We start from the raw sequence: 57671 nt of genomic DNA, 5'->3' as shown, positions 1-57671 counted from the left end.
GATGCACGCCCCTACTATTCCAACTGCATTCTCATTACCCTCTCAACTATCTACACGCATATAGCATCCTTCTACTAATCACACAGATCTTTATTAATCATTCGTACTTGTAGAGCTATGACTTATCATGGTTTTTACATCTTTTCACAAACTTTTAGCTTCTTTGGCTGTTTTTTGGTCAGTCAGTTGAGTTTAGTTGCATTACTCTGGAGTTAATTTCGCCTGCGCGCGATAAATCATAAGGAGTTGTGAAGATGGGCGTGTTCGTTTCGTGGACTATTAAACGAAAATTGATGGCTGTAATGCTGGTCTTTGGGTTAACTGGTGCTGTAATTTTTACTGATGTGGTAGTCAGTACTGCAGAAGTTGAACAGCGATTTAATGAGTACGATCAAGCTGGAGTTAAGAGCCAAGAGTTCATCTTGTCTATTAATCGCGATATGAATTACGTCTCTCGCTTATCTCGTAGCATTATGCTCGGCGATGATTTCAATAAGAATTACAATTTGCTTGAAACCCGTATTCAAGATATCTACCGTCATTTTGAAAATCTAGAATCTTCATTAAGTAAAATGAGCAGCACTGAAGATAGGCAAGAGCTCAGTCAATTAGCTCAAAACTCTAAGCAAGCTACAGAGGCATTTCTTGAAGATGGTCGTGCACGTATGTTGGCATTGCAATCTGTTGAGCGCACACCAGAGCGATTACAAGTTGCTTGGCAAGAGTACCGTAAAGGGGCAAGTCCATTTGCGAATAAGGCCAGAACGACCTTTAAATCTTTAGCGGACTCAGTAGAAAATGCACGCAATCACATACAAAATGCCGCATTGACGTCTATGTCGAATATGCGATTGCAATTAATTGGTTTCACTCTAGGTTGTTTTGGTATTGCAGGGCTCATTCTGTTGTTTGTTTCGCGTGCTATTTTGCGTTCTATTGAAGATATGAAATTCTCTATTACGTCAATCGAGGCCGAGTCGGATCTTACTCGCCGAATTAAAATCACTTCCCAAGATGAACTCGGTCAACTATCTCGCTCTTTTAACTTAATGCTAGATAAGTTCCAAACGAGTTTACAAGGGGTGGCAGAGACCTCATCAGCGCTCGCTGAATCCTCTCAAGGTATGGCGGAGATAACTGCTGATGCAGCTAACTCGGTACAAACTCAGCGTGACGAACTAGAGATGGTAGCAACGGCCATGAATGAGATGACGGCAACCGTGGTTGAAGTGGCTAAAAATGCCAATGATGCTGCTGATGCCGCGGCGCAAACTGATGGCCAGTCTCAGGCGGGCTTAGCCGTTGTGAATAGTACGGTTGAGGCGATTGAGAGCTTAGCTGTGGGTATCGAGCGCGCATCGCAAGTGGTGAAAGATTTAGAGCATGATAGCCATCAAATCGGCTCTATTTTGGATGTGATTAAAGGCATTGCCGAGCAAACTAATTTGTTAGCGCTCAATGCTGCGATTGAGGCGGCGAGAGCGGGTGAGCAAGGGCGAGGCTTTGCGGTCGTTGCTGATGAAGTGAGAACCTTGGCGAGTCGTACTCAAGAGTCGACAGAAGAGATCCAGGTCATGATAGAGAAGCTACAAGGCGGTGCTAAGCTTGCAGCGAGTGCGATGTCCGATAGTCGTCAATATGTCGATGATAGCGTAAGTCATGCCCGCGGTGCGGGTGAGGCACTACAAAGTATCGTCAGTGCGATTGCGACCATTACCGATATGAATACTCAAATTGCCACAGCAGCCGAGGAGCAAAGTACGGTATCTGAAGAGATAAATACTAATATCGTTAATATCAGCCACGCGGCAGAGCAAACTGCCAATGGCACGAATATTAGCTCTCAGGAGAGTGAAAACTTAGCCCATATGGCTAAACGCCTGTCTGTGTTGGTACAAGAGTTTAAAATCTAACTGTCATCCAGTATCGGTCTCTCTTTTCTGAGGGGCCTACTGGCGTGGGTAGGTAAATGATTACCTGCACTGTCGATATTAGCCACCTTTACGGGCAATAATATAAGCGCTGTAGCCCGTTAGCAGCAGTAGGCTAGGGATTGCAATGAAGTGGGCAAACAAGTTCGGTTCGGTGCTGAAATTAAGCCAAAGCAACAAGCCCCAGCTTGGGAGTAAGTAGCTCAGGCTTAACACTTTATGACTAATCGGCTTATATTTGAGTGCTTTTTTGCTTGCTGATTTATATCTAGTTGCTCTATCACTTAGCATGTTATTGCTTTTGGTGGTGTCGTTTGACGAAACGGTAACTCGCTTGCTTAACATTCTACTCATTCTCTGATCCATATTCATATTGCTTTTCATAACAGCGCTCCTGCGACTACAGCTTTCAATAACTGTCAGTATAAAAACTAGACAAATCACTTTTAAGTGTCATTATTGACAGAATTAAGGTGATAAGTGACAGGTTGAAGGGTTATGAAACGAATAGTTGTATTAGCTGCCGATAATGCGGTGGCTGGTGGCATTCTTAGTTTTATGGATGTTTTCAGCTTTTGTAATACTTATTGGAAAGTGACTCATCCAGATGCTGATGAGGCATTGTTTGAGTGTGCGGTGATGTCGCCTGATGGTGAGCCAATAATCAGTGATTATAACGTAAAGCTTCCTGTCATAGCCCATGAGGATGCCGAGCATTATCTAAGTCATGCCGATGCCTTAGTTGTGGCTTCGGCAACGATCACTAACCGGCAACAGCTTACTGCCTACCTAACAGATTTTGAACCTCATATTGCAACGTTGAGAGACTTTTCTCATACAGGTAAACCTATTGGCGCTTACTGCTCAGGCACCTTGATGCTAGCAGCTTCAGGCTTGCTCGATGATAAGAGGGCGACATGTGTATGGTGGTTGGCTGAATTGTTTAAACGCAGCTTTCCTCGTGTGAAATTATGCAGTGAGCATGTAGTGCTTAATGATGGGCAGTTCTATACGGCGGGGGCAACCAGTGCCAACCTGAGCTTAGCTTTGCAGTTGATACAAAGGCTGGCTGGAGAGCAAATTGCGACTCAGATGGCCAAGGTCTTATTGATCGATCCTAACCGAACCTCTCAACAAGCTTTTATGACCCTTGATGCAGATCTACAGCATAAAGATGAGTTGGTTAATCGTATTCAAGACTGGATGCAGTTGCACCTTAATAAAAACTTATTACTTGATGAGATAGCTGACAAATTTGCCGTTGGTAAACGCACCTTGATTAGGCGGTTTAAAAAAGCTATTAATCAAACACCAGCCAGTTATATTCAACGGCTTAGGGTGGATGAAGCTAAACGATTATTAGAAACAACGGAGCTTGCGATTGAGCAGATAGTAGAGCAGGTTGGCTATGAGGATGTTAGCTCATTTAGAAAGCTATTTATTCAAACAACCAGTTTGTCGCCTAGGGCCTATCGGCAGAAATTCAATACTCATGACTGCTGCTAATGGTAATTGCTGGTCGCAATTGAATGAGCGTTAAGCTTATTCCATCAACACTATGAGTGTGTGAACCTGACTATATTTATGTTACCGGTTACAGTGAATTGATCGTCGACTTTAGATCATAGCTATTATCGGTGACGATTTTCTCAAGTACTTCTATTCGCTGTTCTAAATGCCTGTTTTGCTTACGCAGTAACTCAAGCTCATTATTGGTGATCTCTGAGCCAGTGATCTTACGAGACTTCAGGTAATACTTAAAGGCCTCACCTGCGGTGGCGATAGCAACGATAGCGACAATTAACACGATCATGGGTAGATCCATAGTGGTACTCCTTATTCAGTTATCTATAATCTTTTATTGAGCATTAGCTTTGAGCATTAGTTCGATTCGCATATTTATCAACGACTTTTCCTGTAACCGCCCACACCATTACCCCGCCCCATGCAATCAGTGAAAAGCCCGCAGGGATACAGGCGAGTAAAATAAGTTTGAAGTGTTTGCGGTTAAATACTAATGCCAGCATGGCGGGCAGAAACCAGATAGCGATGACTGCAACAGCAAGCATGGCCATAAAAGCATAGTTATCACTGGCTAAGATGTTGTCGATAAATTCCATTTTTATTTCCTTATTCCATAAGAGAGTTATCTAAATGAGTGCAACTATCAGAGGAGTGCTCCCTCCGATAGTTACGTATTGCTCGTTATAAACCAAATACAATCTTCTCGCTCTTGAGCGACTTTTGCATACCTACAGCAAGACCTAGGGCGATAGCCAAGGTTAGAGCGGATGACACTGCTAGCTGCATCATTGGTAGCTCGCGGCCTTTAATAAATTCAATCAAGGCTTGCAGTTGCCCAGATACCGGCAGCCACTGAATGGTCTCTGGCGCGATATTGTAGCTGGCAGCCATGGCTAACATCATCGGCACCATCAACACGATAGTGATATACGATTGAGCTTCTTTGAAGCTCTTTGCCATAAAAGAGACAAACAGCTGTAAACACGCTGCCATAATTGCCACGGGCAGTCCGACAATGATCATCATTACAATAAAGTTGCTGTTGAGGCTGACGGCAAACCCAAGTTCTTGCCAGGGCACAAAGGCATAAGCAAATTTGGATACAATGAGTGTGAGGACTAAGCCCACCATCGCAAAAATCGTCACCGCAATAATTTTGGCGATAACAATTTCCCAGGTCGAAACCGGATGGCTTAGCAGTAAGGCTAACGAGTTACGCTCACGTTCACCGGCACTGGTGTCGATAGCCAAATTCATGCCTGAGATAAATACCGCGTAGATCATGGTCATGGTGGCTAGGCCTAAGATCATGCCGGCCTTTGAATCTGGCGTGGCTTCATCTTCAACATTGAGCTTAATGGGTTGCATTACTCTAGGATCGATACCGCGGGCGATAAGGCGAAGGCTGCCCATTTCACCACTATATTCTTGTAAGCTCTTTTCTAATCGACGAATCGAGATCTGCAGTTTTTCATTTGACGCATCGGCAACCAGTGTTACCTCAGCGCTAAGCCCTTTGGCCATATTGGCTGCATAGTCATCACTGATGATGAGCTGAATGTCCTTAGTGTCTTCGTTATCACCTTGAGAGATCCCACGGCTCGATAGAAATTTAACCAGATCCGGTGCACCCTGTGCGTTGGTCATTTTTATATTAAGATCTTCAGGGCTAGTCAGCTGACCAATTAACAGAAAAAACATACCACACATAAGCAGCGGTGCGCCAATCGCGTAATAAAGCCCTGCCATTACCGAGCGTTTATCGCGAGCCGCGTCGATCAGCTCTTTGCGAACCATTGAAATAATTTTGTTACTCATTGAGAAATCCTTTTATCGCCAGTATTAAGCGGCTATGCCTTCATCAGTACCAATCAATTGAATAAAGGCATCTTCGAGCGAGTCCTTACCGGTTTGCTGGCACAATGCTTCTGGGCTACCAATGGCAACCACTCGGCCTTCGGCCATCACTATCACCTGGTCACAAAGTGCGGCGACTTCTTGCATCACATGGCTTGAAAACAGCACGCAATGGCCTTGGTTTTTTAGATCACGCAAGATGTCGCGCAGTACACGGGTACTCATAACATCAAGGCCACGAGTGGGTTCATCGAGAATGATATTGGTTGGCTGGTGGACAATGGCTTGTGCCAATGCCGTTTTCATTCTTTGGCCCTGAGAAAAACCTTTGCACTGTCTATCGGCGATATCAGCAAGGTGTAATCTATCGATAACCTTGCTGGTGGCTAGCTTTGCTTCTTTACGAGACAGGCCGTTAAGTTCGGCAAAGTAGCTAATATATTCCCGCGGGGTTAAGCGCTCATACAAACCAAATGGGTCAGGAAATAAACCCAATTGCTGTTTGGCGGCAACGGGTGATACCGCGATATCGATACCATCAATTTCTGCATTGCCGTTATCAGGCTTTAAAAGGCCAAACACGGTGCGTAAACAGGTGGTTTTCCCCGCGCCATTTGGGCCCAATAGACCAGTGATCTGGCCATCTAGCGCTGAAAAGCTTAAATCATTTAGCGCCTGCACATCTCCGATGCGTTTTGATAAATTTGATACTTTGATCATGGTGGCTTCCTTACTTATTCAGGGCTGTTTGTTTGTCTGCTTGTTTAATTGTTTGTTCGTCTATTTTTTCATCTTTTTGCTTAGTACTGTCACTAGGAATGGCTTCTACTGTGCTGGCATTGAGATAGAAGTTGCGGCGAATATCTTCCTGTAAGCACTTAGCATCTAGCTCTGCTACAGAGCCTTGCTCAACGAGCTCTGCAATAAGGTCATTACCACAAGACTGGTATGCCACGCCGTGTGTCGCATAAGGGGCGATAAAGTGTTTAGCATTGGTCAGTTTTTCCATGGCAAGCTCTCCCCAGCTTGGTGGCGTAGCGGGGTCTAACTCACCCGAGAGCAATAGGGTTGGGATATCACTGGCTATGGGGTCGCTAAAGCTGGCATCGACCGCAGGCATATTCCACACTGCGCAGGAGTCGGCAAAAGTTTTTAGCATCTCTTTACCAAAGTAGCTCTGGTTTGTTTTTTCGCGCAGTTCAGGCGTCAGGCGTTGCCAATCTTCGCCACATACCACAGAAGCATGCATGCCCATGGCGATACCCGCATTGTCTATGCCCATGGCATAGAGTCCTGTGATTGGTTGATAGTTACCCTTAGCCGCTTGATGAATCGCATGGGGCATGAGTGAGCGGGTGCTGGGATTGTAAAGCGCCATCCGCAACGCGCCTTTAAACTTACCGCGAGTGAGGGTCAGTTGGGTCATTTCACCGGTAAGAGGGTCGGGCACTTGGCTTATTTTTGGCGCTTGTGTTAGCTCAGCATCGACCTTTTCAAGATCGGCACTAAGCTCAGGGAATTGTGCATGACAAAGACTGTTGTTGGCGCAATCTTCGATAAGCAGATTGAATGCACGGGCAATGGCATCGCCAATAGCGAGCACACTTTGCTGCATTGGCACTACACCATCTAGGGTGACCGTTGCTAGGCTTGTCGGATAGTGACGCATATACAGCTGTGCCATACGCGTGCCGTAAGACACGCCGTATAGGTGCAGTTTTTGATAACCTAAATGTTGTCTTACCGCTTCAAAATCTTTAAGTGCACTTAGGCTGCCGTATTGAGTGACATCGGCATCAAGGCTATCTAGGCATTTTTGGGTTTCAACCCGGGTATCAAAATCACTTTCATTAACCGCCAGAGCACTTTCAAAGCCATCGCCAATACATTGCAGTGGGCTAGATTGGCCTGTGCCGCGCTGGTCGATAAGGATGACATCTTCGGTTTGGCGTACCTTGGTCAGCATGCGATCGAAACCGCGGGCATTTTCGATGGCTGATTGCCCTGGCCCGCCAGCGATTGCGAGCAAGGCTTGGTTCTTGCTACCAGGCTTGATGGCTGGCATCACCACGTAATGAATTTGGATCTGTTTGCCATCTGGCTTGGCGTAATTCTCAGGAACCGAGATAGAGCCGCATTGCATCTGCTCCGATAATCCGTCGACATAGCAAGCTTGTTGATTGTTAGGTTTTAGTTGTGCAGTGTTGGCTGATGTGTCCGCTTGAGCTGAAGGAATGAGTAGTCCAGCACCGAGTAAGATAGCCGTAGCTAAAGGTTTTTTATGCCATAGCGCGGGGGCTACTCGAGCGCGAATTTGAGAGTACATTCCATGAAGCATGATACTGATTCCTTTTTGCAATTTAGCGTATCTAAATAAGAGCCTTGTTAATGTATCAATGTCTTTATGCAGTGGCTAACTACTTTTGTTCAGTTCAATGCTCTAACTGAACAAGTACGGGAGTTAATGGGCTACAAATCATGTAGACGCTTTGGTTTGCAAAACAACGGTTATGGCGGGGAGATCTACTGCGGTCATAATGTTAAAACAGCACTGATAATCGAGCGATCAACCAAGATGGTTAAAGTTTAATCTATTTGCTTGCGCTGGGAATAGCACAATATCGCTACAGGTGTTAATAAATTATTTTTGTTTTAATTTAGATGCTTAGCTTAAAAGACTTGCTGTTAAATAAAGGCCGCTCACATCGCAGGACGGTCTTTTTTTGTGTTTGAGTTAACAAAAATAGAGCAAAAACTCTTAGTGTTTAGAGCGTCTTCTAGTAGACTTGCCGAAAAGCGGAACACTTGTAAGCTAAAAGGTAGTTATTTTATGTCGCTCGAGCAATATCACGTAGTACGATTAATACAGCAACAGAGCCAATCACTTGGCGACGCTATTGCGCTCGAAGGATTCGAAACTGCAGCGCCTTGGCATCAAGTGAGTTGGACTCAATTCGATACCATCACCTCTAAAATTGCACGGGTGTTAATTCAGTTTGGTATTGAATCCCATGACCGCGCAGTTATTTTGTCGCAGAACTGCCCGCAGTGGACCTGTGCCGATTTGGGCTTACTCAAAGCCAAAGCTGTCGTTGTGCCTATCTACCCAACCAGCACAATGGAGCAAGCGGCTTACATTGTTAACGACGCAGCAGCAAAGCTGATTTTTGTGGGTGATGCGGCGCAGTATGCAATGGCATGTGAGCTAGCCGCCCAATGCGATAGCCTGACAAGTGTGGTGGTTTTCGACCAATCAGTTGAGTTACAAGATAAGCAAAACCATTTTTATTTGGATGAACTGCTTGCGCGTGAACTTGATGTGGCAGCAGACGCCGAACTTGAAAAGCGTTTGAACGACAAGAATTTAGATGATCTACTGACGTTAATCTACACCTCAGGCACAACGGGCGACCCTAAAGGCGTAATGCTTGATTACCGCAACATTGCCTCTATGGTGCGTCAGCATGACACATTATTACCTTTTACTCCTGGTGATGTGTCGTTAGCATTCTTACCGCTTAGCCATGTATTTGAGCGCGGTTGGAGCTTCTATGTATTGTGTCGTGGTGGCCGTAACGTATACCTGTCGAATCCAATGGCGGTAAAAGAGGCGATTGTTCAAGTTCGTCCGCACACATTATGTGTGGTGCCGCGCTTCTTAGAAAAAGTGTATAGCGCCGTACAAGATAAGGTGATTAAAGCACCTGAAATGCGCCAAAAAATGTTTACCTGGGCAATGTCTGTTGGTCATAAACAGTCTGAAGTGGGCCAAGGTCGCCATAAAGCATCGTTGGGCTTAAGCTTGCAATGGAAATTAGCCGATAAGCTGGTTTTCAGTAAGTTAAAGCAGGTGTTAGGTGGTCGTCTTAAGTTTATGCCTTGTGGCGGCGCAGCACTAGATCCAAACGTCAGTGCTTTCTTCCAAAGCATCGATGTACCTGTGCTATGTGGTTACGGCATGACAGAAACGACGGCAACGGCGACCTGTAATACCTTGGCTAACCGCGTTCCCGGTTCTAACGGCCAGGTACTGCCAGAAGTTGAGATTAAACTCGGTAAAGATAACGAAATTTTAGTACGCGGCGACACTGTGATGCGTGGTTACTACAACCGTCCAGAAGAAACAGCCGAAACATTTGAAGATGGCTGGTTGAAAACTGGTGATGCGGGTCGTATCGATGAAAACGGTAACTTGTTTATCACTGACCGCATTAAAGAGCTCATGAAAACTTCAAACGGTAAGTATATTGCGCCGCAACGTGTTGAAGGCAAAGTAGGTTGTTGCCCATTCATCGAGCAGGTAGCGATTGTTGCCGATGCGCGCAACTACGTAACCGCGTTAATTGTGCCAGCATTTGAGTCGTTAGAGGCTTGGGCAAAAGAGAAAGGCGTAAATTACGAGTCGCAGCTGGATCTATTGCGTCATAGTCACGTGGTTGAGCATTTTGAGCAGCGTCTTAAGACATTACAAAGCGAGCTAGCTGGCTTTGAAAAGATTAAGAAGTTTACCTTGTTACCCGATGCATTCTCGATGGAAGCGGGCTTAATTACCCCAACCATGAAGCTACGTCGTAAAGTGATTTATCACAAATACGCACGTGAAATCGATAAGATGTACAGCCGTTAATACGGGCTTAAGTCATCGTCATTTAGTGAAAGGCACGCATTAGCGTGCCTTTTTTATGTCTGGAACATTTATGCCAACACCCATGGACGGATAGTGTTGGTATTTATGTCTGGAACATTTATGCCAACACCCATGGACGGATAGTGTTGGTATTTGTGTCTGGAACATTTATGCCAACACCCATGGACGGATAGTGTTGGTATTTGTGTCTGGCCATAAATGTTGCATTCATTTATTGGTATTTCCACCTGCAAATCTTTAATTCCAGCGCAGTTAACCGCAATTGCGTTGCGGCCCTTTTAAGCCTGCTATTTATCGGTAGAATGGAGCCGATAAAACTCTAATAATGATCTCAGCAATAACAATAACAACAAGGAATACCAGCGTGCAAGAGACTGCATTTAGCCTGACACTACAACCAAGATTTTGTGAAACTGACGCCTTAGGGCATATCAACAATACCGTTATACCGGTGTGGTTTGAGGCGGCGCGTGAGCCTATTTTCAAAATTTTCAACCCAACACAAGATCTCACTAAGTGGAACTTGATTGTCGCGGGCTTTACCATCGGCTTTAATGCGCCAACCTACTTTGCCAGCGACGTAACGGTAAAAACCTGGGTGAGCCGTATCGGAAATAGCAGTTTTGAGTTAACCCAAAGCTGTTGGCAGAACGGCAAAAAGACCGCGGAAGCGCAAACGACCATGGTGCATTACGACTATACGAGCGAGAAAAGCCAGCCTCTAAGTGCTGATATTCGAGAGCAGTTAGCGTTGCTGACAGGCGAGTAGTGTAATGAGTATGGGCTCGTGAAAATGAGCCTTGAGTTTGAGTACGTTGTTATTTTTTGCTCAAAAACTTCTGCACGTACCAGCAGCTCGCTTCAATTTCAAAACCTTGCGATTTGGCCCATCTTAGGCCATTACGCACCAGTTTTTCAGCTAAGCCTTTGCCACGCAGCTCCGGCGGCACGTAGGTGTTGTTGAAATTACAGCGGCGAGCCGGTGAGTCAGCGCTGCTATTATCAAACAGCTCATAAGCTAATACGGCTTGCGCCCCGTCTAGGTTAATAACGAATCGACTTTCATCTACTAGGTGAACGACTTCACTCATAAAGGCTCCCATCCATTTTTTACTGATACGTGCTTTAGTAACAGCGCTAGATACTAAAGTTAAACACTAAAATTTAAACACGAAAACTTAAATATTATGCTGCCTGTTCATAGGTTTTTAAGGCATCGATTAACTCTGGCGTGAGTTTGGCTTTTTGGCCTGTTTTAAAGTTAAACATCACCACCTGCGATGAGCCAAGTGTGGTGACGGCTTTTTGGCTCAGGCTATATACACTGTAGTGCATCATGAATCGGTCATCTTTAATATCACTAATGCTAACACCAACCGTTAAGGTATCAGGAAAGGTGACCGGACGCTTATAGCGCGCTTGGTTTTCGCTAATCACAGGGCCAACTGCTGTTGTTTGTAACTCTTCCAATAAGTTAATTTGATTGAAAAAGTCGATTCTAGCTGTCTCAAAATAGCGGAAATACACCACATTATTAACGTGTTGCAAGGCATCCATTTCGCCCCAAGCGACTACAATTTGGGTGTTGATGGGATATTGCTTAAGAAAATTATCCATAATGCTCTCTAGTTGATTCGTATCAATATTTAAACGGACGTTTAACTTTTGACCAGCATAACAGCATGTTTATCAGGCAACAAGGCAATGGATAATGCTAACTAGTATAAGTGGGGGTATATGCAAAGAATGACTAAATGGTTAGCAATCGCGTTACTGCTCAGCTTTGGGCAACTGAGTCAGGCGGCGGTAGTAAATCAATTTATTGAGGCTGAAACTCGACAAGAGCTTAGGGGATATCGATTGCTTAAAAGTATTGAGCCACAGTTGCAACAGCTGTACTTAACTTTACCCATGCAGCACAAATTAACCGTGGTGTTTGGTTCGCAAGATGGACCATTGTTTGACCCTGAGACAATGCAAATAGAAATCCCTTATCACTTCGTCACTGAGGTGCTTAATCGCTTTACCAAAGATGAATATCAGCAAACGGGAGTAAGCCCAAAAACCGCCACTCAAGATGCTCTGCTCCATACATTAGGTCACGAGTATGGCCACGCCTATATTTACGCTAATGATGTAATCGTACTTGGGCGGGAAGAAGATGCGGTGGATACCTTGGCGACATTATTACTTATCAATGCTTTTGAACAGGGCGCAGAAATTGCGTTAAGTGCAGCTGACCTATTTGCGCTCGAAGATGAAGGCATTGATGAGCTGGCAGATGGTGATTTTAGTGATGAACATAGCCTAGATGCACAGCGATACCATGCAAGCGTATGCCTAATTTATGGTAGCAATCCTGAGAAATATGCAAGTCTGCTGGCAGGCTCTGAACAAGGCATAGACAGAGCGGTGATGTGTGAAGAGGAGTACGCTCGTCAAAGTGATAACTGGGAGAGGTTAAAAAGCCGCTATTTAGCAAAATAATGCACTTGAAAGTCGGCAAATACTAAGCGTGTTTACTTATATACCCAAACGACTTGAACATGCTCATTTCAGAGGCCTTGCGCAAAGCCTTCTTCGATGGGGTTTAATGCACTTTCTGCTGCGTTATTGATCTTGCTAAGGGAACAACCATTAACTGCAATCAACGCCTTGCTTAAAGCGCATTAAATTCCCACTGAACCCTGCATCTTCAGGTGGCTTGGGTATAGTAATAGAAAATGTTGGTAAATTGTTGCCAAGCGTTTATGGTATACGCTTCTTGTGCAATTAATAATGAATGGGGCCAGTTTTTTTATGACGGCAACAAAAATAATAACAATGCCCGCAGCTTTTCAAATCATATTGTCTTCGGTTAAGGGATTCTACCAAAAGCGAATTTCAGGCTTAGGGCAAAAGCTATCAGTACTGACTTTCGCGCAATACCTATATGTGTTAGCGGGATTAATTGCTATTTTTGCGGACTCATTTAGTTGGGTTGCTGTGTTAACTGTGTTGGCGTTAACGATAGAGCTGTTACCTATTTTTGAGCGAATTTGGCATAGCTTAGTTGGTAAAGCAGTGCTGTTGTTGTTTTATGCCGTGGTGGCTAACTTTGCTTTGAGTTGGGCCGGCGGAGTCGTCAATGATGTGATTGGGGTGTCTGCCGCGCATGTTGCTTATACTCACAATTTAGCGATTTTGCTTTATATCCCAGTATGGTTTGTGTTTATCACCGCCCTGGTTATTCTCGCCGCGCAGTTGTTGGTACCTTTCTATTTAATGCTTGCTTTAATGCTCGCGCCATTAGGCATAAAACTGCCTAAGTTGACCCAAAATGTGCATTTTCAAAAACTCACTTGGCTATTGCGTTTAATGTTGGCAACAGGCTTGCTTGCTCACCTTGTTTTATATGTATTGCCAGAGCTTGAAGCAGAGCAGTTACAACAAACTATTACTCGTGATATCACTGTTGGCTTGGTACCGACTGCAACCACTATAAGTGCCGAAGATACAGAGCTAAAGGGTATGACAGATGAGTATTTGCAGACACGTTATGAGTACCAAGCATTTGTGCGACAGATGATTGCACTCTTTGCATTTGAGTTTGAAGCTGACAGTAAATCTAGGTGTCAAAAGGATGTTGATTCAAGAGTGGTTGAGCTAAACGATTATGAGATCATGGAGGTTTATCGAGATAAGGCGCAACTGGATGGCTTTAGGTTTGAAGTGAAAAAGTGTATTTCACCCGCCTTTCCAGTGGTAAGTTGACCATAAAAAGTAACAAAAAAGGGCCATAAAGGCCCTTTTTTAATGTGCTCTAGTTTAGTCGATTTTCAGTTCGCTAAAGCTAGTAATGGTTCTAAAGTCACCAGTGCGTTGGCTATCATCGCGTACCATCTGCACGACTTTTAAGCCTGCTTCACTAGCGGCTTTTAGCTCTTCAAGCACGTCAGATACAAACAAAATCTGCTTCGGGCTTAGGCTAATCGTGTTGACGATATTGCAATACGCTTGCTTGAAGCGCTTGTTACCTGTGCGTGTGTCGAAGTGACCGTTAAACTTATCGTTTAGATCGCCCGCATCGCTGTGGCTAAATAATAGTTTTTGCGCTTCAACCGAGCCAGAAGAGAAGCTGTAAACACGTAAACCTTGTTGCTTGTAGCCATCTAATGCTTCGATAAAATCAGGGAAGATGTGCCCTTTAAACTCACCATTGGCATAGCCCTGCTTCCAGATCAAACCTTGGATAGTTTTCAGTGGCGTAGCCTTACGATCTTCTTCAATCCACTGCAGTAAAATTTCAGTGACGCGAGCAAGGCTTGCATCAGGCTCAAGTGCGATATCTTGCACATCGCAAATGCAATTATCTACGAGTACATTATTTTGATTCTCTTCCAGAAAAGCGGGTAATACCTTCGCTGAATAAGGAAAAAGTACATCCTCAATAAAGGTAAGGTCGGTAGTCGTACCGGCTGTATCTACAACGATGGCTCTGATACCCATAATGTTTGGTTACTCCGCAATGTGGATGACTTGTATTTGAGATCGATTTATTGCTCAGATCCTAAGCTGATTTGCACTTTTTGGCTAGTGTAATCGGGTCTCAGTTTGTACTAAATTTACCGTTTCTTATGATTGATGACGATTTCGCTGCCATATTGGCCAATGAAGCCGAGATATTGATTAGCACATAATAAACTTGTGACTCGCTATGATGATTATCTAACGGCAGAACGGTTGTTGATTTAATGTTCTGCTGTTAACTTAACCATTCACTTAATTAGTTAGCTGCAACAGCCTGACTTAAATAGCGACATTTCAGGGAAAGAAAATGACTAGAATACTTGTTTTAATCTGTTTAGTTTGGCTCTTTTTGAGTGCCAATGTTAACGCTAGTGCCAGCGTAGTGGAGCCGCTAACAGTAACTTCCACACTTATCGAACCGGCTGAGTTTATAGTGACCCTTCCTTCTAGCTACGGTACTAAGCCAGATAAAGAATATGTGGTGTTAGTTGATTTTCAACCACGAAGTCAGGCCTTGCTCGCGGGCATGCATGACTGGATGAGCCACAACGGTGAATGGCCCTGGTTAGAGACTATTATTGTGACTGCGCCAGACGGTCATCAGGGCTTAGGTGAGTTAAAAGGGCTAGCGATAGAGGAGCGGGGCAATCAAAAACTGCTCGATTATATTGAGCAAGATCTACTGCCCGCAATCGACAAGCAATACCGCACTAATGGTTTTCGCATTTTAAATGGTTTTACCGGCAATGCAGGACTAGGGTTATACACATTAATCAATCGCCCCAGCTTGTTTAATGCCTACTTTGTAGCAAGCCCTGTGCTAAGTAAAGATTTTGCCTATGTCATTAAAGATGCGCCGAAAAAGCTTGCTGATATGCAAGGTAAGCCACGATTTTTGTTTATGAGCACCAGTGACAGTAACTTTGAACAGAGGCAGCTTGCGTCATTTGCAGAGATGGAAGCCATTATTAAAGCGCATGCGAATAGCACGTTGGATTACCGTATAAAGCGTTTTGATGGCAGTTACTACATGACGCAACCTGTGCTCGCTACAGCCTTTGCTATTGAGCAGTTATTCGATGATTACCATCAAGTGTTGGCGGCAGATTCAGAGATTTCAAAGCAAGGTGCAAAGGCTATTTTGGCACATTATCAGTTTTTAACTGAACAAAAGTATGGTTTTAAAGTGCCAGCAACCAGCTCATTAATACAGCTGGGTGACAGCTACCTTGAGGCCGAACCAAGCAAGGCGATTGAGGTGTATAAGGTAGCGATTACTGACTCACCAGAAGCATATACTGCTTATGATGCCATTGCAGGCGCTTATGCCAAGCTAGGAGAGATAGAGCAGGCGATAAAATATCAGGCCTTAGCATTGGATATTACCGATCATCCTTTTTATCAGAACAAGTACGCTAAACAGCTGGCTAAGTATAAACAGCAAAGTAAGTTTTAATCGCTCGCCTGATTGCACGTTAAAACGATAGCCAATGGGCTATCGTTTTGTCTGTAAAGTGGGAGATAAAGGGGCGGCTGTAAGTGCTAAATTACAGTCTATGAATTAAAGATATTTCTTCTGCTTACTGCTGACTTTTTTCAGGTAGTTTCGGGTCTCTTCACGGTTATGGCGGTGGGTTAAAAACCAATAAAACTCACTGACCGTCATCTTATTAATCCGCGCCAAGGCCTTGGTGCGATTCCCCCTAGAGTCGAGACTATTCCACAGATTCCCTGCGCCGCCGTTGTAGCTTGAGATCACCGCATATTCACGTTTCTTAGGATGTGTAATCCCCTTAAGGTAACGGCTTGAAAGTATCTTTAAATAGCCCGTACCGACCTCAATGTTTTTGGCCGGATCATAAAGGTAAGCCGATGACGGAGTATGTTTATAGCCCTGGATTAAGCTGAAGTAGTCGCGACCAGCGGTATTGGCTTTAATTTGCATTAACCCAAGTGCATTAGAGCGCGAACGGGCCAATGGGTTAAACGAGCTTTCGGTTTCAATAATTGCCATGATTAGATCTGTGCTAATGCCGTGTTTACGGCTCGCACTGCGGGCATAGTTGATGTACTTGTTACCGGCGATGGTGGTGTGTTCTTTCACCATGTGAATCGCGACTCTAAAGCGCGAGTTAACCCGTTTACTTTTAGCGACTAGGTGGTCGGCGTAACGCGATGCCCGCCATTGAAACTCAATCGCTTTACCTTCTTGGTCGAGTACTTGCCCCCAAAAGAAGGGCTTTTTCTTTTTACCGATTAAACCAAAGTCTTGTGCGGTTTGCGCATCGATAACCTTAGGGTCTATTTGGGTCAGCAGCACCTGTACCACAGCTTCTTTTAGCTGCGCTTTACTGCTGGTTTCGACCAAGATTAAACCACGTTTAAAGTCGACGTAGGTTGAGGCTTGTTCGCTCTCATTAAACACCAAAACAGACGGTACGATTGGCCGCGAGTTAGCATCTTGCCCCTGATACTCCTGTAGCAATGCCGCGACATCGGCATCGTAGTCGCTCAAGTCTAATTTGCTACTGTTAGCGCTAGCGTGATTTGCTATAGCGATTACGCTGCAGAACGCAATGAGTAGTTTGAATAAGTATTTAGACATTTATCAGTGGGTTAGGTTTTTGTGGGGTGATTATACAATGGTAATTGTTATCCGCCTCATAGTTGAGGTTTGATTTTTCAAACTTAGGTTGTTTTTTGTGTCATTTGGATTTCAATTTTTTAAATCGATCAAACTTCGTTTGATAAATCTTATCAGGCTTCGCCTGACTTAGGTTTCAGTGACAGGCAATCAAGCTACGCTTGATAAAAGGTCGTGAGCTTCCAGCTCACACTCGGCCAAAAGGGGATCAACAGCAATCCCCTCTTGGATCACCCCTGCCGCCCCCGACGAAGTTACATGCATTAGATACGGGCCTCATGCTTCAATAAAAATCGCCTAACGGCTCAGATGGGACATCTGATGTGAATGGATTCACAAATGCCGTGATGGCATGGATGCCTGAGAACGGCCATGTCCCCCCGAGCCTGAACCATCATCCATGATGGCTCTACGGCATTTTTATCTACGCACTTCGGCAACTTCGATGGGGAATAGGTGTTTCCTGTGATGATTAGCTTTACATTTAGGCTTGATATTAATGGCTAAATTCATAGTTGAAGACTGCTTTTTCAATCAAATATGGTAATCAAAAGTAAGTATGGCTTGCTTGGTTTACATGATAATATTTTATTCATAACAGCTAGTTACATTGATTAGAGAACTTTCAGCATGTCGTTAGATTTTTTGTTTAAAGAAAAAGATGAGATTTGGAAAAAAATAACTCAAATATCTAATGAGCTAGATGAGCTTAAAGAGTCTATTCCAGAGAATGTTAGGGAAGCCGCTCAAGCTAAAAGAAAGACTTCTGAGTATCGTAATCGTGCTCTTGAAGCCAAAGACGAAGCTGAAGCTGCTGCTGACTGCATTGTTAAATTGAAAGATTCTATAACAGAGATATTGTCTTCAGTTGAAGAAGGGAGCGTAGATCTTAATGAGTTGAGGGTCAGGACATCAGGGCTCGCTAAAGAGGTGGCTCAATATCATGCAGAACTTATAGAGCTTATGGAGTCTTCACAAGAGACTATCAGCACAATGATTCAATTAACAAAAGAAAGAGAGTCTTTGGAGGCAGATGTAGAAGTCATAGAGTCACTATCTGCCGATATGGCAAGCACTGAAAAAAAAGCAAAAGGGCTATTAAACAGTATCGCAGTCATTAAAAAGGAAGCTGAGGAGGTACATCAGGAACTTTATGGGTATGAAACACAGGATGAAGTTACTGGAGATGAAATTCATATCGAAGGCACTATAGAGAACTTAAAGAATGCGTATGAGTCGACCAAGGATAGCATTGAGCAATTGTCTAGCCAATATGAGAGTTCTAAACAAGAAATAGAGCAATCGTTAAAGCTTATTGAAACTGATGCGAAAGCAACTTTTCAAGAGCATATTTCTTTATGTGATAAATCCCACTCTGACGTTGTGAAAAGAATTAGTGACTTACTTCCCGATGCCTTAACTGCTGGATTAGCTTCAGCATATGAAGCCAAAACAAAGGCTGAAAAATTAGAATCTGAAAAGCATAATAAAACTTTTAAATATTCCATAACTGGACTGGTATTTATTTCACTAATACCATTTATTTTCAACGCATTGAGATTGGGTGATGACGTGGAGGTTATAACTATAATAAAAGATATGCCTTATTTAGTTTTTGCCATGATGCCCCTCTATATTCCTGTTCTATGGATGGCCTATTCAGCCAATAAAAGTTATAAGCTTTCTAAGAGGTTAATTGAAGAATATACGCATAAAGGTGTTATTAGTAGGACATTTGAGGGGCTTTCTACTCAGGTTAGTGGGATTGGTGATACGAATATTGCTGAAGAGTTGAAGCTAAAGTTACTCTTTAACTTAGTCAGTGTGAACTCAGAAAATCCGGGCAAATTAATTTCTGACTATAACAAAAGTGATCATCCTTTAATGGATGCGTTAGATAAAAGCTCTCAGATGGCTGATGCAGTGGTTAAATTGGCGAAAATCCCAGGGTTCTCTCGAATGGCTAGGCACCTAGATGAAAAAGCAAATAAGGTTTTAGCAGATGAAGAAAATAAAATCGCTGGAGCTATAGATATGCAAAGCCAAGATGATGAATTGTCTGAGCAGAAAAAGGCCCTGCAATAGATATTTCCTACAGAGCTAAGGATATCGCTTTTCTAACTCGGTGTAGATACGGCCGTGACCGTCCATGACATGGACGTCATGGCCGAGCTTCCAGGGATGGATTTACAGCGTGTCACGGCAGTGTCTGCACATGCGCCGACCGCAGGTCATTAGCTGCATCAGTGCAGTAAGTTACCTTTGAGGTGATTAGATACAAAAAGCAGAAACAGTTAAGCTGCTTTGCTTAAAAGGCTGATGATGTAAAGCGTGACTAAGAAGTGTCTGCACATACGGTCGTTCTTTCACATCCATGTGATCACGACATTCGGACATCCTGTCCAGCACCTGCTGCAAGCAATTGGAACCACGGCGGCCGGAAGCTACTCCGAAGTTCCAAATACAATAAAAACTAACAGCAACACCCAAACGATGAGAAAGCCTCATCGCTCAGGCATGGCTCATCATTGGTGTACTAGGTGACCATTCTTCACCACATCCACACACGATGCCACACCATAGGTGTACGCTAGCTCCGCTGGGGTACTGATATTCCACATACAGAAATCGGCGGTCATGCCGACCTCGATAACGCCCACATGGTCATCAATGCCCAACGCCTTGGCGGCATTGCGGGTCATGCCTGCTAACGCTTCCTCTGGCGTTAAACGCAGTAACGTACAGGCCATATTGAGCATCAATAAGCTTGAGCATATTGGTGATGAGCCCGGGTTATAGTCGCTGGCGACCACCATAGGTACCTTGTATTTGCGCAGCAAGTCGATTGGCGGGTGTTGGGTTTCACGTAAAAAGTAAAATGCGCCGGGAAGAATTGTGGCGCAGGTACCGCTTTCGCTTAATGCTTTTACGCCGTCTTCATCAAGATATTCGATGTGATCTACCGATTTAGCGCCAAGCTTGGCTGCTAAGGCAGAGCCGCCCATATTAGAAAGCTGCTCTGCGTGCAATTTGATATCCAGTCCAGCATCTTTTGCGGCGGTGAGTACGCGTTCGGTTTGTTCTAAATTGAAGGCGATATTCTCGCAAAACACATCGACAGCATCGGCAAGGTTTTCTGCAATCACGCGCGGTAACATTTCGTTGATCACCAGATCCACATAGGCATCGCTCCTTTCTGTACTACCGAGAGCGTCTTTGTATTCTGGTGGAATAGCGTGTGCGCCTAAAAAGGTGGTTTTAACGTCTACATGATGATGCTTACCTAGTTCGCGGGCGACGCGTAGAATTTTCAGCTCGGTTTCGATATCTAGGCCATAACCTGACTTGATTTCTACTGTGGTCACGCCCTCTTTAGCGAGTGCGTTTAGGCGCTGGCGACCCAGCTCAAATAGTTCGGCTTCATCGGCTTCGCGGCAGGCTTTGACGGTTGAAATGATGCCACCGCCGCTGCGGGCGATCTCTTCGTAACTCGCGCCTTGTAGACGCAGTTCAAATTCATTAGCGCGGTTGCCTGCAAATATTAAATGGGTGTGGGCATCGATTAATCCAGGGGTGATCCAGCCACCTTTACCTTTGTAAATTGGGGTAGCGAATACATCAAATTCAGGCAGTTCGCTACGCTTACCAACCCAAGCTATTTTGCCGTCCTGTACAGCAAGCGCTGCATCGGTAATGGCACCGTAAGGCGCTGAAATGTTTGGCGACATTGTAGCGATGTTGATATCTATCCAGACTTGATCCCATGACATGATGCAGTTCTCTTTAAGGTTGTTTTTTGTGGCACTTGAATACTAACACCAAATATCAGCACTAAAATTAATTTGTGAGCTAGCTTGTATTTACTTGTATATACAAGCTAGGATTGTAGCCGAGTTTTTGAGCATGTAAATAGCGGGCAGCAAGTTTAATAGCAACGGGATAGTTAATGGCAACGCCAAAGTTTGAAGAGATTAAGCAATATATTTTAGCGCAAATTGAGTCTGGCGAATGGGCTGAAGACAGCCGTGTGCCATCTGAAAATCAATTGGCCGAGTTGTTTAATTGCAGCCGCATGACGGCGCGTCGCGCCGTTACTGAGCTAACCGAATCAGGCGTATTAGAGCGCTCTCAAGGCTTAGGCACTTTCGTTGCAGGCCTAAAAACCCAGTCTTCGATGATGGCGATCCGCAATATTGCCGATGAGATCAAAGACCGTGGTCACGGTTATAGTGTGCAACAAGTGTTGCTGACTCAAACCACGGCAACGGGCGCGATTGCGATTGCGCTGGGGCTAGAAGAGGGCCGCGCGGTTTATCAGTCGGTATTAGTCCACTGCGAGCAAGGTACACCGCTGCAGCTAGAAGAGCGCTTTGTTAACCCTAAACTGGTACCCGAGTATTTAGCGCAAGATTTTACGCTGCAAACTCCCCATGAATATTTATCTATGGTGGCACCGTTAACCGAAGCTAAGCACACTATCGAGGCCAAAATGGCCGATATTGCGCAGTTAGCCCTGTTACAAATTGCCGCCACAGAGCCGTGTTTACAGATTACTCGCCGAACTTGGTCACGCCAAGGTGTGGTGAGTTTTGCACGCTTAGTGCATCCCGGCAGTCGATTTAAATTAGGTGGCCACCTGACCTTTAGTTAAAGACGCTGGGGAGTAAAGACGCAGTGGGCTGCCGCTATGTAAGTAAAAGCGATCAACAAAACGCTTTAGCAATGATTCACTAATGATTTACCAAAGAATTGACAGTAAGACAGTAAATATAAAGCTTAAAAATAAGCTGATAAGAAAAACATAAAAACAAATTGAACGAGGTAGTACCGATGGATAAGAGACATGATCCGAGCCGCCGCATTATAGCGCCGACAGGAACAACACTCAGCTGTAAGAGCTGGCTGACTGAAGCACCTATGCGAATGTTGATGAACAACCTGCACCCCGATGTGGCTGAGCGTCCTGAAGACTTAGTGGTTTATGGCGGTATTGGCCGTGCGGCACGTGACTGGGAGTGTTACGACAAAATCATTGAGGTACTGCAGCGCCTTGAAGAAGACGAAACCTTAATGGTGCAGTCGGGTAAGCCAGTTGGCGTATTCAAAACCCACAGTAACGCACCACGGGTGATCATCGCTAACTCTAACCTAGTGCCACATTGGGCTAACTGGGAACACTTTAATGAGTTAGATAAAAAAGGGTTGGCCATGTATGGCCAGATGACAGCAGGTTCGTGGATCTATATCGGCTCACAAGGCATTGTCCAAGGGACTTACGAAACGTTCGTTGCTATGGCTAAGCAACACTTTAATGGTTCGTCTGCAGGCAAGTGGATCTTAACCGGTGGCCTAGGTGGCATGGGCGGCGCGCAGCCTCTAGCGGGCACTATGGCGGGTTACTCAGTATTGACCTGTGAAGTGGATGAAACTCGTATAGATTTCCGTCTACGGACCAAATACGTCGACAAAAAAGCCACTAGCCTTGATCAAGCCTTAGCGATGATTGATGAAGCTAATGCTAATGGCAAGCCCGTTTCGGTTGGTCTGCTTGGTAACGCAGCTGACGTATTTGCCGAACTGGTTGAACGCGGTATTACCCCTGATGTAGTGACTGACCAAACCTCGGCGCATGATCCGCTAAACGGTTACCTGCCACAAGGCTGGACGCTAGAGCAAGCGATTGAAATGCGTAAAACTGACGAAGCGGCAGTGGTTAAAGCGGCCAAGCAGTCAATGGCAGTGCAAGTAAAAGCCATGCTGGCGCTACAAGCTGCAGGCGCGGCGACCACCGATTACGGTAACAACATCCGCCAAATGGCATTTGAAGAAGGCGTTGAAAACGCTTTTGACTTCCCCGGTTTCGTGCCTGCATATGTACGTCCGCTATTTTGTGAGGGCATTGGCCCATTCCGCTGGGTGGCACTGTCTGGCGACCCAGAAGATATCTATAAAACTGACGCTAAAGTAAAAGAGCTTATTCCTGATAATCCACATCTACACAACTGGTTAGATATGGCGCGCGAGCGTATCGCTTTCCAAGGTCTGCCGTCACGCATCTGCTGGGTAGGCTTAAAAGATCGTGCTCGTTTGGCACTCGCCTTTAACGAAATGGTAAAAAATGGCGAGCTTTCTGCGCCAATTGTGATTGGTCGCGACCATTTAGATTCCGGCTCTGTTGCTAGCCCTAACCGCGAAACAGAATCTATGCTCGATGGTTCTGATGCGGTATCGGATTGGCCGTTAATGAACGCACTACTGAACACGGCAAGCGGTGCCACTTGGGTATCCTTGCATCACGGCGGTGGTGTTGGTATGGGCTTTAGCCAGCACTCAGGTGTGGTGATTGTGGCAGATGGCAGTGATGACGCTGCGGCGCGCTTAGGTCGGGTACTGTGGAATGACCCGGCAACAGGGGTGATGCGTCACGCCGATGCGGGCTACGATATCGCTAAAAAATGTGCAAAAGAGCAGGGCTTAGACCTGCCAATGCTATAAGCCGCTCTCATCGAGCAGTATAAGAATAAGAGGCATTAACATGAGTCATTTAGTATTAACTCCGGGTACGTTAACCCTATCGCAAATCCGTGAGATCAGTCGTGGCAAGGTAACATTAGAGCTAGCACAAAGTGCTATCGCCGATATCAACACCAGTGCAGGGCTAGTACAGCAAGTATTGGATGAAGGCCGCACAGTTTACGGTATTAACACCGGCTTTGGCTTGTTGGCAAACACCAAGATTGCTGCTGACGACCTGCAACTGCTACAGCGCTCTATTGTGCTGTCTCACGCTGCAGGTACCGGCAAACCTATGAGCGATGCGACTGTGCGCTTGATGATGGTATTGAAGATCAACTCACTGAGCCGTGGTTTTTCTGGCATTCGTTTAGAGGTGATCAACTTCCTGATCGCACTGGTGAATGCTGAAGTTTATCCCTGTGTGCCAGAGAAAGGTTCTGTCGGTGCATCGGGTGACTTAGCGCCGCTATCACACATGTGTTTGCCACTGCTTGCAGAAGGCGAAGTGAGTTATAAAGGTCAGTTAATTAGCGCCGCGCAGGGTCTTGAAATCGCCGGGCTTAAACCACTTGAACTGGCGGCCAAAGAAGGGTTAGCACTGCTTAACGGTACTCAAGCTTCAACGGCATTAGCACTTGAAGGTCTGTTTAACGCAGAAGATCTGTTTGCTGCAAGCTCAGTGATTGGTGCCATGAGCGTTGAAGCGGCAATGGGCAGTCGTAGCCCGTTTGATGCACGTATTCACGCTGCTCGTGGTCAAAAAGGTCAGATTGATTCGGCGGCTGTGTTCCGTCATCTGCTCGGTGATGAGTCAGAGATCAGCTTAGATCACGTTAACTGTGAAAAGGTACAAGATCCTTACTCACTGCGTTGTCAGCCACAGGTGCTTGGCGCATGTTTAACTCAAATTCGCCACGCGGCAGACGTGCTAGGCACAGAAGCTAACGGCGTAACCGACAACCCACTGGTGTTCCAAGACACTGGCGATATTATCTCTGGTGGTAACTTCCACGCCGAGCCTGTGGCTATGGCTGCGGACAACTTAGCGATTGCGATTGCTGAGCTTGGTTCTATCGCTGAGCGCCGTATCGCGTTGTTGATTGACTCTAATCTGTCGAAACTGCCTCCATTTTTGGTTGAAAACGGCGGGGTTAACTCAGGCTTTATGATTGCGCAGGTAACGGCTGCTGCATTGGCATCAGAGAACAAAACTTACGCCCATCCTGCATCAGTAGACAGCTTACCGACATCGGCGAACCAAGAAGATCACGTGTCGATGGCAACCTTTGCGGCGCGCCGACTACGCGACATGTCAGAAAACACTCGTGGTGTATTGGCGGTTGAACTGCTTGCTGCAGCGCAGGGTTTAGATTTCCGTCGTCCACTGCAACCAGCGTTCGCCGTGGCTAAAGCCAAAGCAGAGTTACGTGAGCTGGTGACTTACTACGATAAGGACCGTTTCTTCGGCCCAGATATCGAAGCGGCCACCGATCTACTGATCACCGCTAGCTATAACGCTTACTTGCCAGCCGGTATTTTGCCAAGCCTATAGGTTGTAGATCCAGTTAGTCGTTGCAAAAAGGGCCTAAGGGCCCTTTTTTTGGCTGTCGCTTAGTGAAGTAGAGCTGAGACGTTTTTTTCGCCATTTTAAAGTTAGATCTGTCGCTAGCGAAAAAGAGTAAAAAATTATTTTTTACTTATATTAAAGATTAATCTCAGTGTGTAATAAGCTGTCTAATATTTTGAGTGTGTAGTTAGCTAGTGACTAGTGTGCTTGATTGTGTAAGCACTTGGGTGGCGTTTTGATTTTGTTTTGTGTGTTTTTGATAAATTTAATGAAATAGTTTTTATTGGTTTAATAAATACTTTTTGAATGTCCTGAAAATATAATTATTTTGAATTAAGTTAACTTGGTTTAGGTGTGCTTTTTATACTTGTTAGTGTTGATAGTATTATTTAATGGTTTTATTTCTGTTGTTGTAAATAGATTTATGGAAAACTTAGAATAGTATTATCGCAGCTGGGCGGGCGGGATAAAGCAAAAAGCCTGCGTTGGTAGAGCACCGCAGGCTTCGATTGTGCGCTTAGGTATTCATTTCGCTATTGCTTACATGCGTGAATCCATCTCACCGATTTTTAAACTCATCAGCTGCTTGCTCCACTGAGCTTTGTCGATGCCCTCTACCCAGAATACGCGGCTATCGCGAGTCTGTCCTTTGCGAAGATAAGTATCTGGCATTCTGAAAATAGCCTGCCATACCTTGACGGTTTCTTTTTTGATTAATGCACCTGAATCGGCGAATAGGCTGATCTCTAACTGAATCATTACATAGTGCTCAGGGCTGTTACTGCTCAGATCGAATGTGAGTCCAAGACGGCCATCGTCATCCCATTGGCTGTTTAACAAGCTGACTTTTACGCCGCTTTTAGCAGTTGATTTTAATAGTTCAGATTGTGCAATAGCATTTGATGTCAGTGTTTCTGTGTTAGCCGGTAGTGTTGTTGGCACAGCTGCCGTTGTTGCTCGCGTTGCATTCTTTGTGGCAGTTGTATTTTCTACTGCGGTTGCGCTTCCTGCTACTGCTGCACTTTTTGCAACCGCTGTACTGTCTGCAATCGCTGCAGCGCCGACAGTTGCTGGTAGAGTGACAGGCACTGCGGTATCAGGCTTTGTTTGACTCTCAAGAATGACATATTCCCAAGTAAAGTCGTCGTTTAGTTTAACCGTGGCGCCATTTTCTAAGGTAACTCTTGTTACTTCTTCAGCTAGAGCTGGGATAGAAAACATTAAGAACGCAATCGAGGCGTAGATTCGCAGGGTTTTATACATGAGTGTTAACCTATTAACTGAGATTGGCTTAGCATAGACAAACTACTAAAGGATTGATACTGCATGAAGTTAGATTTAAACGGTAGAGATTTAAACGTTTCAGAACTTAAGGGTCGCACTAAAAAACTATCCTGCCTCTATGCTGGCTTTATGATCCCTGCGTTGCAACCCTATACTCATGATGAGACTCAAGTATAAGCTCGAACGCATCGCTTGGGGTGAACTGTTGCTTGAGCGGGTGGACGAAATATAAGCGATACAGTACACTCCCTGCAAAATTTAAACAGCAGTTAACTTTATAACATTAAACAATATTATGAGTATGATTGTAGGGACTTTATAAAGAAGGGAATCATGAAAATATTGAATGTTTGTATCATTGCTATTGTTGCGCTGGGATTCGTTTTTGTCGTTATAAATATGGGGATGGGTGCTGTAAAAACGGCGGACTATACAGAGTCATGTGTTCATGTCGATAATGTGTTTTTTAAACAGCATCATTTTTCCGGTAATACACCTTTTACGTCTTTTAAAGCTGGGGAATATCAAGTTAAAGGTGCGATTTTATTTTGCAGAACTTTCAATATGTTTAATTGAATTAGGGGTAAGTAACTCTAGTCCGTTGGGAATAACTTAAACTGAGAAAATGATGCTTTGACGATGTTTGAGCATTATGTTTTACATCGTCTCTAATTTATACATCATCTCTAATTTATACATCGTCTCTAATTTATACATCATCTCTAATTCATACATAGTTTCTAATTTATACATCATCTCTAAGTCATACATAGTCGCTAGCTCTTACATAGAGTAACCGATGCTAAAGACTGCGGACTCTGTTGCCGAGTTATAGCCAGCGCCTAGTATAAGGCGTTTACCTATAACGTAACGCAGGCCGACTTCTGCTCCCCATGTGGTATTTTTATCTGTTTCCCAGACGGGCTCGGCACCGACAATATAAGGGACGATATTGGTGGTTGAAGAATACTCTGTTGTATAGGCCGCGGCACCGCCATAGAGGCTGAGATCACTGGTGAGTGAATAACTGAGGCCAAAGCGCCAGAGGGTGTCACGAGTGTAGGCTTCACCCGGCGGCTCGACGTAAACATCTTCTTTTTTACTCTGGGCATAACCTATGTAATAGCCCCAGTCGGCATAGTCACGGTCATAATGGCGAGGCGCAACGGTGATACCGTACATAGCTTCTGCGGCGGGAATATAGTCTACAGTTATAGCCATTACGGGGGCTGGTTTGAAGGTGTCGTCTTGGCTGTAATCATTTGCCATAGCGTTAAGGCTAAATAAAGCGACTAAGCTGGCTACTAATAATCTAATCATGCTTATCTCTTAAACGTCTGACATAGGATGATGGATTGTTCTCAATCTTTTGTTTACAGTCAACCAACAGTGCTAAAATAGCCGAAATAATAGCGGTTTGTAACAATAGTGTTGAACTAGCTCGATACTGATGTTGGGCTTTGTTTAGATCGATGCTCCGTGTGGGGTCGATCAAAAGTGGAGAGAGATTTTGGATCAGAAATTACGCTCATCGATAGTGGAGTGGCTTACCAAGTTCGGCATTGATGCTCAGCCATCAGATGGTATGTCTAGCGCTATTATGGTGGTTGCATGCTTTATTATCGCTTTTATTGGTTATTTCTTCGTCAAGCGCGGCGTTGTAACCACCATGAATATGGTTATTCTGCGTTCGAAAGCGCATTGGGACGATATTTTCATGCGTCATCAAGTACTCGAGAAGATCGCGATACTGGTTCCCGTTCTTATCTTGAATATTTTGATGCCGCTGGCGTTGAGTGACCATAAAGTAATGAGTAGCTTAAGCGACCGGTTACTCGACGTGATGATTGTGGTATTGCTCGTTCGCGCTATTTATAGCTCGTTAGACGCTGCCAATGAAATCGCTGATTATAATTTAGTGAGTCGTAGATTACCGATTAAGAGCTTTGTGCAGCTGGCTAAATTGTTCATGTTCTTTGTGGCTATCATCATCTCTATTTCAGTGTTAGCAAACCAATCACCTGTTTATTTCTTAAGTGGTTTAGGTGTCGCGACGGGTTTAGTCATGTTGGTATTTAGAGATACCATTTTGGGCTTTGTGGCGGGTATTCAGCTTGCTGCTAACCGTATGGTGAGCCCGGGTGACTGGATCGAAATGGACAACTTTGGAGCCAATGGCACAGTAGAGGAGGTGTCGTTAACCACTGTTAAAGTGCGCAACTTTGACCAGACCCTGACCATGTTACCCGCTTATGCTTTGGTTTCTGGGGCCTTCAGAAACTGGCGTGGCATGTCTGAATCTGGTGGGCGACGGATCAAACGTGCGATACAAATTGACATTCAATCGGTGCGCTTTTTAACTGAAGATGATATGCGTAGCTTAAGCAAGATCAATCATCTTAAAGACTATTTCTCTGCAAAGTCGGCGGAGATCATTACATATAACGCTCATGTACAAGATGCAGACATGTATGTGAATAGCCGTCATCTAACCAACTTAGGTACTTTTAGGGCTTATATCCAAGAGTACTTAACTCAGCACGATAAGCTCCGTAAAGATATGACGCTGATGGTGCGTCAACTGGCACCAACCGAGCTAGGCGTCCCTATCGAGCTTTATGTGTTTACTAACGATACAAGATGGGATTTTTACGAGGGCATTCAGGCCGATATATTTGATCACCTGTTTGCGATATTGCCTGAATTTGGTTTAAGAGTATTCCAAGGCCCGACGGGAGCGGATGTTCGCAGCTTGAAGCATTAATCTTTTCTTGATATTGCGATACATAGTAACAGCCAGGTTTACACTCATCAGTATTAATCCTGGCTGTTTATTTTGTGGCTTACACTGATTGGTATTGGTGAGAAATTAGTTTTCGCGAGTCACCAAAATTGCCGCTAATGCCACAAATACTCCACCGCTAGTTCTATCAAACCAATGCAGTTTATTACTCGACTTCAGTGTTGGCGCGAGCACATTCGCCATGCTGGCGTAGATCATGACAAAGCTAAAATCTACCACGGCCCAAGTTGCAGCAAGTATGGCCAGTTGTGGCCCTTGAGGCGCTGTAATATCGATAAATTGAGGGAACAATGCGGCAAAAAACAGCAGATCTTTGGGGTTGCTAATGCCCACCAAAAAGGCCTGTTTAAATAGCTGTTTTGGCGTGCCTTTACCTTGGGTTGTCTTAAGCTCTAAGCCTTTACCATCGCCCTTGGTGAGCAGTAATTTAATCCCAAGAAGCAGAAGATAAGCTGCGCCACACCATTTTAATATCGTAAAGCCGTATTCAGTCGCGCTTAACAGGGCGCCTAAGCCGGCAGCTGACGCCATCATTAATATCAATGCCGAAGTGACGCTGCCAAATGCAGTGGCTATGCTGCGACTCTTACCATAGTGAATGCCGTGACCCATAGACAATACAGCCATGGTGCCAGGAGACACGGCAATCAACAATATGGCAAACAGGTAGAGTAACCAGGTATCAAAGCTCATAGATTTTATACAATTTTAAATGACTGGCAGCACTATAGCCGCCAGACATTATTTAGGCAAACACCTAAGGATTATAGTCGGGGATAGCCTTAGGGTGACGGCCTTGAATTGAGCGGTAAAAGTCGACGATTTCGTTCATATCTTGTCGAATGTTGCCTGTTGGTGTTTTGCCTTCGGCAATCACGACTGTCTTGCTACCGAAATCGAGTCCGACGGTTATGATCGGTACTTGAGCTTTATTGGCGATATGATAAAAACCAGTTTTCCAGCGAGATACTGGGCTACGGGTGCCCTCTGGAGCCAAAGCTAGACGGAAATTGGGATTGGCTTGAAATAACTCGGCTACGGCATCGACCATATTGTTACTTTGACGTCTGTCGACGGGGGTGCCACCAATAGCACGAAAAAACCAGCCCCACGGTGGGATAAACAGTTGATGCTTACCTAAGAAGTTGATTTGTACGCCTAGTGCGCCACGGGCGATAACCCCAATGATGAAGTCCCAGTTGCTGGTATGCGGTGCGACAATCGCAATAAATTGCTTATCTTTTGGCAGCTCGCCGGATATTTTCCAGCCGATGAGTTTTAGCAGCCCTTTCCAAAATAATTGAAACATATAACGAAAACCTTCCGGCCTTTTTTTAGAGTATTGATGTTTTCTGCCGCTTTAGCCAATCATTAGCTATGATTGGCGGCAAGACGTCAGATGGATATTTGGGTATAGTACACCTAATAAAGCCCGATCGGAGAGTGGCAATGTTTAAAAAAGGAATCAGTGTCTTATTGTTGTGTTTGGCCTTTAATGCCAACGCTGTGCCAACGGATGATATTGCGAGTATTTTGGCTGAACAACAGGCTGCATGGAATCGCGGTGACTTGGATGCTTACATGCAAGGCTATTGGAATAACGACAAAATGCGTTTTGTGTCGAATGGCAAATTTAGCTACGGCTGGGATAAAACCTTAGCGGCATACAAGAAGCATTATCCAGACAAGGCGGCTTTAGGCGCACTCACTTTTACGATTAAAGAAACCAAGATGCTAAGTAACTATGCGGCGATCGTTGTCGGACGCTGGTCACTAGAGCGAGCTAAAGATAACCCTAATGGTGTGTTTACTTTGCTGGTTGAAAAAATCGATGATCGCTGGGTGATCACTCATGACCACACATCGGATTGAGCCTGCTAGACTAAAACTGTCATTAGCTAACCTCTCGCTGAGCGAGCAAACTTTTAGACTGCAAAGCTTGATATTGATAGCTTTAACAAAAGTAAGGAGTTTATATGGCGTTTATATTACCTGCGGCCTTACTGGTTATAGGCTCACTCTTTTTGATTGGGCATGCTGTGATAGATGAGCGTAAAGTAAAAGATTAATACCGGAGACGCTCATCTTACTATTGCTTGAACTCGCTCTAAGGTGAGTACAATATCAGATGAGCTCAATATTCGGCTCGCAAAAAAGCCAGCTTAACTTGCTGGCGCTATAACGAACTCATCCCTACCTAAGTTTCGCCCCTTGCCATCATACCTCACTTCAGTGAAATGTATCTTGCCCTGTTTGTCTTTTAAAATAATGCTGGTCGAGCGAGTACCATACTCTTCATGCTGAATGTAGATTGATGATAAGTGGCGTTCCCACTCTACACTCACGCCTGTTGCCGGTAACTCTGCATCGGGCGCTTGGGTATTGTCGGTCATTATATTGAGTAAGGCGTCGATATCGGGCGTGGTGTGATTGCTAATGTGCTGTTCTATTGCTTGAGTGCCCCGAGCCATCTTAGGCCAAATGTCATCTAGCGCACCATTACTGATGGAGTGAAATCCGCGGCTGAGAGTAGTCAGCGTTTGACTGCGACTATCGAAGCATTGCAACAGGTGTTCGTCGCCAAAGAGCAAATTGAATGGATTGTAGAAGCGACTGTAATCCTGCAACCAGCGTTGATCTATACCATCAGCCTCAAGGGCTTTTAGCACCAGTTCACCCCGGCTTTTCATGTTATTTTGGTTAAGTTCTGGCGCGCGAATATTGGTGAGGCCGGCAACCTTACCTTGCTGGTTTACTCCAAGCCAGGTGCCACCGGCTTCGAGATCTTTTCCGGCTAGCAGTTTATGTGACTGATTTAATGCGGGCCAGAAATGAGCGGGTTCGGTTGGCCGATAGTGAAACTCATCGCGATTCGCGCAGATGATTAATGGGAATTCGGGGTGGGTTTGCAGGGCTACAAATAGAATGCACATAAACAAAGCTCAAATCTAAGTCATGGATACAGGTTAATGCCCATGACTTAGAAAAGCTAGCGACTAGAGGTTTAGAACCTAAAGTCTAATGTCTAAAGCCTAGTGATGATGTTTGTGGTTATGCTTCTTTTTATGGCCATGGTTATGCGCATGACTATTGTTATGTTCTTGTGCATCAGAGTGCGCATGCTTGTCTGAATGTGCGTGCCCGTGAGCGTGAACATGGGCATGTGATTTAGGCTTAAGTAGCATTAATCGACTCAAGAACTTACGTGGCCCAAGGCGAAGCAAACTGGTTGCAAACAAGATAGCCACTATGATTAAGCAGATATTGTTTAGCGTGGCAGGCAGATGAACCAGGGCTTGCCATTTAGGGTGTAATAACTCAATTGCACCTAGCAAGGTGATCAGTAGCGCAAATAAGCTGGCCTTTTGCGTCCAATTCATCAATTTTAGCTGAGCTAAATTAAATATTGGCGCGGCGATTAATGGCAGCATAACCGCTGTGGTCGTCCAGCCACTGTAGGCTAACGATAAAGATAATACCGCAGCACCTAAATTACAGAAGCGCATAGGTAAAAATACCAATAACAGCACAATAACCTGTACTAGCGGGCTCGATAATGGCACTGCAGGGTGACCAATTAGATTGGCTAACACTAGGCTCAATAGGATCCATGGCGCACTGCGGTCAACTAAGTGTGCGAAGCCAAAGCGCCACGCTGAAGCGGGAAGGTGGTCATGGGGATCCGTCGGCTCAACATTGCAGCGTGTCAATTGCCAGCCAATAATCAGTACCGAGATTGCTTGTAATAACGCAAATGTTGGTCCTAAAAGTAAGCCGGTAATGATAATGGCTTCAGGGCCAAGTAATCGTTGTAACCAGAGACGGCTTAACTGCTGATCATGAGGCGTGAGTCCATAATGAAAGCGCAGACTCGCCACCGCGTAAGCCAGTAATAACACTGGGGCTATCGTCAGCATCCAGTCGAGCAGGTGTTCTGTTGTATGACTATGGTGATGATGCTCGTGACCGCCTGAATCTACCATTAGCAGTAGTACCAGTAAAACGATACCCAACAAGCTGCCGATACCAGCCTGATATTCGTATTTGCCTTGCTTGTCAGTGTCGGGTGAGCCGTGAGGCTGATGCAGCACCACATGCAAGATTGAGCCTGTTACAAAGGCTTGTAAGTAAACTGTATTTTCTAGGCTTAACTGCGACAGTAGTTGTTCACCAGCAAAATAGCCTACACAGGTAAGTAGCATCATGGCAGCTAATACCACCATTGCCCAGCGACTGCCGACTTGTGGTTTGAGTAACCACCAGATCGCAACGCCTACAGGTAATCTATGTAGAATAATGCCGAGTGCTAGCAAGATGGAGTTGCCCTCTTGCTGGGCTAAGATCATCGCGCCACCATCTGTGATGGTATGCAGCAATAGGCCGCCAATACCTAGAATTAAGGTGAGATTGTGGGTCACTTCTGAATAGCGGTGGAACAGACGCTCGCTGAGAGTGGGCCCCCACATGCCGATAACGACAAATACAATGGCCAGAAATCCGCCATGTTCTAATAGCTCAGGAAGAATATGGATCAGCACTAAGCCGCCCAGAGACACGAATATAAATCCGTCTAGGCCTTTTTGTAATCCATTGCCTGCCGAAAAGAATCGATAAAACAGCGGACCTAATAATAGTGCGATACAGCTAGCTAAGAGATACAGCATTGAGTTCCAAATTAAACCGGCAGCACGGAAAAAACGCCATAGTATACCAGTGTTGTGGCGAATTAGCAGAGTGCAATGTTGAATTTACATTGATACTCAGTCGCAACTAATTCAAGTTAATTGTGAATTTATGTGGTGTTGTTTGGCTGCTATTTGTTAAGTTGTCGGTTAAACACTATAGAATATTATATTTTACAGCGAATAGAATTATTTACTTATGGATACTTTCTCTGCGGCAGTCATGTTATTTCTTATTATGGACCCTTTAGGTAATTTACCTATTTTTGCGTCGATATTACGTCATATTGAACCTAAAAAGCGCCGTGGCGTGTTGATCCGTGAGTTGCTATTTGCGCTGGTGATCATGATGTTATTTCTGTTCGCCGGGGAAGCTATCCTTAACTTTCTGAATTTACGCACTGAGTCGGTGAGTATTGCAGGCGGTATTATTCTCTTCTTAATCGCGATTCGGATGATTTTCCCTCAACCCGGTGGCGTGGTTGGTCTGGCGGCAGGTGAAGAGCCTTTTATTGTACCCATGGCTATCCCATTAATGGCTGGCCCTTCTGTGTTAGCCGCATTGATTTTACTGGCGCACACGGACAATGAGCGCATGCTCGATTGGACTATCGCACTGGTATCTGCTTGGGGCGTAAGTGCGGTGATTTTGCTGTTCTATAAAGCGTTCACTAAAGTCTTAGGTGAAAAAGGCCTAACTGCTGTCGAGCGTCTTATGGGGATGGTACTGGTGATGATCTCGGTGCAGATGTTCCTCGACGGTGTCGCTAATTACATTAGTCACACCGGGCAGTAAGCTGATTGGCAAACGCGCATCTACCACTGGTGGGCAGTCAGTTAAGTCTCGCTATCAATGACTGACAATAATGATTTCAGTTTTTGGATCGTGAACTAAGGTTAAACGGGCTTGCAGAACAAATTTTAGCCTGTAATACTCTGGATATAATATTCAAAAATAACAATAACTCATGCTAAATTGCCTGCTACTGTGTATCGCCAGTCTTTCCTCACTCGATTCTCCCGATTATCAAAACCTGCTGCCGTATCAGGGTACGCCAAGCTCGATGGAGCAGCGCGATAATAAGGGGAATCTGGCCATAGGCTCTGTTTATACCGACCAGGGTGCCTGGCATGGCTTTCACTTGCCCGACAATGCGGATTACTACGCGAGTTTTACTGGGCCCTTGTTTATCGCGCAAGAGTACAGTTTGCATCTGAGTGATAGTTTGCAGCGCTTGCAGCTTATTAATCTAGATAAAGACGAGTTTATTGCCTTTGAAAGTGCCAATAAGGTTGAGATTTACAGTAAGCCTGATGGTCTAGTGCAGTCTTTTACTTGGTCTGATCTGCAGGTGAATTTAAGCCTGAGTTATAGCGATAATCGCACAGCAGTGATCCATACTGAGTTAATCAACCTGTCTCATCAGCCGCAACACTGGCAGTTGGTGTGGCATGGCGCGCCCTTCACCTCACATCCTTCATTGCCTGATTACAGCTTGATAAAGCAGACGCTAGCCGGGGAAAACCATATTCGATGGCAACTTAATCCGATCATGGAAACTTGGCAAATTCAGTTAGCTGATGCCGAGTATGATCTTTGGTTTGATCGCGATATGAAGATTAATCTTAACGAGAAATCCGGTTATCGCGCCATCGCCAAGCCAATTGCCATAGAGGCGGGCCAGCAGCATACCTTCGTATCGGCGCAGCGTTATTTTCATACTCAAGCCGAGCGCACAGCACATAAGGAACCCGACTGGGCCCTGATTGATACCCAGCTTGCGAGCAATCGCGGTCAGTGGCAATCAAGACTCGATAACGTTATTCAAGGTGGTGATAAAAGTGCTCGCCAACTGGGCGTGAAAAGCATGCTGACCTTGCTGCATAACTGGCGTAGCCCAGCAGGAGCGCTTGCCCATGATGCGATTACCCCATCGATTACTTATAAATGGTTTAACGGTGTATGGGCCTGGGATACCTGGAAGCAGGCGGTTGCCTTAGCCCGATTCGATACTGAGTTGGCGAAATCGAATGTACTCGCCATGTTTGATTATCAATTTACGGCGCAAGATCCGTTAAGACCACAAGATGCAGGCAATCTGCCTGACGCCATTTTTTACAATAAAGATGCTCAGCGTGGTGGTGGTGGAGGCAACTGGAACGAGCGTAATGGTAAGCCGCCATTGGCCGCGTGGGCGGTGTGGCAGATCTACGAGCAAGATAAGGATGTGGGCTTTCTCACGACCATGTATCCCAAATTGGTGGCGTATCATGAATGGTGGTATCGCAACCGTGACAACAACGATAACGGTTTAGCCGAGTACGGCGCTAATCTGCATCCAATGCACCTCAATGAAGATGGCTCTATTAATGCGGAAGCTGTTATTGAAGCGGCTGCGTGGGAGTCGGGAATGGATAACGCGCCACGATTTGATGTGGATGGTGCATTAACTGTGTGGCAAAACCATAGTGCAGGTCAATTAGTAGGTTATTCGGTATCACAGGAGTCGGTTGATCTTAATGCTTATCTGTATGCTGAGAAACGTTTTTTGCAGCAGATGGCTGAGGCATTGGGTAATGGTGATACCAAGAAGTGGGATGTGGAGGCGACGAGGTTAGCCAAGCAGATCCAGATGCAGATGTATGATCCTGAATCAGGGTTTTTCTATGATATTCGTTATTTTGCAACAGGCAGCGAATTGATGATAGAGCAAGGTAAGGGCGTTGAAGGCTGGCTTCCCCTTTGGGCTGGGGCTGCAAGTGATGCCCAGGCCAAGATTATTGTTGAACGTCATCTTGGGGCTGCGCAATTTGGCACCTTGATTCCATTTCCAACAGTGAGTGCCGACAGTCCTAGCTTTGCTGCTGCAAAGTATTGGCGCGGACCAGTGTGGTTAGATCAGGCATTATTTGGCTTGCAAGGGATTGAGCGTTACGGTTATCACTCGCAAGCTCAGGCGCTTGCAACACAATTGGTGATGCAGGGAGAGGGGATTTTGGGCCAGAGTCCGATTCGGGAAAATTACAACCCACTCACAGGTGAGGGGTTGCACTGCACTAATTTTAGTTGGTCAGCTTCTGTACTATTGCTTATTTATCAATCATGGTTGACCGATGTGAATAATAATTAATCACAATGTTTTTGCTGCTAACTCAATGAAAATTAGTCGATAATCCTATTTTTAATAAATTGACCACCTAAATATATCAATCTGACTGTTAATGTATTGCTGTTGTTGTTATTGTTTTGTGATTCAGCAGTGTTGGGTGGTCTATGAAAGTCTCTGTTTTTGTCTTTATTTTTCTTAGTGTTGTTTTGGTATCGGCCTGCAATAGTCGCTCTCACGAGATACAACAGCAGTCGATTATTACCGACTCCCATAGCGATGTTCCTCGCAAGCAAGCCTTGTGCAGCTCTATGTCACCCATTCACGATACCAGTAAATTACAGGCTAACCTTAAAGAGCGTGGCTTGATTACTGAGCAGATGACTGAGGCTGAAGCGCAAGAGGCGGTAAACGAATATATCCGCAAGCGTCAAAAGGCATTCAAAGACTGTAAAAAAGGAAGTCAGTAGTATGAATAAATTGCTTAAAACTAAATTGTTCACAGTATTTTTGGGTGCATTCATTTCATTTTCTCCTATCGCTCTGGCAGCTCCGGTGACATCGGGTACGACTGCTGATGCCAACATTATCAATAAAGAGCAGGTGCTATATTGGCTGGTTAAACGCGGAGAGATTTCTGCTGACGCAACTGAAGCTGAAAAACAGCAAGCGATAGAGGCGTTTACTAAACGAGCTGGTGGGGTGAAGAAAATCCCATTGATCCAAGCACAACAGCAATTTAAACGACTTGAGCGGGCTAAACAGCGGGCGAAGTTAGCTAGCAATTCATCACCCTTGGTGAAGAGTTTTAATGATAAAACGGTCAAAGTGCTTACCGTACTTATCGATTTCCCAGATCTTCCCCATAACGACAATGGCTTAACCAGTAGTGATACTCAGATGTTCTATAACGATTATTCGGTCGAACATTATCGCTCATTATTATTTTCTGAAACGGGTTATGACGGTCCTCAAGGGCAAACCTTGATGACAGGGTATCAATACTATCAAGCCGAATCGGGTGGCAGTTTTTTCTTTACCGGTGATGTAAAGGGCTGGTATCGAGCGGATAATAATGCGGCTGTTTATGGCGGTAACGATCCCAATGATAATGATAACGACATCGCGGTGTCTGATTTAGTCAAAGAAGCTGTTACTGCTGCGGTTGCTGGTATGAGTGATGCTGAATTAGCTCGCTATGATATCGAAGATCCTTTTGACTTAAACAATAACGGTGTAACAAATGAAGCCGATGGCATTATCGACCATGTGATGATTTTCCACTCGAGCATTGGTGAAGAAGCGGGTGGAGGGATGTTGGGCGCCGATGCTATCTGGTCCCATCGCTCGTTTGTCGATGGGGGCAGTTATATGTTACCTGGAACAGCCATTAAGCTTTCGGGCTATACCATTCAGCCCATTGATGCGGCACTGGGTGTATGTGTGCATGAATTTGGCCATGACCTAGGCTTGCCTGACGAGTATGACACGACGCAGCTCGGTAAAGGGGCTCCGGTAGGGTTTTGGTCGCTCATGGCGGGAGGGAGTTGGGCCGGTTCGCTTGCTGGCTCAATGCCATCAGGCTTTAGCCCTTATGCGCGTTCTTACCTACAGAGTATCTATGGCGGTAATTGGGTTACTGAGCAAATTGTGCCCCTCGATTCTATTGCCGATACTGGGTTAGATATTAATCTTGTAGAGGCGGTCAACCATGAGCAGGTCAACCAAATCTCAATTCCAATCCCTGCTGTGGATGTTGAGTTTAAACAGCCATATAGCGGCTCGTATCAGTACTATTCAGATCAAGGCGATATGATTAATCATGCCATGTCATTCGATGTTGAATTACCCGCTGCCACGCCACTTGTATTATCGATGCAAGCACATTGGAGCATTGAGCAAGATTATGATTACGCGCAGCTGCTGGTCGATGGTGTACCTATAGCTGGTCAGTACACTAAGGCGAGTAACTCGAAGAATAATGAACGCAATATTATTACCGGTAAATCCAGCGATTTAGCTGGCGCCGAAGGCGCAGATGCTTGGGTTAACCTGCTGTTTGATTTGAGTCCTTATGCTGGCCGAGATGTACGTCTCTCGGTGCGATATGTGACGGATCAGGCCGTGGGTGACTATGGCATAGTGATCGATGATATCGACATCATGCTCGATAACACCGATACGATATTTTTTAATGGTGGTGAGTTAGAGGCTGATATTGCCTATGCAGGGTTTGCCAGAGTAAGTAATAAGCGTCCAGGTAAAGACAGGCGTTACATTGTTCAGCTAAGAAGCCAGCAAGGTATTGATAAAGGTCTTAAATCTAAATCTTATGATCCTGGGGTTGTATTATGGTTTGAAAACCAAGAGTACATTAACAATGAAGTGAGCAACCACCCCGGCTATAGCTTGATTAGTGTGGTCGATGCTGATCAAAACTTAATTGGCAGCAATGATTCGAGCGTTCAAGTCAGAGATGCAGCTTTTAGCTTATTTAACCAGTCGAGCTACCTTAACGATGAACACCTTGGGGCGGCTAAGTTATTCGATGATGCCAATGATTACAGTGCGCCACTGCAAAAGGAGTCTGGCACTGTGTTACCGGAATTGGGCTTAACCATGGAGGTGATGACTCAATCTGGCAATAGCAGTAATGCGATGGTGCAGTTTAGGTATACCAGCCAAACGCCAGCAGACTCACAAGAGCTCAACAGCAGTATTAGTTATAGCTTACAAGGTCGAGAAGCAAGCTTCTCCGCCAATGCGAGTGGTGGTGATGGCAATTATACTTACGCATGGGATTTTGGTACCACTGATGGCACCAGTAGTCAGGCTTCACCCAGCTACACCTACGCAACTGATGGTAATTACCTCATCACGGTAACCGTAACAGATGGTAATGGCATAAGTTTTACCAATAACACCAACCTTGTTGTGGGGTCAGCGATAGAGGTGGGCTTCACTCAAACCACATCTAACTTATTAGTGAGCTTCATCAATCAGTCGACAGGCGGTAATGGTGACTTGAGTTACCTTTGGGACTTTGGCGATGGCAATACCAGCGCTGCTCAATCTCCTAGTTACACTTATGGCGTAGCAGGTAGCTATACCGTTCAGTTAACGGTGACAGACAGTATGGGGCAAACAGCGCAAAAGAGTGAACTCATTACGGTGGCAGCTGCAGTTATTGAGCCTGCGGGCTCGTCTGGAGGTGGAAGTTTAGGTTGGTTGTCGCTGGTAATGCTTGCTCTACTGGGTGTGTATCGTCGCCAATAACAGCATGACTCGCTGGCATAAAACAGATCGTTTTCTATGCCAGCGATAGCGCTAAAGTTTAGCGATGGCTGCTTGAGCGGCGGGTAAGAAAACCTCGCTCACCACCAATTGTTCGGTTTCATGTTGAAAGTAGCGACGGCGCCCCCACAACTCTTCACTGACATCTTGTTGCAGTGATTTTGCCAGTTTAGCTATTTTGCTGCAGGCTTCAAAATGCGCCACTTCAATTCTGCCTGGAGTAAACTCATCGGTTGAATAGAGTAATTCGCCCAATGGTCTGCCGCCTAAGCCTAGAAAATCTTGTTGTTTTTTCTCTAGTAATCGCCCAGGGATTAGGGTTCTCGCAAAAATCCACGGGATCCCATCTAAAACGAGTAACACCTCTCTAATCCACATGCTTTCGTTGCCAAAGGCCTCTTCTACAGGGGGAATTAGGGTGTCCTCTCCAAGAACTCGGACTTCAAAGTGAGTGCATTGCTTTTTTAGTTTTTGCGTTAAGCTACAAGTGCTTAATAGCCAGTCCTTAAAAGGTGGCGTAGGTAAATTGGCGATTTGTTCTGGTGAAAACCATTGGATTGATTCACCATAAGGGAAGCTTAGCCTAGTCACAGTCATCAAATTCTCGGTACAATACAGCAAACCGAAGCAGTCTAGCATGCCCATGCCGTTGCAGGTAGAGGTTGTCGACTCAGAGTGATTAGCTCGGCATGTAACAACATGGAATGAGACTCGGTCTCATCGAATATCGACTAGGGAGTAAGTTTGAAGATGAACAAAATAATAGCCGTACTACTCGTGGCGCTCTGCAGCAGCTTTAGTGCTGTGGCAGCCGACAATAAGCCGCTAGAAGAGTACGCTTACTATGGCTTCGAACCTGAGATAGTGACTAACTATATTTCCAATAGAAAGAAGTTGGGCTATGTCAGACTAAGTGTCGAATTAATGGTTAAAAAACCAGAACAACTGGTTAGTTTAGAGAGGCATGATCCTCTGTTAAGAGCTGCGATTGTTGAGATCTTAGGCAACCAGACTGAAGACAAGGTGAAGTCTTTAACGGGTAAGGAAGAGATCCGTCGTCAATGCTACGAGAAAGTGAATCAACTTCTGGAACAAGAAACGGGTAGTCCTCTGGTAGTAAACTTACTGTTTACTAAATACCTTTATGATTAATAAGATTAATTTTCAATGCAAACATTTGTAGTGTTTGCTCTTTTACAGGTGCTGGCGCGTTAAAACATGAGTCATAAAACTAAATCTTCAACTCAAGAGCGCAAGGCGAGTAAGCCTTCAGCACCCAAGCGAAAAGTAGCCTCTACATCGCCACATTCAAAGCCTGCGACTAAGGGGCAGAAAACTGCGATTGTTAAGGGGCAAACGACTAAGTCGCTGCATCCGCGAAATGTGCACAACCAGGGCTATGACTTTCCAGCTTTGATCGCAGCCTTTGCAGCGTTAAAACCGTTTGTTAAGCCTAATCCCTACGGTAATCTATCGATAGACTTTGCCGATCCACAAGCGGTTAAAATGCTCAATTCCGCGCTGTTGAAATTGCATTATGGCGTTGATAACTGGGATATACCAACTGGCTTTTTATGCCCGCCGATCCCTGGTCGTGCCGATTACATTCACTATGTGGCAGATCTACTCGCGGTTAAGAAATCCAGTAAGAAACAAGTACCTAAAGGGCCGAGAGTTAAGGTGTTAGATATCGGTACCGGTGCCAACGTTATCTATCCATTATTGGGGATCCAGTCTTATGGATGGAACTTTGTGGGCAGTGATGTGGATCCGCTTTCGATAACGAATGCACAAACAATATTTGCTCATAATCCAGAGATCAGTGATCACTTTGGTGCACGCCTACAAACAAATCCAAAACAGGTTTTTTGTGGTGTGATCCAAGCCGATGACCGTTTCGATCTGACCTTATGTAACCCACCGTTTCATGCCTCTTTGGCCGAGGCGAATGAAGGTACAGCTCGTAAAATTAAAAACTTAACGGCAAATAGAGCTAAATCAGTAAAACTTGCTGCGGATAAACCTAAAGCGATCGCGGATAGGTCGAACACAGTACTGAACTTTGGCGGGCAAAAAGCTGAGTTATGGTGTGAGGGCGGTGAGCAGCAGTTTTTACAAGTGATGATTAGCGAGAGTCGAGATTTTGCCAATCAATGCTTATGGTTTACCACCTTGGTGTCTAAAAAAGAAAACTTGAAACCGGCGATGGCCTTACTTGAAAAAGTACAAGCCGATGAGGTGAAAGAGATCGAGATGCATCAGGGAAATAAAATTACTCGAGTGTTAGCTTGGACTTTCCTTAAACCTGAACAAAGAGAGTTGTGGCAACAGTTTCGTGATGCGCAGTAGTAACCTTTCAGAAGGTGGTCAGGTTTAATCGCTAAATAAGCACCTGAGATACTTCAAAAATATCAAAAGCTATCCTAGACTGATAAAGGGATAAATCTACTGGCGCTACGGGATTCTATTGTGAACTTCAAACTGGAAAACCTACTTGTTGAGCTAGAACTCTATCTGCAAAAGCCTGAAGTGAGAGCTTCTCGTGCTGAGCTGGAGCGTTTGCTGAGTGATGATTTTCTAGAGTTTGCAGCCAGCGGCTATAGCTTTGGCAAAGCGGAAGTGCTTGCTAGATTGCCCGATGAACGTATGCCATTGATTGAAACTAGCCAATTTGCAGTGATAGAGTTGGCGCCTGATGTTTGTCAGGTAACCTATCGAGCTACATTAAAAAAAGCTGATGAGAATGTCATCAGCTTTTCAATTCGCAGTTCTATCTGGCGAAAAAATCGAGATTTATGGCAAATGGTATTTCATCAAGGTACCCAATGTAAGCCGTTCTAGTTTATTACTGGCCATTCCAGAGTAACTTACCGCAATCTGTTAAGTCATATCCCCCAAGCGTAGCTGCGAGTTGTTGGGTTTGTGGCTCAGCTAATAAGTTGAAAAGTCTTTGCAGCTGGCGTCTAAAGTAGATCCCCTGCGGCATGACAAAATCAAAAGACTCTGTGACGAGTGGCACAAAACTCAAGCCACTTTCAAGTGCCACCGACTGACAGCCAAAACCGATATCGGCATTGTTACGAGCAATATAACCCGCTAACTCTCGTTCACTCTGTGCCACAATACTTGAATTTAGCTCTTCAAATGAAGCACCTTGCTTCATCAGCCATTGTTCAAGGTGTTGTTGACTACCGGCTCCCGCTTGGCGAGCGACCCAACGCCAAGACTGTTGGGACACTTTGTCCAACTCCTGACAGCGGTGATGCATGTCTGGACGCATCATTAAGCCCTGTTTACGGGTATAGCCGTGCACCATGACCCATTGCTGGTGGTTAGCGTAACCCTGTAACAAAGCAGGGTGGCGAACACTACGCTCTTCAACACTGCCCCAGTGCAGAGTACACACATCGGCATAACCTCGTGAAAGCAAGTCTAAACCTAAGCGTGAACCAGTAGAGCTGTAACTGATGAGCTCGGTTTTACCCACCTGTGACATCATTCTAGCGACCAACATTGACAAGAGTGGGTCATCGCTACCTGTGATGTGCATACGATCAGATAGCATGCCGCTGTGGCATGAATCCATCACCCATCTATCGATTAAGATCTTTGGAAATAGCCATTTACCCGTTATTTTAGTCGCGGGAAGAATGCGGTCGTTGGCCATTGAGTAGACTTTCTTCTCATTGAGATCTAGGTACTCAGATACCTGTTTGGCACTCATATAGATCAGGTCAGTCGGCTCGGTCATGATTAATCCTTGTTGCGCATTTAATACTAGTTATTAGGTCTATTCGGTTAGGCAATTGCATCAAATTCAATATTCTCAGCACCGTTATAAATTAAGAAGTGACGACCTTTAGCGCGAGCAATCATGGTAATTCCAAGCTGCTGTGCGAGTTCTAATCCCATCTGTGTTGCGCCGCTGCGGGATAACACCACTGGGATCCCCATTTTGGCGACTTTAATCACCATCTCAGAGGTTAAACGTCCTGTGGTGTAAAACAGTTTGTTGTTACCCGAATCTTGGTTTAACCACATCTCACCGGCTAAGGTATCAACAGCGTTGTGACGACCGACATCTTCAACAAAGCCAACAATTTGGTCTTCTTGGCATAAGCCACAACCATGCACTGCACCGGCATTTTTGTAGGTTTCATTGTAGGCACTGATATTTTTAAGCAAGCTATAGATCATGCTCTGTTTTAACTGAGGCGTGGGTAACTTAATGTCATCAAGTCCAGTCATAAAGTCGCCGTAAACCGTACCTTGTCCACAGCCTGTTGTGACGGTTTTTTCAGACAGTTTTTCATCTAGATTTTCAATTTTCTCACTGGTAATGATGGCGGCTGAATTCACATCCCAGTCAACGATGACAGATTCTAGCTTATTGATATCTGAGATGAATCCTTGGTTTTTAAGATAGCCTAATGACAATGCTTCAGCTCGGGCGCCAAGTGTCATTAACGTCACAATAGGCTGCCAATTTAGATAAACAGTGAGAGGGCGTTCGCAAGCAATGAACTTATCTACTTTTTCACCATTTTCATTAATGGCGGTTACAGCAATCGTAAGAGGGACTTCAGTATTGGTTTTAATTAACTTTGGATTGCTTTTGTATGCTGTCATGTGACCCATCATCTGTTAAAGGGAATAATTGCGCCTAGTTCTAAGCAATATCTGTACCTAATTTTATAGGGGGAATAAATTAGCAGTAGATCACAGTTCCAGTGTTAGGGTCGCCCTTTTATGTCCTATCGGTAATTGCTATTTAGACAAAATGTCCTAGTCTTTGCTTGGAATAGTTGATCTAGTTCAAACTATTTAATTGATATCGTATGGCACATATATTGCTTTAGCTTAGGGGAGTATTTATATAGTTGGACTGCTATATCGGCAGCCACCTCAGGCAAGACGGAGACTGAATGCAACATACCGAAAGCCAATGGCCAATGTACGTTTCTCTTAAGAAGACCGAGAAGCAAGTCGGAAGATGGACCTCAGTACAGTGGGAGGTCGATCAGATACTTCCTGCCACCCACGCCGCACCTGAAGGTGCCTACCTAATTCTACTTGAGCTACACAAAGATGAGCGCGGCAGCTACCGTATCAATATCGATATGGATAACGCGATGCTGTATATCGTCTGTGATGAAACGCTCGAAGGTGAGTGGATCCCAGTTGCCTTATCTGCTGACCAAAATGTCGCAGCCGGTTGTTTAGAAGCTGATACCCCAGTATTAAACATCCCTATGCCCAAGGCTATTGCCTGCTGGATTGAAGCGTTCATTACTCGTCATGGTGAAGTCGAAATTAGCGCACATCGCCGTAAACATGTGGATCGCCGTAAGAACCAAGGGCCAAGTACTAACCACATGGCGGACAGAACATGAGTGGATTTTTATCCCGCTGGAATTTACGTAAGCAACAAGTAGAGGCTGAGGGTGAAGCGGAAGTCGCTGCCGCAGAAGCCGCGGCACAGCAACAAGCCGAAGAGCAGGCGCTAGCTGCCCAACAGCAAGCTGAAGCAGAGCAAGTAACAGCATCAGATTCAACCCCAGCCTCTGACGACACACAAGCTGAAGCGCAAGCCGATAAGATTTTGCGTGCAGAGGACTTGCCTGATCCTGAAAAAATTGAAGTCGGTGGTAGTTTTGCCAGCTTTATGGGCGCTAATGTAGACCCGGCTGCAAAAGCTGCAGCACTAAAGGCACTATGGAAGCAGCCACACTACAGCGAAATTGATGGCTTGCTTGAATATGCGCTTGATTACAGTAATCAGCCTAAGCTAACAGCTGATGTCTCTGCTGAGCTATTTAAGAAAGTATTCCGCCATAACTTCAAAGATGAAGATGATGAGAATGGAGCCAAAGACGGCGTTGAGGCAGCATCAGATGAGATGATTGCAGCTGAAAATACCGATCAGAATGAACACCTTAATGATACAAAAGCTGTATCGGACATTTTGGACGACAATAAAGACGACTTGTCCCAAAATGAACCAAAAAGCAGTGATATTACGACCGCTAAAGTTGTTTAACGTCACTATAGAGTGTTTTTATTTCCACAAATTTGGTATGTGAATTGCTGTATTTAGAGAGTAATAAAAGCTGGTGCTAATGAAAAGCGCGATGAGATAACAGCGATACTCATGTACAGAAACAGCCAAAGAACTGTTCAGGAACGCAATGTGAGCAATAGTGAAACACAAGTTGGACTCAAAGAGGTTCGACAAAAGGTCCTTGCTGGGACTCAGATGATTCAAAATCTGATCCCACCGACCATTAGCTACACCACCGAAGGTAATGTTCTTGTTATCGGGCCAGAAGATTTGGCACGTTTAGCTGCGGACAAGTTGTCTAGTATGGGTAAGTGCGCCATTTTGGCGAACGAGCCAATCACTAGCCAGGACGAAGCCCATCTTGAAAAAGTAATGACTGCTGCTGAAGACGTAGAGAGCTATTACAACAAGCTTGTTGAAATTAAAGGTTTCTTAGGTCAGTTTCAAGTCAAGGTTGAACACGAAAACGGTAATGCAGAATTAAGTACTGTCGCCATTCGTAAAGCCCACTTCGACCTTATTCTCGACCTTAGCATGAGCCCTTGCATCAATCTTGAAATGCTGCCACCAGGCTATTTCTATGTGGGTCAAGACCAAGCTAAGCTCGATGAAGCGCTAGAGCAGCTTCCAGAGCTGGTTGGCCAATTCGATAAGCCACGCTACGTTAAAATTAACAGTGATATTTGTGCCCATTACCGTCACGGCAATGAAGGCTGTACTCGTTGTTTGAACTTCTGTCCCGCCGATGCGATTACTAGCGTAGGGAAGATGATCGAAATTGATCCTTACCTTTGTCACGGTGCTGGTAGTTGTACTAATGCTTGCCCAACAGGTGCTATTAGTTATGACTTGCCAACGCCGCAAGCTATGCATACCTACCTGAATAAGCTGGTGACGAACTTCCGCTCCCAAGCACAAATTGCTCCAGTGATCCTATTTCATGATATGGGTAAAGGCGAAGAGGCGATAACTGAAGCCCTCGCGGGTGAAATCATCCCGATTGCAATGGAGGAGATCACCGTTGCGAGCATGGACCATTGGTTGTCAGCATTAGCATGGGGTGCGCGTCAGGTATTAATCCTGCAAACGGATGCGACTGCGCCAACATTAACTCAAATGCTTAATGGTGAATTAGCGCTAGCCAACGACATTCTTGATGAAATGGGGCAACCGCGACGCGTGAGCCTTATCACCGAGGCTCATCTTAGCGAAGCCGGTGCTAAAGAGCTTTCAGAGTTGCTTGTTACCAGTGCAAGCTGGCCAGTGATAGTGCCTGCTGAGTTTGTGGCAACCACTAAGCGTGAAACCATTTACAACGCAATCGATCATCTAAATGAACAGGCTGCATCTGTCGATACGTGTTTGTCACAGAGCAACCTGCCATACGGTCAAGTCAGTGTTAACACTGAAAACTGTACCTTGTGTATGTCTTGTGTGGCGACCTGTCCAACGATGGCATTGACCGATGGCGGTGATCGACCAGCGCTTTATTTTGTTGAGCAAGATTGTGTGCAGTGTGGTTTGTGTGAAACAGCATGCCCTGAGAAAGTTATCAGCTTAACGTCTCAGGTTAATTTTGATAAAGCTGCGCGTCAGGAGCGTAAAACCCTGCATGAGGAAGCTCCCTTCGAATGTATTACTTGCGGCGAACCGTTCGCAACACAATCCATGGTGAAGCGGATGTTAGAAGTGGTAGGAACCCACAGTGCCTTCAGTGCCAACACAGAGCGTTTAAAAATGTGTGGTGACTGTCGAGTAAAAGACATGTTTGAAGACATTCTTCAAGATCCTGAAAAGCAACTGCGATAAGAGTTTAGCCATGACCGAATTAGTAAGAGAAGTTTCAGAAAACGATCAGTTAAGAGCCGATATTTATCAGTTGTTTGCTGCGCTATTACGTCGTCAACCTAGCCCTGAACTCCTTGAGTTCTTAGCGGGTTTAGAAATTGATGCTGATGACGATAGCGACATGACTAAGGCTTGGGTTGGACTTAAATTGGCTGCTCAGCAGTTTAGTTCAGAACAGCTTGAAGATGAGTACTTCAGCGTATTCCTCGGTGTGGGCTGTGGTGAGATCCTACCTTATGGTAGCTGGTTCATGACTGGTTCACTAATGGACAAGCCATTAGCGCTGCTACGTAATGACCTGATGCAGCTTGGTTTTGAGCGTGAAGAAGACGTTAAAGAGCCTGAAGATCATGTGGCAGCACTTTGCGAAGTGATGGGCACCTTGATCTTAGAAGCGCCAGGTTACCGTCAGCTAGCTTTCTACCAACGCCATATGGGCAGCTGGATTGAGCGTTTTTGCGATAACTTAGCTAAAGCGCCAAGTGCGGCTTTTTATGCAACCGTTGCTCAGCTTGCTAAAGCATTTTTCGTTCTCGAAGCGAAAGAGTTTGAACAGTTAAGTTTGAATATTCCGGTTAACTGCCCAGGCAGTGAAGCAGAATCTTCTGAAAAGATTGAGCCTTCTACCAATGAGCTAGCGTCTTAATCGCTATCGGTAGAGGTTTGGATTTATGTCAGTTCAGTGCTTGGGCTCAATTTTGACTCAGCCTGAGCTGACATAGACAAAAACAGGGATTCTTCTCAGCAAGAAGCCCACAAGAACTGGATAGAGCGTTTAAACATAAGCAATTTATCTTAATTTTAGTAAATCTAAGGAGACACTATGAAGAAGCAAGCTTCCGACATGGGCCGTCGTCAACTGCTAAAGGCATTGGCTATCGGCGGTGCGGCTGGCGCAGTTGCAACTGCAAGTGGACAAGCTCTTGCCGCAGAACCTGAAATCGCACCTATTGCGGAAAAAGGTATTGGTTATCAAGAGTCTGACCATGTTCGTAGTTATTACGACACATTGCGCAGTAACTAATTAAAGGAGAGTGTGATGCGATTAACCCGCAAAGCAGACCAAGCTGTCAAAAGCAATAAGCCAGTCTTAGGTCTAAACCGTCGCCAATTCCTCAAGTCCGCAAGCCTCGCGACAGGCGGTATTGCAGCGGCATCTATGCTTGGCGCAGGAATGATGCGTAAAGCAGAAGCTAAATTTATCCCCCACGATGTTCCCACCGAAACTAAACGTACTATCTGTTCTCACTGCTCTGTAGGCTGTGGCGTTTATGCCGGCGTTCAAAACGGTGTATGGACAACTCAGGAGCCAGCATTTGATCACCCATTTAATGCGGGTGGACACTGTGCAAAAGGTGCCGCGCTTCGTGAGCATGGCCATGGTGAAAAGCGTCTGAAATACCCTATGAAGCTAGAAGGCGGTAAGTGGAAGCGTCTTTCATGGGATCAAGCGATTGAAGAAGTGGGCCAACACGCACTAGATATTCGTAAAGAATCGGGTGCAGACTCTGTATTCTTCATGGGTAGTGCAAAGTTCTCTAACGAACAAGCTTATATGTACCGCAAATTTGCGGCAATGTGGGGCACCAACAATGTCGACCACTCTGCACGTATTTGTCACTCTACCACTGTAGCCGGTGTTGCAAACACTTGGGGCTATGGTGCGCAAACTAACTCTTTTAACGATATTCGCAATGCGAAGGCGATGATGTTCATCGGCTCAAACCCTTGTGAAGCTCACCCCGTTGCTATGCAACATATTTTGATTGGTAAAGAGCGCGGCGCAAAAATTATTGTTGTCGACCCTCGTTTCACCCGAACTGCAGCTAAGTCTGATGAGTTCGTGCATATTCGTCCAGGTACGGATATTCCTTTCATTTATGGTCTGTTATGGCACATCTTCGAAAATGGTTGGGAAGACCAAACCTTTATCGACCAGCGTGTTTACGGCATGGAACGTATTCGCGAAGAGGTGAAGAAGTATCACCCTGCTGAAGTTGCTAATATTGTTGGTGCAACCGAAGAGCAAATGCGTCGCGTCGCTAAGTTACTTGCTGAAACTAAGCCAGGCACTATCGTTTGGTGTATGGGTGGTACTCAGCATCACGTGGGTAATGCCAACACTCGTGCATATTGTATCTTACAGCTAGCCCTAGGTAACATGGGGGTATCTGGTGGCGGTACTAACATTTTCCGTGGCCACGATAACGTACAGGGTGCAACTGACATGGGTCTGTTGTTCGATACTCTACCGGGTTATTACGGTCTAAAAACAGGTTCTTGGAAGCATTGGTGTAACGTCTGGGATTTAGATTATGAGTGGGTGAAGGGCCGCTTCGACCCTGAGCCACGTTTAGGTCAAGATCCAATGACTTCGACGGGGATCCCGTGTTCACGTTGGCACGATGGTGTACTTGAAGACAAGTCTAAGATTGCTCAGAAAGATAACATCCACATGGCATTCTTCTGGGGGCAGTCAGTTAACACTGAAACCCGTGGTCGTGAAGTCCGTGAAGCACTGAACAAAATGAAAACCGTGGTTGTTGTGGATCCATTCCCAACGATGGCAGGTGTTATGCACGAGCGTACCGATGGCGTGTATCTACTGCCTGCATGTACTCAGTTTGAAACCTATGGTTCGGTATCGGCTTCAAACCGTTCGTTGCAATGGCGTACCAAGGTTATTGAACCGCTCTTTGAGTCTAAGCCTGATCACGAGATCATGTACAAGCTCGCCAAGAAATGGGGCATTGAAAAAGAGTTCTGTAAGCATATCAAAGTGAACGGTGATGAGCCGTTGATTGAAGATATGACGCGTGAGTTCAACAGAGGTATGTGGACCATTGGTTACACAGGCCAAAGCCCTGAGCGTTTGAAGATGCACCAAGAAAACTGGGGCACTTTCGATATCAAATCGCTTGAAGCACCGGGTGGTCCAGCTAAGGGAGAAACCTATGGTTTACCTTGGCCATGTTGGGGTACGCCAGAGTTTAAGCACCCAGGTACTCAGATCCTGTATCGCACCGGTCGCGAAGTGATGAATGGTGGCGGTAACTTCCGCGCCCGTTATGGTGTTGAGCATGACGGCGTTAACATCTTGGCTGAAGGCTCTTACTCTAAGGGCAGTGAAATCAAAGATGGTTACCCTGAGTTTACCGACAAGATGCTCAAGCAGCTTGGTTGGTGGGATGATCTGACAGCAGAGGAGAAAGTCTCTGCTGAAGGTAAAAACTGGAAGACCGATATTTCTGGTGGTATTCAGCGAGTAGCGATTAAGCATGGCTGTATTCCTTACGGTAATGCGAAAGCACGTTGTATTGTTTGGAACTTCCCTGATGATATCCCACTGCACCGTGAGCCGTTATATACGCCTCGTCGTGACTTAGTGGCTAAGTATCCAACGTACGAAGACCGTATGGTTGCACGTCTGCCTACCCTGTATAAGACTATTCAGGAGAAGGACTTCGCTAAAGATTTCCCACTTATTATTACGACTGGACGTTTGGTCGAATATGAAGGTGGTGGTGAAGAAACGCGTTCGAATCCATGGCTTGCTGAACTTCAGCAAGAGATGTTTATCGAGATCAATCCAGCTGATGCAGCCGATCGCGGTATTCGTAATAATGACACAGTGTTTGTTCATAGCCCTGAAGGTGCGAAAATCACCGTTAAGGCCATGGTCATTCCACGAGTTGTACCAGGTGAATGCTTCATGCCATATCATTTCGCGGGTGTATTTGAAGGTAAGAGCCTAGAGAAGAACTACCCAGAAGGAACGGTTCCTTACGTTATTGGCGAAGCTGCTAATACCGTAATGACCTATGGATATGATGTTGTGACACAGATGCAAGAGACGAAAGCGAGCTTGTGTCAGGTCAGTAAAGCCTAATTAACTTGATGAGGAGATAAGCCATTATGGCAGTCATGAAATTCTTATGTGACACCAAACGCTGCATCGAGTGTAACGGTTGCGTCACAGCATGTAAAAACGCCAATGCTTCTGCTATTGGGTGGGGGATTCAACGTCGTCGCGTGGTTACGCTCAATGACGGTGAGCCGGGTGAAGCATCAATCTCAGTGGCATGTATGCACTGTACCGATGCACCTTGTATGGCAGTTTGTCCTGCAGATTGCTTCTATCGTACTGATGAAGGCATCGTCTTACACAACAAAGAAACCTGTATCGGTTGTGGTTACTGTTTCTATGCATGTCCTTTTGGAGCGCCTCAGTTCCCTAAGAAGGATGCATTTGGTAGTCGCGGCAAGATGGATAAATGTACCTTCTGCGCGGGTGGTCCAGTGCCCGATTTCTCTGAAGAAGAGCAGAAATTATACGGTGCGAACCGTATTGCAGAAGGGAAATTACCTTTATGTGCAGAGTTTTGTTCGACTAAGTCACTACTTGCGGGGGATGCTTTAGTCATTTCTAACATCTTCCGTGAACGTTCTGCCGCACGAGGTGCACCAGAAGCGCTTTGGGGTTATACCCCAACCACTGGCTAGTCTGGCTGAATAGGGCTGCAAGCCTTGGCTTGCGGTCCAATAAAGGAGTGAATATGTTTATGAAATCACTGCGCAGCCTGTTTGCACTGCTAGTTATTCCATTGGTACTTTCAATGGGGTTAGGGCTTAGCGCTTCTGCAATGGCAGCGGATGGTCAAACGAATCAGCAAAAAGTTGCAACCAATGACGTCGATCTTTGGCGTGCCGTTAAGGCTGGTGATTCGGGTTACACCACTGCAAAAGGTATTGAGACTGGTGTTCTAATTAACGTTGTAGGTAATGAGGGCGAAATCGTTCGCAATAAGTACTTAACCCCTGTGATGGGTATTACTGTTGTTGGCGTATTTGCAGCATTTCTATTTTTCTATTTAGTGAACGGCCCTTCTAAATTGAGTAAAGGCTTTTCAGGAAAAATGGTTCTACGTTGGTCTAAAGCAGATCTCTGGATCCACTGGGTATTAGCGACGTCTTGTTTGGCGCTAATCTTCACGGGTCTAAATATCATGCTGGGTAAACACGTATTACAACCTTATATCGGTGAAGGCCTGTGGGCTGCACTGATTTATGGTAGTAAGACAATACACGACTGGGTTGGACCGATATTTATCGTGTCTTGGGTCTTGTGTGTTGTTAAGTGGATGCCGATGCAGACCTTCAAGATGTATGACTTAAAATGGTTCCTCGTAGTTGGTGGTTACATCAACTTTGGCCCATTTAAAGGTAAGCATCCTGACAGTGGATTTGCTAACGCTGGTGAGAAAATGTGGTTTTGGAGCTTAACTCTTTTCGGTTTATTTATCGCCGCATCTGGGTTAATGCTTGTATTACCAGGTTTAGATTTACCACGTGAAGCCTCGATGGCCGCGTTATTAATCCACTCTATCAGCGCGATTATTATTATCGCATTTACTATCGTGCATATCTGGATGGCAACGGTATTAAGTGAAGGTGGTATGGAGTGTATGGTATCGGGCTATTGCGATGAAAACTGGGCAATCCAACATCACAATGTTTGGTACGATGAAATGAAAGATGGTAATAGTATCGTTTATAAAGACTAACGCTAGATCCATTATCATATGAAAAATGCCTCGACTTAGTCGGGGCATTTTTTTTGCTGTCTACTTCTGCGTTGAATGAGTTTGCCAAACACATTCTGAGTCGTTCACTTTTCTATACTGATGGATTTTAATTCGGACGGGTTAGACAAAATGCGATTGTAACGACTTTTGTTTAACGCCCGTTTTCCCCCATTTAGCAAAGTGCGTCAGCGATAGGACTGGGAGGGGTGTTTTAAAAGGTAAAAGTTTTACTGCAGTGGTTAAGAGATATTAACGTTTTGTGTATGGACAGATTTGTAGTCTGTCTTTATTGCCGAACCCGCTAATGATTTCTTGTCTTAAATAGTCAGTTTAGTACAAATAACCAGCACCAAGGGCTATATATGTTAATAGTTGCAATTTAGCTTATATATCGGCTTTAAAGTACTGTAGTTGCTAAATTTTTGTTAACTTTTTTATTGCCGTAACTGCGGATTTATTAGTGCTCTATACCGTCTTTAGTTCTGTAAACATGCGCTGCTTAACACTTCTGGTAAAATTTGTCCCAAAGTAGAAATTTAACCAGATTCAGATCAATTTTTCCTGACATAAAATTCTTTATATTACGCAGGTGATTTGAATGGATACCTTTAATAAGTAAACACTTTTTACAATGTTGATCACTTTATTTACAAATGATTCAGTTGAAGTGTATGCCGTCCAATTTTTAAACGTATCTTAAGTTTTTATAACCAGAGTATTCCTTTCTACCAGGAGTAAAAATGAAGAAGCAACAGCCTGATCTGAACCGCAGATCTTTGCTGAAAGCACTGACCATTGGTGGCACTGCAAGTGTTGCTATCGCCGCTACGGGCGTGAGTGTTGCTCAAGCAAGTGAAAGTAAAGTCAGCTCGAACAATGACAATGGCTATCATGAAACTGCGCATATCCGCAGTTATTACAATAGCTTACGCGGCTAGTTTAGGAGAATTTAAGCGATGAAGTTAACTCGCAAATCCAACGCGGCATCTACGGTAGAGAAAAAATCTCTAGGTATTAGCCGTCGTCAGTTTATGAAGCAAGCTGGTATCACCTCTGGTGGTATTGCTGCGGCTTCTTTGTTGGGTACAGGCATGATGCGCAAAGCAGAAGCCAAAGATATCCCACATGATGTACCAACTGAAATCAAACGTACTGTATGTAGTGCGTGTGCGGTAGGTTGTGGTCTTTACGCAGAAGTTCAAAATGGCGTATGGACAGGTCAAGAGCCTGCTTTCGATCACCCATTCAACGCGGGCGGTCACTGTGCTAAAGGTGCTGCACTTCGTGAACACGGTCACGGTGAAAAGCGTCTTAAGTATCCAATGAAGCTTGTTGATGGCAAGTGGAAGAAAATCTCTTGGGAGCAGGCTTTCAACGAAGTTGGCGACCAAATGCAGACCATTCGTAAAGAATCAGGTCCAGACTCTGTTTACTTTATGGGTAGCGCTAAGTTCTCGAACGAAGGCTGTTACATGTATCGTAAATTTGCGGCTATGTGGGGCACGAACAACGTCGACCACTCAGCACGTATTTGTCACTCTACCACGGTAGCCGGTGTTGCTAACACTTGGGGTTACGGTGCGCAAACTAACTCTTTCAACGATATCCAGAATGCAAACGCAATCTTCTTCATCGGGGCAAACCCTGCTGAAGCGCATCCTGTTGCAATGCAGCATATCTTGATCGCTAAAGAGAAAAACAACGCTAAATTAATCGTTGTTGATCCACGCTTCTCTCGTACAGCAGCTCACTCTGATCTTCACTGTGCACTGCGTCCAGGTACGGATATCCCATTCATTTACGGTATGCTTTGGCACATCTTTGAAAATGGTTGGGAAGATAAGACGTTCATTAAAGAGCGTGTATTTGAGATGGAAAGCATTCGCGCTGAAGCGAAGAAGTTCCCACCAAAAGAAGTTACAGACATCACTGGATGTAGCGAAGAAGAAGTTTACCAAGCCGCTAAGCTTATGGCCGACAACCGTCCTGGCACTGTAGTTTGGTGTATGGGTGGTACTCAGCATCACGTGGGTAACGCGAACACTCGTGCATACTGTATCCTTCAGCTAGCCCTAGGTAACATGGGTGTATCTGGTGGCGGTACTAACATTTTCCGTGGTCACGATAACGTTCAGGGTGCGACTGACTTAGGTCTATTGTTCGACAACCTTCCTGGTTATTACGGTTTGACTTCAGGCGCATGGGATCACTGGACTAACGTTTGGGAACTAGATCCTAGCTGGGTTAAAGGTCGTTTCGATCAAAACTCATACTTAGGTCGCGTTCCGATGAACACACCTGGTATTCCTTGTTCACGTTGGCACGACGGTGTTTTAGAAACACCTGAAAAGCTAGCTCAGAAAGATCGTGTTCGCATGGCATTTTTCTGGGGTCAATCAGTTAACACTGAAACGCGTCAGCGCGACGTACGTGATGCATTAGACAAGATGGACACTGTTGTTGTTGTGGATCCATTCCCAACTATGGCGGGTGTTATGCACCGTCGTAAGAATGGTGTTTACCTATTGCCTGCTGCAACTCAGTTTGAAACTGAAGGTTCAGTATCTAACTCTGGCCGTAGCCAGCAGTGGCGCGAAAAGGTTATCGAGCCATTATTCGAATCTAAGACCGACCTTGAGATCATGTACCGTCTATCTCAAAAGCTTGGTTTTGCTAACGAATATACTAAGCGTATCGCTAAAGATGCCAACGACGTTCTTGTTATCGAAGACATCACTCGCGAAATTAACCGCGGTATGTGGACGATTGGTATGTCTGGTCAAAGCCCAGAGCGTATTAAAGAGCACACAATGAACTGGGGTACCTTCAGCAACAAGACTCTTGAAGCTGCTGGCGGTCCTGCTAAAGGCGAAACTTATGGTCTACCTTGGCCATGTTGGGGTACGCCAGAGCAGAAGCATCCTGGTACACAGATCCTTTATAACACAAGCAAACATGTTCTAGACGGCGGTGGTAACTTCCGTGCACGTTATGGTGTTGAGTATAAAGGCGAAAACATCTTGGCTGACGGTAGCTTCTCTAAAGGCGCTGAAATCCAAGACGGTTACCCAGAATTCTCTGCCGCTATGCTTAAGCAGCTTGGCTGGTGGGATGAACTGACTGCTGACGAAAAAGCGCAAGCAGAAGGTAAAAACTGGAAGACCGATCTATCTGGCGGTATCGTTCGCGTAGCGATGAAGCACGGTTGTATCCCATACGGTAACGCTAAAGCGCGTTGTATCGTTTGGACATTCCCAGACCAAGTGCCTGTTCACCGTGAGCCGTTATACACGCCTCGTCGTGATCTTGTGTCTAAGTACCCAACTTATGACGATATGCAAGTTCATCGTTTACCAACTCTGTACAAGTCAATCCAAGAGGTGGACAACACAGATAAGTACCCACTAGGTCTGACTTCTGGTCGTCTAGTTGAGTATGAAGGTGGTGGTGAAGAGTCGCGTTCAAACCCATGGTTGGCTGAACTTCAACAAGAGATGTTTGTTGAAATCAGTCCTGCTGATGCTGCTGACCGTAACATTCAAGACGGTGACACAGTATGGCTAGAAGGTGCTGAAGGCGGTCGCATTAAGATTAAGGCTATGGTCACTCCACGCGTTAAGCCTGGTGTAACTTGGATGCCTTACCACTTTGCGGGTGTCATGGAAGGTGAAAGCTTAGCGCCTAACTATCCAGAAGGTACTGTTCCTTACGTTATCGGTGAATCTTGTAACACTGCAATGACTTATGGTTATGACCCTGTGACTCAGATGCAGGAAACCAAGGCAACGCTGTGTCAGATCACTAAAGCGTA

Annotated in this window: 51 protein-coding genes (1 of these 51 only partly in view); 31 read left to right on the top strand and 20 right to left on the bottom strand. The window is 45.2% G+C overall.

Annotation, left to right across the window (positions count from 1 at the left end):
* The first annotated feature begins 254 nt into the window (after positions 1 to 254).
* Positions 255 to 1913: a methyl-accepting chemotaxis protein gene (locus ACVBIU_RS03935; RefSeq protein ID WP_447163129.1), complete on the top strand. Its 1659-nt coding sequence runs from the start codon at positions 255 to 257 to the stop codon at positions 1911 to 1913.
* A 78-nt stretch (positions 1914 to 1991) separates the two neighbouring features.
* Here the strand turns inward: ACVBIU_RS03935 and ACVBIU_RS03930 are convergent, their stop codons facing one another.
* Positions 1992 to 2285, bottom strand: a complete 294-nt coding sequence (locus tag ACVBIU_RS03930; RefSeq protein WP_447162265.1) for a hypothetical protein — start codon at positions 2283 to 2285, stop codon at positions 1992 to 1994.
* A 144-nt stretch (positions 2286 to 2429) separates the two neighbouring features.
* Between ACVBIU_RS03930 and ACVBIU_RS03925 the strand changes: the two genes are divergently transcribed.
* Positions 2430 to 3437, top strand: coding sequence for a GlxA family transcriptional regulator (locus ACVBIU_RS03925; RefSeq protein ID WP_447162264.1), 1008 nt, complete (start codon positions 2430 to 2432; stop codon positions 3435 to 3437).
* An 88-nt stretch (positions 3438 to 3525) separates the two neighbouring features.
* Here the strand turns inward: ACVBIU_RS03925 and ACVBIU_RS03920 are convergent, their stop codons facing one another.
* The 5 genes from ACVBIU_RS03920 to ACVBIU_RS03900 all read right to left on the bottom strand — a co-directional run bounded on the left by ACVBIU_RS03920 (position 3526) and on the right by ACVBIU_RS03900 (position 7650).
* The gene (locus ACVBIU_RS03920; protein ID WP_447162263.1) at positions 3526 to 3756 is read right to left on the bottom strand and encodes a hypothetical protein; all 231 of its coding nucleotides are present in this window, start codon (positions 3754 to 3756) and stop codon (positions 3526 to 3528) included.
* A gap of 43 nt (positions 3757 to 3799) precedes the next feature.
* Positions 3800 to 4051, bottom strand: a complete 252-nt coding sequence (locus ACVBIU_RS03915) for a superinfection immunity protein (protein ID WP_447162262.1) — start codon at positions 4049 to 4051, stop codon at positions 3800 to 3802.
* A gap of 85 nt (positions 4052 to 4136) precedes the next feature.
* Positions 4137 to 5273: an ABC transporter permease gene (locus ACVBIU_RS03910; RefSeq protein WP_447163128.1), complete on the bottom strand. Its 1137-nt coding sequence runs from the start codon at positions 5271 to 5273 to the stop codon at positions 4137 to 4139.
* 24 nt (positions 5274 to 5297) lie between these two features.
* Entirely contained in the window at positions 5298 to 6032 is a 735-nt protein-coding gene (locus tag ACVBIU_RS03905; protein ID WP_447162260.1) for an ABC transporter ATP-binding protein, read from the bottom strand.
* Between the two features lie 10 nt (positions 6033 to 6042).
* On the bottom strand, positions 6043 to 7650 hold the full coding sequence (locus ACVBIU_RS03900) for an alpha/beta hydrolase (RefSeq protein WP_447163127.1): 1608 nt from the start codon (positions 7648 to 7650) through the stop codon (positions 6043 to 6045).
* A 492-nt stretch (positions 7651 to 8142) separates the two neighbouring features.
* Here ACVBIU_RS03900 and ACVBIU_RS03895 point away from each other — a divergent pair, with 492 nt between their 5' ends.
* Positions 8143 to 9939, top strand: coding sequence for an AMP-dependent synthetase/ligase (locus ACVBIU_RS03895; protein WP_447162258.1), 1797 nt, complete (start codon positions 8143 to 8145; stop codon positions 9937 to 9939).
* A 385-nt stretch (positions 9940 to 10324) separates the two neighbouring features.
* The gene (locus ACVBIU_RS03890; RefSeq protein WP_447163126.1) at positions 10325 to 10729 is read left to right on the top strand and encodes an acyl-CoA thioesterase; all 405 of its coding nucleotides are present in this window, start codon (positions 10325 to 10327) and stop codon (positions 10727 to 10729) included.
* A 49-nt stretch (positions 10730 to 10778) separates the two neighbouring features.
* Here ACVBIU_RS03890 and ACVBIU_RS03885 read toward each other — a convergent pair whose 3' ends face one another.
* Complete coding sequence (locus tag ACVBIU_RS03885) at positions 10779 to 11051, bottom strand: GNAT family N-acetyltransferase (protein WP_447159130.1); 273 nt, start codon at positions 11049 to 11051, stop codon at positions 10779 to 10781.
* 94 nt (positions 11052 to 11145) lie between these two features.
* On the bottom strand, positions 11146 to 11577 hold the full coding sequence (locus tag ACVBIU_RS03880) for an acyl-CoA thioesterase (protein WP_447163125.1): 432 nt from the start codon (positions 11575 to 11577) through the stop codon (positions 11146 to 11148).
* A gap of 120 nt (positions 11578 to 11697) precedes the next feature.
* On the opposite strand from ACVBIU_RS03880, the gene ACVBIU_RS03875 reads away from it, so the two are divergent.
* Positions 11698 to 12447: a DUF4344 domain-containing metallopeptidase gene (locus ACVBIU_RS03875; RefSeq protein WP_447159128.1), complete on the top strand. Its 750-nt coding sequence runs from the start codon at positions 11698 to 11700 to the stop codon at positions 12445 to 12447.
* A gap of 336 nt (positions 12448 to 12783) precedes the next feature.
* Positions 12784 to 13713, top strand: a complete 930-nt coding sequence (locus ACVBIU_RS03870; protein WP_447163124.1) for a hypothetical protein — start codon at positions 12784 to 12786, stop codon at positions 13711 to 13713.
* A gap of 54 nt (positions 13714 to 13767) precedes the next feature.
* On the opposite strand, the gene mtnC is transcribed toward ACVBIU_RS03870, so the two are convergent.
* Positions 13768 to 14448 (bottom strand): acireductone synthase, encoded by a 681-nt coding sequence (mtnC, locus tag ACVBIU_RS03865; RefSeq protein ID WP_447163123.1) that lies wholly within the window; start codon positions 14446 to 14448, stop codon positions 13768 to 13770.
* Positions 14449 to 14776: 328 nt separating this feature from the next.
* Between mtnC and ACVBIU_RS03860 the strand changes: the two genes are divergently transcribed.
* On the top strand, positions 14777 to 15925 hold the full coding sequence (locus ACVBIU_RS03860) for an alpha/beta hydrolase-fold protein (RefSeq protein WP_447163122.1): 1149 nt from the start codon (positions 14777 to 14779) through the stop codon (positions 15923 to 15925).
* A gap of 105 nt (positions 15926 to 16030) precedes the next feature.
* Here ACVBIU_RS03860 and ACVBIU_RS03855 read toward each other — a convergent pair whose 3' ends face one another.
* Positions 16031 to 16984, bottom strand: a complete 954-nt coding sequence (locus ACVBIU_RS03855; RefSeq protein ID WP_447163121.1) for a murein transglycosylase domain-containing protein — start codon at positions 16982 to 16984, stop codon at positions 16031 to 16033.
* A gap of 759 nt (positions 16985 to 17743) precedes the next feature.
* Between ACVBIU_RS03855 and ACVBIU_RS03850 the strand changes: the two genes are divergently transcribed.
* A complete protein-coding gene (locus ACVBIU_RS03850) occupies positions 17744 to 19198 on the top strand; it encodes a hypothetical protein (protein WP_447163120.1) in 1455 nt (484 codons plus the stop codon).
* A gap of 440 nt (positions 19199 to 19638) precedes the next feature.
* Here ACVBIU_RS03850 and hutI read toward each other — a convergent pair whose 3' ends face one another.
* Positions 19639 to 20883 carry an imidazolonepropionase gene (gene hutI / locus ACVBIU_RS03845; protein WP_447163119.1) on the bottom strand — a complete coding sequence of 415 codons (1245 nt, stop codon included), beginning with the start codon at positions 20881 to 20883 and terminating at the stop codon, positions 19639 to 19641.
* A gap of 176 nt (positions 20884 to 21059) precedes the next feature.
* On the opposite strand from hutI, the gene hutC reads away from it, so the two are divergent.
* The 3 genes from hutC (at position 21060) to hutH (ending at position 25181) form a co-directional block, all read left to right on the top strand.
* Positions 21060 to 21764 carry a histidine utilization repressor gene (hutC, locus tag ACVBIU_RS03840; RefSeq protein WP_447163118.1) on the top strand — a complete coding sequence of 235 codons (705 nt, stop codon included), beginning with the start codon at positions 21060 to 21062 and terminating at the stop codon, positions 21762 to 21764.
* Positions 21765 to 21943: 179 nt separating this feature from the next.
* Positions 21944 to 23608, top strand: coding sequence for a urocanate hydratase (hutU, locus tag ACVBIU_RS03835; RefSeq protein ID WP_447163117.1), 1665 nt, complete (start codon positions 21944 to 21946; stop codon positions 23606 to 23608).
* A gap of 40 nt (positions 23609 to 23648) precedes the next feature.
* Positions 23649 to 25181, top strand: a complete 1533-nt coding sequence (hutH, locus tag ACVBIU_RS03830; RefSeq protein ID WP_447159120.1) for a histidine ammonia-lyase — start codon at positions 23649 to 23651, stop codon at positions 25179 to 25181.
* Between the two features lie 555 nt (positions 25182 to 25736).
* On the opposite strand, the gene ACVBIU_RS03825 is transcribed toward hutH, so the two are convergent.
* Complete coding sequence (locus ACVBIU_RS03825; RefSeq protein WP_447159119.1) at positions 25737 to 26459, bottom strand: DUF3157 family protein; 723 nt, start codon at positions 26457 to 26459, stop codon at positions 25737 to 25739.
* A gap of 354 nt (positions 26460 to 26813) precedes the next feature.
* Between ACVBIU_RS03825 and ACVBIU_RS03820 the strand changes: the two genes are divergently transcribed.
* Positions 26814 to 27056, top strand: a complete 243-nt coding sequence (locus tag ACVBIU_RS03820) for a hypothetical protein (protein WP_447163116.1) — start codon at positions 26814 to 26816, stop codon at positions 27054 to 27056.
* A 207-nt stretch (positions 27057 to 27263) separates the two neighbouring features.
* Here ACVBIU_RS03820 and ACVBIU_RS03815 read toward each other — a convergent pair whose 3' ends face one another.
* The gene (locus tag ACVBIU_RS03815; protein ID WP_447163115.1) at positions 27264 to 27800 is read right to left on the bottom strand and encodes a TonB-dependent receptor; all 537 of its coding nucleotides are present in this window, start codon (positions 27798 to 27800) and stop codon (positions 27264 to 27266) included.
* A gap of 190 nt (positions 27801 to 27990) precedes the next feature.
* On the opposite strand from ACVBIU_RS03815, the gene ACVBIU_RS03810 reads away from it, so the two are divergent.
* Positions 27991 to 29244: a mechanosensitive ion channel family protein gene (locus tag ACVBIU_RS03810; protein WP_447159116.1), complete on the top strand. Its 1254-nt coding sequence runs from the start codon at positions 27991 to 27993 to the stop codon at positions 29242 to 29244.
* 105 nt (positions 29245 to 29349) lie between these two features.
* Here ACVBIU_RS03810 and ACVBIU_RS03805 read toward each other — a convergent pair whose 3' ends face one another.
* The gene (locus tag ACVBIU_RS03805) at positions 29350 to 29976 is read right to left on the bottom strand and encodes a LysE family translocator (RefSeq protein ID WP_447159115.1); all 627 of its coding nucleotides are present in this window, start codon (positions 29974 to 29976) and stop codon (positions 29350 to 29352) included.
* A gap of 64 nt (positions 29977 to 30040) precedes the next feature.
* Positions 30041 to 30592, bottom strand: a complete 552-nt coding sequence (locus tag ACVBIU_RS03800) for a lysophospholipid acyltransferase family protein (protein ID WP_447159114.1) — start codon at positions 30590 to 30592, stop codon at positions 30041 to 30043.
* Positions 30593 to 30732: 140 nt separating this feature from the next.
* Between ACVBIU_RS03800 and ACVBIU_RS03795 the strand changes: the two genes are divergently transcribed.
* Complete coding sequence (locus tag ACVBIU_RS03795; RefSeq protein ID WP_447159113.1) at positions 30733 to 31155, top strand: YybH family protein; 423 nt, start codon at positions 30733 to 30735, stop codon at positions 31153 to 31155.
* Between the two features lie 290 nt (positions 31156 to 31445).
* Here the strand turns inward: ACVBIU_RS03795 and ACVBIU_RS03790 are convergent, their stop codons facing one another.
* Both ACVBIU_RS03790 and ACVBIU_RS03785 read right to left on the bottom strand, forming a co-directional pair.
* A complete protein-coding gene (locus ACVBIU_RS03790; RefSeq protein ID WP_447163114.1) occupies positions 31446 to 32216 on the bottom strand; it encodes an NRDE family protein in 771 nt (256 codons plus the stop codon).
* 99 nt (positions 32217 to 32315) lie between these two features.
* On the bottom strand, positions 32316 to 33947 hold the full coding sequence (locus ACVBIU_RS03785) for a metal transporter (protein ID WP_447163113.1): 1632 nt from the start codon (positions 33945 to 33947) through the stop codon (positions 32316 to 32318).
* A gap of 217 nt (positions 33948 to 34164) precedes the next feature.
* Here ACVBIU_RS03785 and ACVBIU_RS03780 point away from each other — a divergent pair, with 217 nt between their 5' ends.
* From ACVBIU_RS03780 to ACVBIU_RS03765, 4 genes are all read left to right on the top strand, one after another.
* Complete coding sequence (locus ACVBIU_RS03780) at positions 34165 to 34761, top strand: YhgN family NAAT transporter (RefSeq protein ID WP_447159110.1); 597 nt, start codon at positions 34165 to 34167, stop codon at positions 34759 to 34761.
* A 172-nt stretch (positions 34762 to 34933) separates the two neighbouring features.
* A complete protein-coding gene (locus ACVBIU_RS03775; RefSeq protein WP_447163112.1) occupies positions 34934 to 37096 on the top strand; it encodes an MGH1-like glycoside hydrolase domain-containing protein in 2163 nt (720 codons plus the stop codon).
* Between the two features lie 143 nt (positions 37097 to 37239).
* Positions 37240 to 37542 carry a hypothetical protein gene (locus ACVBIU_RS03770; RefSeq protein WP_447159108.1) on the top strand — a complete coding sequence of 101 codons (303 nt, stop codon included), beginning with the start codon at positions 37240 to 37242 and terminating at the stop codon, positions 37540 to 37542.
* A gap of 1 nt (position 37543) precedes the next feature.
* The gene (locus tag ACVBIU_RS03765; protein ID WP_447163111.1) at positions 37544 to 40348 is read left to right on the top strand and encodes an immune inhibitor A domain-containing protein; all 2805 of its coding nucleotides are present in this window, start codon (positions 37544 to 37546) and stop codon (positions 40346 to 40348) included.
* A gap of 51 nt (positions 40349 to 40399) precedes the next feature.
* Here the strand turns inward: ACVBIU_RS03765 and ACVBIU_RS03760 are convergent, their stop codons facing one another.
* Positions 40400 to 40963, bottom strand: coding sequence for a chorismate--pyruvate lyase family protein (locus tag ACVBIU_RS03760; RefSeq protein WP_447159106.1), 564 nt, complete (start codon positions 40961 to 40963; stop codon positions 40400 to 40402).
* Between the two features lie 153 nt (positions 40964 to 41116).
* Between ACVBIU_RS03760 and ACVBIU_RS03755 the strand changes: the two genes are divergently transcribed.
* The 3 genes from ACVBIU_RS03755 (at position 41117) to ACVBIU_RS03745 (ending at position 43207) form a co-directional block, all read left to right on the top strand.
* Positions 41117 to 41518, top strand: coding sequence for a flagellar basal body-associated protein FliL (locus tag ACVBIU_RS03755; RefSeq protein WP_447159105.1), 402 nt, complete (start codon positions 41117 to 41119; stop codon positions 41516 to 41518).
* 66 nt (positions 41519 to 41584) lie between these two features.
* Entirely contained in the window at positions 41585 to 42715 is a 1131-nt protein-coding gene (rlmF, locus tag ACVBIU_RS03750) for a 23S rRNA (adenine(1618)-N(6))-methyltransferase RlmF (protein WP_447163110.1), read from the top strand.
* Between the two features lie 120 nt (positions 42716 to 42835).
* Positions 42836 to 43207 (top strand): nuclear transport factor 2 family protein, encoded by a 372-nt coding sequence (locus tag ACVBIU_RS03745; RefSeq protein ID WP_447163109.1) that lies wholly within the window; start codon positions 42836 to 42838, stop codon positions 43205 to 43207.
* A 4-nt stretch (positions 43208 to 43211) separates the two neighbouring features.
* Here ACVBIU_RS03745 and ACVBIU_RS03740 read toward each other — a convergent pair whose 3' ends face one another.
* Positions 43212 to 44117 (bottom strand): substrate-binding domain-containing protein, encoded by a 906-nt coding sequence (locus ACVBIU_RS03740; RefSeq protein WP_447159102.1) that lies wholly within the window; start codon positions 44115 to 44117, stop codon positions 43212 to 43214.
* Positions 44118 to 44164: 47 nt separating this feature from the next.
* Positions 44165 to 45007: a formate dehydrogenase accessory sulfurtransferase FdhD gene (locus tag ACVBIU_RS03735; RefSeq protein ID WP_447159101.1), complete on the bottom strand. Its 843-nt coding sequence runs from the start codon at positions 45005 to 45007 to the stop codon at positions 44165 to 44167.
* Between the two features lie 284 nt (positions 45008 to 45291).
* On the opposite strand from ACVBIU_RS03735, the gene ACVBIU_RS03730 reads away from it, so the two are divergent.
* The 10 genes from ACVBIU_RS03730 to ACVBIU_RS03685 form a co-directional block, all read left to right on the top strand.
* Positions 45292 to 45759: a DUF3305 domain-containing protein gene (locus ACVBIU_RS03730; RefSeq protein WP_447159100.1), complete on the top strand. Its 468-nt coding sequence runs from the start codon at positions 45292 to 45294 to the stop codon at positions 45757 to 45759.
* A complete protein-coding gene (locus ACVBIU_RS03725) occupies positions 45756 to 46406 on the top strand; it encodes a DUF3306 domain-containing protein (protein WP_447163108.1) in 651 nt (216 codons plus the stop codon). Before ACVBIU_RS03730 ends, ACVBIU_RS03725 begins: the two co-directional genes overlap by 4 nt.
* Positions 46407 to 46517: 111 nt before the next feature.
* Positions 46518 to 48236 carry a 4Fe-4S binding protein gene (locus tag ACVBIU_RS03720; RefSeq protein ID WP_447163107.1) on the top strand — a complete coding sequence of 573 codons (1719 nt, stop codon included), beginning with the start codon at positions 46518 to 46520 and terminating at the stop codon, positions 48234 to 48236.
* Positions 48237 to 48246: 10 nt separating this feature from the next.
* Positions 48247 to 48921: a TorD/DmsD family molecular chaperone gene (locus ACVBIU_RS03715; RefSeq protein ID WP_447159097.1), complete on the top strand. Its 675-nt coding sequence runs from the start codon at positions 48247 to 48249 to the stop codon at positions 48919 to 48921.
* Between the two features lie 177 nt (positions 48922 to 49098).
* Entirely contained in the window at positions 49099 to 49299 is a 201-nt protein-coding gene (locus ACVBIU_RS03710) for a twin-arginine translocation signal domain-containing protein (RefSeq protein WP_447163106.1), read from the top strand.
* A gap of 15 nt (positions 49300 to 49314) precedes the next feature.
* Entirely contained in the window at positions 49315 to 52164 is a 2850-nt protein-coding gene (locus ACVBIU_RS03705) for a formate dehydrogenase subunit alpha (protein ID WP_447159095.1), read from the top strand.
* 26 nt (positions 52165 to 52190) lie between these two features.
* A complete protein-coding gene (fdh3B, locus tag ACVBIU_RS03700) occupies positions 52191 to 52778 on the top strand; it encodes a formate dehydrogenase FDH3 subunit beta (RefSeq protein ID WP_447159094.1) in 588 nt (195 codons plus the stop codon).
* 53 nt (positions 52779 to 52831) lie between these two features.
* On the top strand, positions 52832 to 53839 hold the full coding sequence (locus ACVBIU_RS03695; protein WP_447159093.1) for a formate dehydrogenase subunit gamma: 1008 nt from the start codon (positions 52832 to 52834) through the stop codon (positions 53837 to 53839).
* Between the two features lie 761 nt (positions 53840 to 54600).
* Positions 54601 to 54798: a twin-arginine translocation signal domain-containing protein gene (locus tag ACVBIU_RS03690; protein ID WP_447159092.1), complete on the top strand. Its 198-nt coding sequence runs from the start codon at positions 54601 to 54603 to the stop codon at positions 54796 to 54798.
* Positions 54799 to 54816: 18 nt separating this feature from the next.
* On the top strand, positions 54817 to 57671 hold the 5' portion of the coding sequence (locus ACVBIU_RS03685) for a molybdopterin-dependent oxidoreductase (protein ID WP_447159091.1). It continues 1 nt past the right edge of the window; 2855 of the gene's 2856 nt are visible here — the first part of the coding sequence; its start codon is at positions 54817 to 54819; only part of the stop codon is in view: it crosses the right edge, with 2 bases visible at positions 57670 to 57671.

The sequence above is a fragment of the Shewanella sp. 30m-14 genome (assembly GCF_052977125.1).
This window is presented reverse-complemented; position numbering and strand designations above follow the sequence as displayed.

Excerpts from the sequence above, each read along its gene's own strand:
- ACVBIU_RS03935 (WP_447163129.1), top strand. The coding sequence starts at position 255 with ATGGGCGTGTTCGTTTCGTGGACTATTAAACGAAAATTGATGGCTGTA.
- ACVBIU_RS03930 (WP_447162265.1), bottom strand. The coding sequence starts at position 2,285 with ATGAGTAGAATGTTAAGCAAGCGAGTTACCGTTTCGTCAAACGACACC.
- ACVBIU_RS03925 (WP_447162264.1), top strand. The coding sequence starts at position 2,430 with ATGAAACGAATAGTTGTATTAGCTGCCGATAATGCGGTGGCTGGTGGC.
- ACVBIU_RS03920 (WP_447162263.1), bottom strand. The coding sequence starts at position 3,756 with ATGGATCTACCCATGATCGTGTTAATTGTCGCTATCGTTGCTATCGCC.
- ACVBIU_RS03915 (WP_447162262.1), bottom strand. The coding sequence starts at position 4,051 with ATGGAATTTATCGACAACATCTTAGCCAGTGATAACTATGCTTTTATG.
- ACVBIU_RS03910 (WP_447163128.1), bottom strand. The coding sequence starts at position 5,273 with ATGAGTAACAAAATTATTTCAATGGTTCGCAAAGAGCTGATCGACGCG.
- ACVBIU_RS03905 (WP_447162260.1), bottom strand. The coding sequence starts at position 6,032 with ATGATCAAAGTATCAAATTTATCAAAACGCATCGGAGATGTGCAGGCG.
- ACVBIU_RS03900 (WP_447163127.1), bottom strand. The coding sequence starts at position 7,650 with ATGCTTCATGGAATGTACTCTCAAATTCGCGCTCGAGTAGCCCCCGCG.
- ACVBIU_RS03895 (WP_447162258.1), top strand. The coding sequence starts at position 8,143 with ATGTCGCTCGAGCAATATCACGTAGTACGATTAATACAGCAACAGAGC.
- ACVBIU_RS03885 (WP_447159130.1), bottom strand. The coding sequence starts at position 11,051 with ATGAGTGAAGTCGTTCACCTAGTAGATGAAAGTCGATTCGTTATTAAC.
- ACVBIU_RS03880 (WP_447163125.1), bottom strand. The coding sequence starts at position 11,577 with ATGGATAATTTTCTTAAGCAATATCCCATCAACACCCAAATTGTAGTC.
- ACVBIU_RS03875 (WP_447159128.1), top strand. The coding sequence starts at position 11,698 with ATGCAAAGAATGACTAAATGGTTAGCAATCGCGTTACTGCTCAGCTTT.
- ACVBIU_RS03870 (WP_447163124.1), top strand. The coding sequence starts at position 12,784 with ATGCCCGCAGCTTTTCAAATCATATTGTCTTCGGTTAAGGGATTCTAC.
- mtnC (WP_447163123.1), bottom strand. The coding sequence starts at position 14,448 with ATGGGTATCAGAGCCATCGTTGTAGATACAGCCGGTACGACTACCGAC.
- ACVBIU_RS03860 (WP_447163122.1), top strand. The coding sequence starts at position 14,777 with ATGACTAGAATACTTGTTTTAATCTGTTTAGTTTGGCTCTTTTTGAGT.
- ACVBIU_RS03850 (WP_447163120.1), top strand. The coding sequence starts at position 17,744 with ATGTCGTTAGATTTTTTGTTTAAAGAAAAAGATGAGATTTGGAAAAAA.
- hutI (WP_447163119.1), bottom strand. The coding sequence starts at position 20,883 with ATGTCATGGGATCAAGTCTGGATAGATATCAACATCGCTACAATGTCG.
- hutC (WP_447163118.1), top strand. The coding sequence starts at position 21,060 with ATGGCAACGCCAAAGTTTGAAGAGATTAAGCAATATATTTTAGCGCAA.
- hutU (WP_447163117.1), top strand. The coding sequence starts at position 21,944 with ATGGATAAGAGACATGATCCGAGCCGCCGCATTATAGCGCCGACAGGA.
- hutH (WP_447159120.1), top strand. The coding sequence starts at position 23,649 with ATGAGTCATTTAGTATTAACTCCGGGTACGTTAACCCTATCGCAAATC.
- ACVBIU_RS03825 (WP_447159119.1), bottom strand. The coding sequence starts at position 26,459 with ATGTATAAAACCCTGCGAATCTACGCCTCGATTGCGTTCTTAATGTTT.
- ACVBIU_RS03820 (WP_447163116.1), top strand. The coding sequence starts at position 26,814 with ATGAAAATATTGAATGTTTGTATCATTGCTATTGTTGCGCTGGGATTC.
- ACVBIU_RS03815 (WP_447163115.1), bottom strand. The coding sequence starts at position 27,800 with ATGATTAGATTATTAGTAGCCAGCTTAGTCGCTTTATTTAGCCTTAAC.
- ACVBIU_RS03805 (WP_447159115.1), bottom strand. The coding sequence starts at position 29,976 with ATGAGCTTTGATACCTGGTTACTCTACCTGTTTGCCATATTGTTGATT.
- ACVBIU_RS03800 (WP_447159114.1), bottom strand. The coding sequence starts at position 30,592 with ATGTTTCAATTATTTTGGAAAGGGCTGCTAAAACTCATCGGCTGGAAA.
- ACVBIU_RS03795 (WP_447159113.1), top strand. The coding sequence starts at position 30,733 with ATGTTTAAAAAAGGAATCAGTGTCTTATTGTTGTGTTTGGCCTTTAAT.
- ACVBIU_RS03790 (WP_447163114.1), bottom strand. The coding sequence starts at position 32,216 with ATGTGCATTCTATTTGTAGCCCTGCAAACCCACCCCGAATTCCCATTA.
- ACVBIU_RS03785 (WP_447163113.1), bottom strand. The coding sequence starts at position 33,947 with ATGCTGTATCTCTTAGCTAGCTGTATCGCACTATTATTAGGTCCGCTG.
- ACVBIU_RS03780 (WP_447159110.1), top strand. The coding sequence starts at position 34,165 with ATGGATACTTTCTCTGCGGCAGTCATGTTATTTCTTATTATGGACCCT.
- ACVBIU_RS03775 (WP_447163112.1), top strand. The coding sequence starts at position 34,934 with ATGCTAAATTGCCTGCTACTGTGTATCGCCAGTCTTTCCTCACTCGAT.
- ACVBIU_RS03770 (WP_447159108.1), top strand. The coding sequence starts at position 37,240 with ATGAAAGTCTCTGTTTTTGTCTTTATTTTTCTTAGTGTTGTTTTGGTA.
- ACVBIU_RS03765 (WP_447163111.1), top strand. The coding sequence starts at position 37,544 with ATGAATAAATTGCTTAAAACTAAATTGTTCACAGTATTTTTGGGTGCA.
- ACVBIU_RS03760 (WP_447159106.1), bottom strand. The coding sequence starts at position 40,963 with ATGACTGTGACTAGGCTAAGCTTCCCTTATGGTGAATCAATCCAATGG.
- ACVBIU_RS03755 (WP_447159105.1), top strand. The coding sequence starts at position 41,117 with ATGAACAAAATAATAGCCGTACTACTCGTGGCGCTCTGCAGCAGCTTT.
- rlmF (WP_447163110.1), top strand. The coding sequence starts at position 41,585 with ATGAGTCATAAAACTAAATCTTCAACTCAAGAGCGCAAGGCGAGTAAG.
- ACVBIU_RS03740 (WP_447159102.1), bottom strand. The coding sequence starts at position 44,117 with ATGACCGAGCCGACTGACCTGATCTATATGAGTGCCAAACAGGTATCT.
- ACVBIU_RS03735 (WP_447159101.1), bottom strand. The coding sequence starts at position 45,007 with ATGATGGGTCACATGACAGCATACAAAAGCAATCCAAAGTTAATTAAA.
- ACVBIU_RS03730 (WP_447159100.1), top strand. The coding sequence starts at position 45,292 with ATGCAACATACCGAAAGCCAATGGCCAATGTACGTTTCTCTTAAGAAG.
- ACVBIU_RS03725 (WP_447163108.1), top strand. The coding sequence starts at position 45,756 with ATGAGTGGATTTTTATCCCGCTGGAATTTACGTAAGCAACAAGTAGAG.
- ACVBIU_RS03720 (WP_447163107.1), top strand. The coding sequence starts at position 46,518 with ATGTACAGAAACAGCCAAAGAACTGTTCAGGAACGCAATGTGAGCAAT.
- ACVBIU_RS03715 (WP_447159097.1), top strand. The coding sequence starts at position 48,247 with ATGACCGAATTAGTAAGAGAAGTTTCAGAAAACGATCAGTTAAGAGCC.
- ACVBIU_RS03710 (WP_447163106.1), top strand. The coding sequence starts at position 49,099 with ATGAAGAAGCAAGCTTCCGACATGGGCCGTCGTCAACTGCTAAAGGCA.
- ACVBIU_RS03705 (WP_447159095.1), top strand. The coding sequence starts at position 49,315 with ATGCGATTAACCCGCAAAGCAGACCAAGCTGTCAAAAGCAATAAGCCA.
- fdh3B (WP_447159094.1), top strand. The coding sequence starts at position 52,191 with ATGGCAGTCATGAAATTCTTATGTGACACCAAACGCTGCATCGAGTGT.
- ACVBIU_RS03695 (WP_447159093.1), top strand. The coding sequence starts at position 52,832 with ATGTTTATGAAATCACTGCGCAGCCTGTTTGCACTGCTAGTTATTCCA.
- ACVBIU_RS03690 (WP_447159092.1), top strand. The coding sequence starts at position 54,601 with ATGAAGAAGCAACAGCCTGATCTGAACCGCAGATCTTTGCTGAAAGCA.